This window comes from Porticoccus sp. GXU_MW_L64, assembly GCF_052983295.1.
Genome location: NZ_JBRKJK010000013.1, coordinates 1 through 56,920, shown reverse-complemented (window position 1 = coordinate 56,920; position 56,920 = coordinate 1). Strand labels below are relative to the sequence as shown.

The following is a 56,920-nucleotide window of genomic DNA, read 5'->3' as shown; positions in this document are numbered from 1 at the left end:
ATCGCTGTGGATGTGGACCTCAACAGTGTGACCACAGATACCATTATTGTGAACAGCATTGAGGTGCTGGCACCGGCGGTGTTCTTTGAACAAACCGCAGCGGGCACCAACCTGCAAACCCTGCAACGCAATATCGAAAAGGCCGTGGGGCCCAGCAGTGATTCGTCCGACGATTCCGGCAGTACCAAAAAGTTGATTATTCGCGACTTCAAAGTAACCGATGGGTTGATCTCGGTGACCAGCCAATTGTTGGGTGACGAGTCGCTGGATGTGCAGCTGCCCAATATCCACCTCACCGGTATCGGTGAAAAAAGCAACGGCGCTACCGCCGCTGAAGTGACCGAAATACTGCTTGGTGAACTCACCAGCCGGGCCAAAACAGCGGTGCTGGAGTCCGGCAAGCTGGGCGAGCTGAAGTCACAGGCGAAAGAAAAACTGGACGGTAAAAAGCAGGAACTGAAAGACAAGGTGGACGATAAGCTCAAAGACAAATTGAAGGGTTTTATTAAATAATCCTCCACATTAGTGGATATTCAATTTAATTTTGTCGAGTTCACTGCACCCGGAAAAATTAACCTGCAGCACTACCAGTGATGCCCCTCGGTAGCAGTTCGCTTTTGCCGTTATTGAATATTTTTGTCCGAATTGACCAAAAGTTAGACCTTTTTGACCTGTGGCTGTCTATTTTTTCCCCAGATTTGCGGTTTACTCCGGGGTGGCTGGGGGAGAATAATTAACTCCCTCGATTTTTTGTCACCACAGGTAGGCCGCTTTTATGGGTAATCGCAGTAAAAACCGACTTCACATTCCAGACGCGCCTTTCCGTCCGGGTGACAAACCGGACTTTTCCCACCTGGATATCGGCGTTGCTGGTTCCGTAGAACGCCCCCCCTGCGACAGCAAACCCATGGATATTCGCGACCTGGCCTACAATCTGGTGCGAGTGCTGGATGATGATGGTGTCGCCCACGGCCAGTGGAACCCCAATTTAAGCCCGGATGTTTTGCGCGATGGCTTGCGCGCCATGTTACTGACCCGCAAATACGACGAGCGCATGTTTCGCATGCAGCGCCAGGCGAAGATGTCGTTTTACCTGAAGTGCACCGGCGAAGAAGCGGTGGCGGTGGCGTCTACCATGGCGCTGCAACCGGCGGATATGCTGTTTCCCACCTACCGTCAGCAGGGCGCGTTTATTGCCCGTGGTGCCGATCTGTTCCGGGATATGATGTGCCAGGTGATGAACAATGAGCTGGACCCGATGCAGGGCAAGCAGTTGCCCATTAAATACTCCTCTGCTGAAAAAGGCTTTTTCTCCATCTCCGGGCCACTGACTACGCACTTCCCGCAGGCGGTGGGCTGGGCCATGGCCTCTGCCTATAAAGGCGAAGACCACATTGCCCTGGCCTGGACCGGCGATGGTTCTACGGCAGAAGGGGATTTTCACTACGCCCTGCAATTTGCCGCCACCTACCGCGCCCCTTGCATTCTGACGGTGGTCAACAACCAGTGGGCCATATCCTCGCCGCAGACCATTGCCGGTGGCGAAAACACCACCTTTGCCGCTCGCGGTATCGGCTACGGCCTGCCGGCTCTGCGGGTGGACGGCAACGATTTTCTGGCGGTGTACGCCGCTACCCGGTGGGCCGCCGAACGCGCCCGCGCCGGTTTGGGGGCCACCCTGATTGAGCTTTATACCTACCGTGTGGAAGGCCATTCCACCAGCGACGATCCCACAGGCTACCGGCCCCGCAACGAACCGGAACACTGGCCCCTGGGTGACCCTTTGGAACGGCTCAAAGATCACCTGATTCAACTGGGGGAATGGAGCCAGCAACAGCACGATGAGCTGGCGCAAGAGCTGCAAGACTACGTGACCGAATGCTGGCAGAAGGTGGACGCCATGGGCAATATCAACGACCCGGAATACGCCCATATTCACAGCGCCGCCCTGTTCGAGCAGGTGTATAAAGACATGCCACCGCACCTGCGCAAACAACGCCAGCAACTGGGTCGATAGGGGGACACACTTGTTATGAGTAAGCTGTTATGAGTAAGAAAGTAGCTCAAATGAATATGATTCAGGCGCTCAACTCCGCCCAAGACAATCTGCTGGCAAAAGACCCCAACGTGATTATTTTTGGCGAAGACGTGGGCTATTTCGGCGGTGTGTTCCGGGTAACTGCCGGCTTGCAGGAAAAGTACGGCAAGCAGCGGGTATTCGACGCGCCCATTTCTGAAGGGGGCATTATTGCCACCGCCCTGGGTATGGGGGTGAACGGCCTGCGCCCGGTGGTGGAAATCCAGTTTTCCGATTACATCTACCCCGCCTTTGACCAGATTGCCTCGGAACTGGCCAAGCTGCGCTACCGCAGCAATGGCATGTTCAGTGCACCCGTCACCATCCGTACCCCCTGCGGCGGTGGTATTCGCGGCGGCCAGACGCATTCACAAAGCCCGGAAGCCATTTTCACCCATGTTGCGGGCCTGAAGGTGGTAATGCCCTCCAACCCCTACGATGCCAAAGGGCTGTTGATCGCCGCCATTGAAGACGACGACCCGGTGATCTTCTTCGAGCCCAAGCGCCTCTACAACGGCCCCTTTGATGGCGACCCGCACCGGGCTGCCATCGGCTGGAACACCCACCCCAAGGGCGAGGTGCCAGAAGACTATTACAGCCTGGAAATTGGCAAAGCCGAAGTGGTGCGCCCGGGAAATGCGCTGACCATTGTGACATACGGCACCATGGTGCATGTGGCGGAAGCGGCGATAAACGCTGCGGGCATTGATGCGGAAGTGATTGATCTGCGCACTCTGTTGCCGCTGGATATCGACACCATTGCCGAGTCGGTGAACAAAACCGGCCGCTGTGTGGTGGTGCACGAAGCCACCCGCACCAGCGGCTTTGGCGCCGAGCTTTCGGCGCAAATTCAGGAAGCCTGCTTCTGGCGCCTGGAAGCGCCCATCGAGCGGGTCACTGGCTGGGATACACCCTATCCTCACGCAATGGAGTGGGATTACTTCCCTGGCCAGCAGCGCATTCTCGATGCCGTCAATAAAACACTCGATAACAGCCAAGGGGGATAAAAGGTGGGCCAATTCGTATTCAAACTGCCGGACTTGGGAGAAGGCACCGTAGAGTCGGAAATCGTCGAGTGGCACGTTCAGCCCGGTGAAGTGGTGGTGCAGGACCAGCACATTGCCGATGTGATGACCGACAAAGCCACAGTGGAGCTCACCGCGCCGGTGGCCGGAGCTGTAGTTTCCCTGGCCGGTGCCGCTGGTGATGTTATCGCTGTTGGCTCCGAATTGATTCGCTTTGACGTGGAAGGCGAGGGCAATGCCGAGGCCGTGCAAGCGGCGCCGCTTGCATCACAACCGAAAGCCGATCCAGAGCCGAAAGCCGAGCCGCAACCAAAGGCCGAACCGGAACCGGAGCCGCTGCAGGAGCCAGCGCCGCAGCCGGTAATGGCTGAACTGCCATCGGTCACTGTCGCCAGTGGCGTATTGGCATCCCCCGCTGTGCGCCGCCGCGCTTTGGATGCGGATGTTGACCTGTCGGATGTTTCCGGCAGCGGGCCTGCTGGCCGCATTGAGCACAGCGATCTGGATGCTTTTATCGCCAACGGCGGCAATTCGGGTTCAGCTGTGGTGCGGCAAAAGAAAAACGCCACCACAGAAATTCCGGTGCGCGGCCTGCGCCGCATGATCGCCCAGAAAATGCAGCAGTCCAAGCGCCAGATTCCCCACTTTACTTACGTGGAGGAGGTGGACGTCACCGAGCTGGAAGCCCTGCGTCAACACATGAATGCCACCTGCAAAGACGGCCAGCCCAAGCTGACCCTGCTGGCGTACATCATGCAGGCGGTAACCAAAGCGATGGCGGAATTTCCGCAATTCAACGCCACCTTTGATGACACCAACAATATTATTACCCGTTACCAGGGCGTGCACCTGGGCGTTGCTGCGCAGACCGACGATGGCCTCAAGGTGCCGGTGGTCAAGCACGCCGAGGCGCTGGATGTCTGGGGCCTGGCCAACGAGATGACCCGTGTGGCACTGGCGGCAAAAAACAACACCGCCAGCAAAGACGAGCTCACCGGAGGCACCATCACCATTACCAGCCTCGGCCCGCTGGGTGGCCTGGTACACACCCCGGTTATCAACTACCCGGAAGTGGCCATTATCGGCACCAATAATATGGTGGAGCGGCCGGTGGTCAGGGATGGTGTCATTGTGGTGCGCAAGATGATGAACCTGTCCTCCTCTTTCGACCACCGAGTGATCGATGGCTACGACGCGGCGCAGATGATTCAACGGGTGAGGGCGTTGTTGGAGCATCCTGCCACGCTATTTATTTAATACATTGTCATCGCGAGCGTAGCGTGGCGATCTCGTGAAGCACGCCGTGAACTATGGAGATTGCCGCGTCGCCTGCGGCTCCTCGCAATGACGAGGTTCAATTGAAAGTCGGAAATTTTTTATGACAGATAAACCTCAAAAAAAACATTGCAAAGTCCTGGTGATCGGCGCCGGTCCCGGTGGTTACGTGGCCGCCATTCGCGCCGGTCAGCTGGGTCTGGACACCATTATTGTAGAGGCGGGCAATCCCGGCGGCACCTGTCTGAATGTGGGCTGTATTCCTTCCAAGGCAATGATTCATGCCGCCACCCGCTTTGAAGAACTCAGCAAACACGCCGACGGCGCTCATATGGGTATTTCAGTGGCCAGCGCGCCGCAACTGGATATGGCCGGTGTGGTTGAGTGGAAAGACGGCATTGTTAAGAAACTCACCAACGGCATCGGCCAGTTGCTGAAAAAAGCCAAGGTGGAGCGGGTACAGGGCTGGGCCACATTTCGCGATGGCAAAACCTGTGATGTACAGACAGAGGATGGCTCTGTCACTATTTCTGCCGAGCACGTGATTCTTGCCAACGGCTCCATTTCCACGGAACTGCCGTTTATGCCTTATGGTGGCAATGTCATTTCATCCACAGAGGCTTTGCAGCTCACCGAGGTGCCGCAAAACCTGGTGGTGGTTGGCGCCGGTTATATCGGCCTGGAAATGGGCATGGCCATGCGCAAACTGGGTTCCAGGGTGACTTTTGTGGAGGCGCTGGATCGCATTTTGCCCATCTACGACAAAGAAATGACCCGCCCCATCGAAATGTGGCTGAAAAAGCACAAGGTGGCAGTAAATCTGGGGGCCAAAGCCAAAGGCGTGATGGAAAAAGACGGCAACAGTTATTTGCAGTACGCCGATAAAGATGGCAATGATCAGGAAATTCTCGCGGATAAAATTCTCGTTACCGTGGGCCGCAAACCCAACACCCAGGGTTGGGGGCTGGAAAATATGTGCGTCGATATGGACGGCCCTTTTGTGAAGGTGGACAAGCAGTGTCGTACCTCAATGGCCCATGTGTGGGCCATTGGCGATTTGGTGGGTGAGCCCTTGCTCGCTCACAAGGCCTCGGCCCAGGGAGAGATGGTTGCCGAATTGATTGCCGGTCAGCGCCGTGTGTTTGACCCGGTGGCAATTCCCGCCGTGTGCTTTACCGAGCCGGAAATTTGCGGTGTGGGCCTGACCCCGGACGAAGCCAAAGCCGAGGGTGTCGAGGTGGTGACCGGCAAATTTCCTTTCGCCGCCAGCGGCCGCGCTCTGGCTATGGACGCCGGTTCTGACGGTGGCTTTGTGCGGGTAACAGCCCGCAAAGACAACCATGTGATTGTGGGAATTCACGCCGTGGGAGCCCACGTATCAGAACTGTCTGGCGAATTTGCCCTGGCCCTGGAAATGGGTGCGCGCCTGGAAGATGTCGCCGGTACCATCCACGTTCACCCAACGCTCACCGAAGGCACCTTTGAAGCGGCGCTGGCGGGACTGGGGCACGCGATTCATATTTGAGTTGCGGGTTTCGCGTTGGGTGTTGCGAGCAGTTTGTGCCAGGCGCTCCTGTCATTCTGAGCGCAGCGAAGAATCCCACACTGCGATGGAATAAAGAGGTCCTTCGCTGCGCTCCATTACTATCCGGTAAGCCCTGGACACTGTCATTGCGAGGAGCGAAGCGACGCGGCAATCCAGTGACTTCACGGTGAAGCCACTGGATTGCCGCGCTTCGCTCGCAATGACATTTTTCAAGTCCTCTGCCAACTGATGTGGCTCTATGACTTGCCCTGAATCACTTCACAAAGGCATTGTATTTTTTCTCCGGACAGCAATGCCGCTGCGCTCAGGATGGCGGGCCCGCTCGTTAGCGGCTTTTCTTCGCCGCTTTAATCAACTCCTCCGCCGATAGCCGCGTGCTGTAATCCGCATTGGCATAGCTGTATGTCACTTTGCCGTCTTTCAGAATAAACACCGCCGGTACCGGCAGTTCATGGTGAGTTTCGCCAGAGGCATTTTCCAGCATGGTGGCGATGCGCGGGCCGCGGCTGGCGTATTCTTTGGCTGCATCAAAGGCAATGCCAAAAGCGCGGGCACCCTCACCTTTGCTGTCGGACAGCAGTTGGTATTTGAGCGCTTCGCCCTCGGTGGTTTTTTTCAAACCCTCCGCCTTGTCCGGGCTGATGCCGACAATCTGGTAGCCCATGTCCAGCAGTTGTTGCTGGATACCTTGCAGCTCTCTCAAATGGCGATTGCAGTAGGGGCACCAGCCGCCGCGGTAGAAAACCGCAATGGTGGGTTTTTTCGCTATGGCGGTGATGGCAACCGCCTCGCCATCCAGGTTGCCCAAGGTGACAGCGGGGATATCTGCGCCCGCTTGCAGTGGCTGGATCTGCGCTGATGACTCTGCCGCAGGGCCGGCAAAGGCCTGGCTGACAAAGGTGAACAGCAGCGCGGTAAGTAAAGTGTTGAACAGTTTCATATGGTTCCCTCTCTGGCTTTTTAACAGACATGAAGCGGGAACAAGTGTAGGGCATACCCCGGATGGTTGTTTGTCATCCGGGGTAAAGAAATGTAAAACATTGGCGGTTGGCAGGGCTACAGGTGGTTGAGGGGCAGCTCTGTGGTGTGTTTGATGGTTTCCATCACAAAGCTGGAGCTGACATCGAACAGGTCGGCCTTGATCAGCTCCTGGTAGAGTTGGTCAAAGCCCGCCATATCGGTGACCACCGCGCGCACCAGATAATCCAGTTCGCCGCTCATGCGGTACACCTCAAGGATTTCGGCGATGCCGCTGACCACGTCCTTGAACTCCGCAAACCACGCCTGGTTATGGTGATTGGTGCGGATGGAGATAAACACCGACAGGCTCAAATTTAGCTTGTCCTGGTCGAGCAGGGCGACCCGGGATTTCACCACCCCTTCGCTTTCCAGCTTCTGAATACGCCGCCAGCAGGCGGTTTTTGACAGGGAAATGCGGTCGGCAATTTCCGCCACAGACAGGGTGGCGTCCCGTTGCAGGGTTTCCAGAATAGCTTTGTCAAATTTGTCCATATCAGGTGGCCTGTCTTCCCAAGAAGGTGAATTTGTTTTTAACAATTGCTGTTTTATTGAAACAGGGTTGCATATTTTGCCTGAAAAGCCTTTGTAAATCACTTGCTATTTTTTATGGATTTTTTGTACTACTCATGCAAGTTTTATCGGTTATATATTTCGTAAATTTAAATTATTTTAAATTAAATACACTTAAAGTATTTTATCTTGGAATTTTGTTTTCATGTATTGCAGTGGTGACTGGATTTAGAAACGAAATTCCGTGCTCTTTCCACTAAAATCGTTCCACTCAGTTTTAACATCTTTTTTATATTTGGGGTCACGGCACATGCAACAACTGATTGAATCCATTAACCGCGCGGTAATCGGTGAGCGTCAACAGATAGAAACCTCTTTCGGTATCAAGCCGCTGGTGTATGCGGATTACACCGCCTCTGGCCGTTCGCTGGATTTTATCGAAGACTTTATCCAGCAGCGGGTTCTGCCCTATTACGCCAATACCCACACGGAAACCTCCTACACCGGTATGCAGACCACGCTGTTGCGTGAGCAGGCACGCACTATTATCAAGCAGTCTTTGAACTGCAACGACGATGACCTGGTGATTTTCTCCGGCCCCGGGGCTACTGCTGCGGTGAACAAACTGATTGATATTCTCAACATGCGTTTGCCCGCCGACCTGAATGACAAACACCAGCTGCTGGCGCACATTCCCCAGGAGCAGCGCCCGGTTGTCTTTATTGGCCCCTACGAGCACCACTCCAACGAGTTGCCCTGGCGTGAAACCATCGCCGATGTGGTGGCCGTTCCGCTGAAAAGCAGTGGCGCCATGGATATGGATGCCCTGGAAAACGCCCTGCAAGAATACCGCGATCGCCCCCTGAAAATCGGCAGCTTTTCCGCCGCCTCCAACGTTACCGGCCTGAAAACCGATGTCGATGGCGTGGCGCGCCTGCTGCACAAGCACGGTGCTCTGTCTTTCTGGGACTACGCAGCGGCCTCTCCCTACGTGGGCATCGACATGAACGTGGCAGACGGCGCTCATAAAGACGCGGCATTTATTTCCCCTCACAAGTTTATCGGCGGTCCCGGCACGCCGGGTATTCTGGTGGTGAAGAAGTCGATTCTCTTCAACCGTGTGCCCGCTATTGTCGGCGGTGGTACCGTGAAGTATGTAACCCCGGAAGACCACCTCTACACCGATGACCTGGAGCGGCGTGAGGAAGGCGGCACCCCGGCGGTGGTGGAATCCATTCGCGCCGGTCTGGTGTTCCAGCTGCAGGCGGCGGTGGGTACCAAGAAGATCGAATGCCTCGAACACGGCTTTGTGACCCGCGCCATCGCTCGCTGGCGCAACCACCCCAATATTGACATTCTCGGTTGTGAGGATGCGGACCGGTTGTCCATTATCTCCCTGCAGTTGACCCACAACGGCAAGTACCTGCACTACGGTTTTGTGGTGGCTCTGCTCAACGACCTGTTTGGTATTCAGTCCCGCGGCGGTTGTTCCTGTGCTGGTCCCTACGGTCACGAACTGCTGGGTATGGATATGGCCTACAGCAAGGCGCTGGAAGCGGAGATGACCAAGGGGCTGATGGTGATTCGCCCCGGCTGGGTACGCATGAACTTCAACTACTTCATTGATGAAGATACTTTTGAATACCTGGTGCGCGCTGTGGAGCTGGTGGCAGAGCACGGCCATAAATTGATGCCGTATTACCGCTTTGATGACAGCCACGGCGTGTGGTTGTACCAGAACCGCCGCATGCCCATTTCCGTTAGCCTGGAAGACATCAGTTACCAGAGCGGCGAATTTTCCATACCTGATAACCGCTTGGGCAAAGAGGAACAGCCGCTGGCGCATTTCCTCGCCATGGCGGAGCAAGAGCTGCAAAAGACCGAGCGAGACGGCGAAACCTACACACTGGAATTGCCAGAGAGCGCTGAAAAACTGCGCTGGTTTGCCTTGCCCCAGGATGCTCTGGAAGCGGCTACCGCCTGAGCGACGCGGAGCAATCAGGTGGAAGTGTACAGTTGGAAGCATTAGTCGGCGCTGCGGTTGGCCTGGTGCTGGGGCTGACAGGAGCGGGCGGAGCCATTTTTGCCGTGCCGCTGTTTATGCTGTTGTTGAATTACAGCCCCAGCTACGCCACCGGTATTTCCCTGGGGGTGGTGGGCTTCAGTGCGCTGATTGGCGTGTTGGGGCGTTTGCGCCACAAGGTGATTTGTTGGCGCAGTGCCGGTGTGATGGTGGTTGGCGGTGCACTGTTTGCCCCCCTTGGACGCTGGCTGGCTGCCCAGCTGAATGAACGCCTGATTACCGTGAGCTTTTCACTGCTGGCGCTGTATGTGGCCATCAATATGGTGCAAAAGTCGCGCAGGGAAAAGCTGCAAAAGGCCAGGGGGCAAGACCTGGATCAGCCATCTGAGAGCGGTACTGCAAGGTCTTCCAGAGTTTGGTTGTTGCCGTTATGCGGTGCAGCCACGGGGCTGCTTTCCGGGATTTTTGGTGTCGGTGGCGGCTTTTTGATTGTGCCGGTTTTGACCCTGGTGGTGGGTCTGGATATCAAGCGCGCCATCGCCACATCGCTGCTGGTGATCAGTGTCATCAGCGCCGCGGGTTTTGTGTCCCACCTGTGGCTGCAACCGGCCCAGGATTGGCACGGCCTGTTGCCACTGGCTATTGGTGCGGTTGTCGGCATGGCGGTAGGGACCTTTCTGGTGCGCCGCATTTCCAGCAGCAACCTGCAAGAAATATTTGCCGCCTGCGTGGTCGGCCTGGTTTCAGTGACGCTGGTAAGAGAATTTATTTAATGCAAAAAAACACAGGGTAAACAATCGTTATGATACTTCGTCAACTTTTCGATTATTCCTCTTATACCTACACCTACCTGATCGGCGATGGTGGCAAGGCGGTGCTGATTGACCCGGTGCTGGAAAATATCGACCAATACCTGCGTCTGCTGGAGCAACTGGGCCTCGCTTTGGAAAGCACACTGGAAACCCATGTCCATGCGGATCATGTTACCGCTGCGGGCAGGCTGCGGGAAATCACCGGTTGTACTGTTATTCAGGGTGAAAAATCTGCGGCCAGGGGTATAGACCGCGTTGTAATTGACGGTGATGTAATTGCCGTTGGTGGTTTGGAATTAAAAGTGCTTTACACGCCAGGTCACACCGACGACTCCTACTGCTTCCTGCTGGAGCAGGGCGGCCAGAACTACCTGTTTACCGGCGACACCTTGTTTATTCGTGGAACCGGGCGCACGGATTTTCAGCACGGCGATTCACAGGCTCACTACGCCAGCATTTTTAACAAGCTGCTGACTCTGCCGGAAGACACCCTGGTGTACCCGGGCCACGACTACAACGGCATGACCGTCAGCACCATCGGTGAAGAAAAGCACTTTAACCCCCGCTTGCAGGTGGCCGATGCCCAGGCTTATGCGGAGATTATGGACAACCTCAACTTGCCCAACCCCAAGCTGATTGATATTGCGGTGCCCGCCAATATCGCATTGGGTTTGAACAGTTAAAAATATCAGCAATCCGCCCTAAAAGCCCAGGCACACCCCGGGGCACTTCTAAAAATGCACTATTCCCGCGATAGCGGCGTTGGCGTCGTACTCGAGTCCTCATGTATGCCTTATACACTGCGGGTCTGCGTGCGCCGCCGCCTTGCTCTCACGAAAATATCACTATTTTTAGAAGTGCCCCCCGGGCTTTTTTTGTGCCTGAATACCGGCTAAATTGCCGCTCAAACCCATTGCTTTAAAAAGGAGCGTTAGCATGCCGCAACATTGCCACGAAGTAGATTATGAAATTAAGGGCCACGATATTCAGCTGGTGGAGGTGGAGCTGGACCCTGGTGAAACAGTAATCGCCGAAGCCGGTGCCATGACCTACATGGAAGAAAGTATCGACTTCAAAACCAAAATGGGTGATGGCTCTGACCCGGACCAGGGCATCATGGGCAAGTTGTTCAGCGCCGGCAAGCGCATGCTCACCGGTGAGTCCATTTTTACCACCCACTTTACCAACCAGGGCTCCGGCAAAAAGCGGGTGGCGTTTTCCGCCCCTTACCCCGGCACTATTGTTGCCCTGGATATGGAGAAAGAAGGCGGCAAAATTATCTGCCAGAAAGACGCTTTTCTGGCGGCGGCACTGGGCACCAAAATCAGTATCACCTTTAACAAAAAGCTGGGGGCCGGATTCTTTGGTGGCGAGGGTTTTATCCTGCAAAAAATCGAAGGCGACGGTATGGCCTTTGTGCACGCCGGTGGTACTTTGATTCGCAAAGATTTGAACAACGAAACCCTACGGGTGGACACCGGCTGTCTGGTGGCGTTTTCCCAAGGTATTGATTACAGCATTGAACGGGCTGGTAATCTGAAATCCATGATCTTTGGCGGTGAAGGTTTGTTTTTAGCTACCCTGAAAGGCACTGGCAGCGTGTGGGTACAAAGCCTGCCGTTCTCCCGCTTGGCAGACCGTATTATCGAAAGCGCACCCAGGCATGGCGGTTCCGATAAGGGTGAAGGTTCGGTGTTGGGGGGTGTGGGACGGATGATTGATGGGTCGTAGTTAAAGTTGCTCGTAGCTGTTTTTAGCGTGAACTCAACCGATGCTGCTTATTCACCGCAGGCAGTAGATCGATAAACGCCTCAAACACTTTTTCCGCCAGTTGTTTTGAGCGCGGCAGGGCACTGAGATTTTGCTGGCGGATGTTCTCTGCCGCCCCCGGTGCCAGCTTCGCCAGGTCGCATTGGTGTTGGGATACGGTGAGCCAGCGTTCGATGACGGATTCGCAGGCTTCCAGGTGAAACTGCAGTCCGTAGGTGCAGTGGCCCACCCGAAAAGCCTGGTTGGGGCACAGCTCGCCACGGATGAGCGGGGTGGCGTCAGTGGGCAGATCGAAGGTGTGGCCGTGCCACTGGAAAATCTGTTCGGTTCCCCAAAAGTGTTTTGCCAACGAATCGTCTGCCGCCTGCCCGGTAGCCTGTACCGGGTGCCAGCCAATTTCTAGCGCTTTTGCCGGGTAGACATTTGCTCCCAGGGCGCTGGCAATCAATTGCGCTCCCAGGCAGATCCCCAGAATGGGAATCTGCCGTTCCATGGCCTGTAAAATGGCACGCTTTTCCAGTTCCAGATGGGGGTATGCTGCCTCCTGGCCAATGTTCATGGAGCCGCCCAGTACGATCAGTGCGGCGTAGTTGTCCAGGGCCGGTATGGTGGCATCGTCGCGAGCAAAATTGACGTAGCGAATGCGGTGTTTGTGGCGGCGCAGCATGGGGTCGAGCAACCCCAGGGGTTCGTAAGGTACGTGCTGAAAGACCAGAATTTTTGCCATAGACGGATAGTACCATTAACCCCGGGTTGGCTGCGCCAGCGCGCCCGTTGACTGTTTTTGCGTTTTGAGTAAACCTTGTCAGTGCTCGTACAGTAAGTCAGCACAGCAAGTCAGCACAACAATAAAGGTGTCAGGCATGAACGGCGATACTCAGCAAAAACTCAGCACAACCTCCATCTCACTGCACTGGATTGTGGCCATATTGATGATCGGCCTGTTGGCCACCGGCATTTATATGGAGCAAACCAGTACCTACGCCCTGTACCCCTGGCACAAATCCTTCGGTGTGATCATCGCGGTATTTGTGGTGGTGCGCATTCTGTGGCGCATCAAACAGGGCTGGCCACAACAGGTGGGTAGCTACACCGCCATAGAAGTTTTTTTGGCAAGCCTGGTGCACTGGCTGTTGATCGTCGGCACTTTGCTGATGCCTGTTTCCGGTTTTTTAATGTCCGCTATGGGCGGCCATGGGGTAGAGGTATTTGGCTGGACGCTGTTCCATCACAACCCGGACCCCAACAACCCAGACCAAACAGCGCCCATTAACGCGGCTGTCGCTGGCGCGGCGCACTCTATGCACTGGATAGCCGGTTACTGCATTATTGGCGCTCTGGTGTTGCATGTGGCGGGAGCGATAAAACACCACGCGGTCGATAAGGATGGAACCCTGCGGCGTATGCTGGGCAAATCTGTATATTAAGGGCACTTCTAAAAATGCACTATTTCCGCGATAGCGGCGTTGGCGTCGTACTCGAGTCCTCATGTATCCCATATACACTGCGGGTCTGCGTGCGCCGCCGCCTTGCTCTCACGGAAATATCGCTATTTTTAGAAGCGCCCTTAAACCGGCAACTTGATAGGTTGCGTTTAATAATGCGGCACAGGGATGTGCTGCCGCTGGCATAGCCAGCGCGAGTTAATAGCGTTAATCAGCCTGATAGCATTTAGCCGGTTTGCACACCGGCTTTCCCTGTTCCGTAAAAAACGGGCTCGGTGTCTGCCGCCCCAATAACTTGCCCCAAAGCATCTGGCGCATAATTCGGCGAATTAATTTGCCGGGGAATTTGGGGTGTACCACCGGGTGTGGTGGCGTGCCAATGGCGTGCTGGCCCTGCACATAAAAGCGCACGCCTCCCAGACTGGTTCGATCTGCTTCTGTGGCAATAAAACTGGTGATCATGCCCACCAGAGGCATGCCGGCGGCAAAGGTGTTGGCCACCGGTGAATTGCAGCAGGCGGTGTGCCAGCGCAGCGGGCCGTTGGGAGTGAGCTTCAGGCAGCGCAGTTGGTCGTGACCCTGGTGGATCACCAGATTGCAAGGGGGCAGTTGAAATATAGAGGAGCCGCCATTGTTATCCAGCAGCGCTTGCTGCCCTAATTCCTTCATAAAGCGCTGGCAATCGCTGCAGTAGCACACCAGATGATTGCCGGTTTTGGCTGACACATTGCGGGCGGTGCCTTTTACTTCACCGCACTGGCAGGAGAGGGATAATTCGCTCATGGTGTGCTCCTTGTTGATCTCTCAGGCAGCTTAAACCATATCCTCTAATTCCGCCCAGCGTTCAACAGCGGCTTCCAGTTCTGTTTGTGTTTTGGTCAGTTTATCCAACACCGGTTGTGTTATGTCGTGGGGCTGGCTGTAGAAGTCGGCGTTGGATGTTTGCTCGGTCAGTTGTTCAACCTGTGCTTCCAGCGCTTCGATTTTTTCTGGCAGCTGGTTCAGTTCCAGTTGGAACTTGTAAGGCAGCTTTTTCTTTTTTGGCGCTTGTTTGGCGTTTGGTGTGGTTGTGGGTGCTGGCGCAGCAGGCGATTCAACGGCGGCTTTTTTATTGAGAGAGGGCAGTGGCTTGCCGCGCTTGCTCCAGTGTTGATAGCCGCCCACGTATTCATTGATGATGCCGTTGCCTTCAAATACCAGGCAACTGGTGACCACGTTATCGAGAAATTCCCGGTCGTGGCTCACCAGTAAAATAGTGCCGTCGAATTGCAACAGAATTTCTTCCAGTAATTCCAGGGTTTCCATATCCAGGTCGTTGGTGGGTTCGTCCAACACCAATACATTGGCGGGTTTGCTGAACAGGCGGGCGAGGATCAGCCGGTTTTGTTCGCCGCCGGAGAGGGATTTTACCGGCTGGCGGCAGCGATCCGGTGTGAATAAAAAGTCTTGCAAATAACTGATTACGTGGCGGTCTTTGCCGTTGATAGTGATAAATTCCCGGCCTTCCGCCAAATTGTCGATCACGGTTTTTTCGCCGTCCAGTTGATTGCGCAACTGGTCGAAATAGGCGACTTCCAGTTTGGTGCCCAATTTTACCGAACCGCTGTCCGGCGCTTCCTCGCCCAGCAACATTCTCAGCAGAGTGGTTTTGCCCATGCCGTTGGCGCCGATAAAGCCGATGCGATCGCCGCGCAGAATTTTCAGGGAAAAGTTGTTGGCAATGGCCTGACCATCGTAGCTTTTACTCAGGCCCTTGGCTTCGGCAACCACTTTGCCGGATTGCCCGGCGCTTTCCATACCAAAGCTGGCGTTGCCCTGGCGGTCGCGCCGCTCGGCTCGTTCGCTGCGCATTTTTTCCAGGTCGCGCACCCGGCCTTCGTTGCGGGTGCGGCGGGCTTTGATGCCCTGGCGAATCCACACTTCCTCTTGTGCCAGTTTTTTGTCAAACAATTCGTTGGCCCGTTGTTCGGCGGCCAATTGCTGTTCCTGGAATGTTAAAAAACCCTGGTAATCGCCATCCCAGCAGCGCAGCTTGCCCCGGTCAATTTCGATAATGGAGGTGGCCATGCGTTGCAAAAAAGCTCGGTCGTGGGTAATCACCAGCAGCGCGCCGCGAAAACTTTCCAGCTGCTTTTCCAGCCACTGAATGGTGGGAATGTCCAAGTGGTTAGTGGGTTCGTCCAGCAATAAGATATCCGGTTCGCTCACCAGCGCTCGCGCCAGTGCCACCCGGCGACGCCAACCGCCGGAGAGCGTTTTCATGGGGGTGTCGGCGGGCAATTCCAGGTTGTCCAGTACGGTGTCGATTCTCTGGCCAAACAGCCAGCCGTCCCGGGCTTCAATCTGCTCCTGTACCCGCGCCAGTTTTTTCAGGCTGGCGTCGTCCTGGGCTTGCGATGAGAAATAGTGAAACTGCTTCAGTAACTCCCCCAGCTCCGCCAAACCGGATGCCACCACATCGTAAACGGTGGCGTTATCGGCGGCGGGCAGTTCCTGGTTGAGATAGCTGACCGCCGTGCCGGGGCGCAACCAGAATTCGCCGCTGTCGGCGCTAATCTGGCCGTCCAGCAATTTCATAAAAGTGGATTTGCCCGCGCCATTGCGACCCAGTATGCCGATGCGCTGGCCTTTGTGGATGGTCAGATTTTCGTTGTCCAGCAGAATGTGGTTGCCAAAGGCGAGGGAAATGTCGGTCAGTTGCAGCAGGGGCATAATGGTATTGGCGTATGCGGGTGAATTGGCAGGCGCGCATTATTCCACAAAATGCCCCTCTATACCCTCGCCAGCTATTCGCCCGGTGGCGGAGTACGCGCCAGGCACCACAGGTCCACTCTGGCCGCTCCATGGTTGTTCAAAAGAGCCGTGATCGCCCGCGCCGTACTGCCTGTGGTCATAACATCATCTATCAATGCAACGTGCATGCCGCCTACGTCCCGCCGGAGTTCAAACTGGCTGCGCAGGTTTTGCTGCCGTTGCTTGCGCGGTAGGTTGTGCTGCGCTGGAGTGTGATGGCGTTTGCGCAGATGCCGGTAGCTGCTGGCAATGCCCAGTTGCAAAGACAGTTGACGGCACAGGTCGTAGCTTTGGTTAAAGCCCCTGATTATTTGCGCGCGCCAGTGCATAGGCACCGGCAACAGCAATTGTGGCAGAGGGGGTTCCCCATTCAGATTAATCGCTTTGGCCAGCAATTCTGCCAATACCCGGCCCGCCGCTAAATTGGCGTTGTGTTTATAGCGGGTGACAAGTTGTTTTATCGGCGGGCGATATTCAAAGGCGGCGATGCACTGCTGCCAGGGCGGTGGCGACTGCAGGCATTCGCCACAGACACCGTTGCTGGCCAACGGTAGTGCGCAATGAGTGCAATGCGTGCCTAACCAGGGCAAGTCCACCTGGCAGTCGGTGCACAGTGGCAGGGAGGACGTTAGCGGGCAATGGCACAGCAGGCATTGGTTAGGCAGCAGCTTGCGGAAATGGTGCAGCAGGTGGGCTTGAAGATGTCTTTGCATGGCAATCGTTCCGTGATTTTTATTGCATCTATATACCGTTTTTTGTTTGTGTAAATCAATGTATGTACTCGCTACATCTCCACCGTTAACCTTGTATCGCTCGCTGGGTTAACAGATAATTCCGGGCCTACGTATCAATCCGCGAGAGTGCCCCATGAGTGCCAGCCCCATTGCCAGTTTTGACCACGACAAGGTTCGCCATGACTGGACCCGCCAGCAAGTTCTGGATTTATTTAACCTGCCGTTTAACGACCTGATGTTCCAGGCTCAGGTAGTGCACCGTGCGCACTTTAACCCCAACGAAGTGCAGCTGAGTACGCTGCTGTCCATCAAAACCGGCGCTTGCCCGGAAGATTGCAAATACTGCCCCCAGAGCGTGCGTTACGACACCGGCCTGGAACGGGAAAAGTTGATGGAGGTGGATAAGGTGGTGGAGCAGGCGAAGCTGGCCAAGGCGTCTGGTGCCTCCCGTTTTTGCATGGGTGCCGCCTGGCGCTCCCCAAAGGCCAAAGATTTGCGCGTGGTAACGGAGATGGTCAAAGGGGTCAAGGCACTGGGTATGGAAACCTGCATGACCCTGGGGATGCTCAGCGATGAGCAGGCCAAAGAACTGGCGGACGCTGGCCTCGATTACTACAACCACAATCTGGATACCTCGCCGGAATACTACGGCGACATTATTACCACCCGCACTTATCAGGATCGGCTGGACACTCTGGCCAATGTGCGCGATGCCGGTATGAAGGTGTGTGCCGGTGGCATTGTCGGCATGGGCGAGGGCCAGAAAGACCGTGCCGGGCTGCTGATGCAGCTGGCTAATTTGCCTCATCACCCGGAATCCGTGCCCATCAATATGCTGGTGAAGGTGGCTGGCACGCCCATGGAAAACGAAGCTGACCTGGACGACTTCGAATTTCTGCGCACCATCGCTGTAGCCCGCATCATGATGCCCAAATCCCATGTGCGCCTTTCCGCTGGCCGGGAAGCCATGAACGAGCAAATGCAGTCTATGGCGTTTATGGCCGGAGCCAACTCCATCTTCTACTGCGACAAACTGCTTACCACCCCCAATCCCAAAGCCAACAAGGATATGGAGCTGTTCGAAAAATTGGGCATCAAGCCGGAAGAATACCGGGTAGAGCGGGACAGCGAGGAAGAGGCTGCGCAGCTGCATCAGGCTATTACCGATGCGGAAAACGACAAGTATTTCTACGATGCGGCGAAATAATTTGGCGTCGCACGTCGCACGTCGCACGTCGCACGCTAAAACCAAGCACTTTGTAGGCCGGGCTTTAGCCCGTCAAACCTGTGTACTACGTAGTGGTAATGTTGACGGTCTGAAGATCGACCTACAACGTCGTGTCCAAAGCGTGCGATGTGCGACGTGCGACGTGCAGCCTCTGGCAGATAACTCTCGCACTAATCGGGCTCACCAATGCCCCTAGACAGCGCCTTAACCCCCGCCCTGCAACAACGCAAAGCGGCCCATCTTTACCGTCAGCGTTATCAACTGCAATCCGCCGCCGGGCCGGAGGTGATTGTGGACGGACAGCCCTGCCTGGGATTTTGCAGCAACGATTATCTGGGCCTGGCCAATCACCCTGAGGTGGTGGCGGCGCTGCAAAAAAGCGCTGCTGAATACGGCGTTGGCAGTGGGGCTTCCCATCTGATTTACGGCCATTCCAGCGAACATCATGCTCTTGAAGAAGAATTGTCCGCCTTTACCGGGCGGCCCCGCGCGCTGCTGTTTTCCACCGGTTATATGGCCAATATGGGCACCATAGCGGCGCTCACTGATCGCGGTGATACTGTGCTGGAAGACCGCCTCAATCACGCTTCCTTGCTGGATGGTGGGCTGTTGAGTCGCGCAGACTTTCAGCGCTATCGGGACAACCATGATCTGGAAAAGCGCCTGAGCAAACGGCACAGCGGTGGCAAGTTGGTGGTTACCGATGGTGTGTTCAGTATGGATGGCAATATCGCCAAGATGCCGGAGTTGGCGGCGATTTGTGGCAAACATAATGCCTGGCTGATGGTGGATGATGCCCACGGCTTTGGCGTGCTGGGTCAAAACGGCGGCGGCTGCGCCGAGCATTTTGGTTTAAACCCTGAGCAATTGCCCATTCTGGTGGGCACGCTGGGTAAAGGCTTCGGCACTTTTGGCGCTTTTGTGGCAGGTAGTGAGGCATTGATCGAAACCCTGATTCAGTTCGCCCGCCCCTATATTTTTACCACCGCCATGCCACCGGCGGTGGCGGCGGCTACCCGAGCCAGTTTGCGGTTGCTGCAAACGGAAAACTGGCGGCGTGAAAAACTGCAAAAACTGATCGTCCGCTTTCGCAACGGCGCCCGGCAAATTGGTTTGCAGTTGATGGATTCTCAAACACCGATTCAACCGCTGTTGTTGAACGACGATGCGCTCACCGCCCAAGTTGGTCAGCAGTTGCGCGACCGGGGCATTCTGGTGGGGGCTATTCGTCCACCCACGGTGCCCAAAGGCACTGGCCGGTTGCGCATTACCCTGAGCGCCGAACACAACGAACAGCAAGTGGATCGGCTGCTGCAACAGCTGGATGAAATTTTAAACCTGAATCCGTAACTTCAGAGTGAGTGCAGAGTGCAAGATATTGATTTCACAGTGGAATTAAAAAATCTTAGCTTCACCCATCGGTTAAGTGGGTATTTTTTAAGCCGCTGTGGGATCAAGAGCTTGTGCTGTGCGCCACTCTGTAGTCACGGATTCAGGTTAAATACATCGTCACCGCGAGCGCAGCGTGGCGACCCAGTGGTTTGATATGACAGAAGCGGTTTTACAACTCACCACCCCACCCTTGCACCTCACCCACCTGCCGGGCCCGGAGACAGAAGTGCCATTGGTGTTACTCCACGGTTGGGGGGCCGGCAGCGGTATTTTTGCCGAATTTGCTCAAAGCCTTGCTCAACAGCGCCCGGTTGTTCTGGTGGACTTGCCGGGGTTTGGTAACAGCCAGCAATGGTTGCAAATGGGGTTGGACGACTTGCTGGAAACACTGGCGAACCAATTGCCGCCCCAGTGCCATCTGTTGGGCTGGTCTTTGGGGGGTATGCTGGCGACCGCCTTTTGTGCCCGCTTCCCGGAGCGTGTGGGTAAATTAATCACCCTGGCCAGCAACGCCCGTTTTGTGGCCAGCGACCACTGGCGGAAGGGGATGGAGGCGGATACTTTCCAGCAATTCTGCCAATTCTTTGAGCAATCCCCGCAGGCCTGCCTGAAACAGTTTTTCGGCTTGCAATCTCAGGGCGACAGCCAACAGCGACAGCTACTAAAGGCCCTGCGGCCCTTCACTCAGGTGGCTACAAACGATAATTGGCGACAAGCGCTGGGGTTGTTGGGGCAGCTGGATAACCGCGATGCAGTGGCTGCGTTATCCTCGCCGGGTCTGCATTTATTTGGCGAACATGACGCTCTGGTGCCTGTGGCTGCCGCTGCCGACATCAGCGCGCTCAATTCCGGGCAACAAATCATGGTGATTGAGGGAGCGGGCCATGCCATGCATGCGTCAGTGCCACAGCGAGTGCTTGCAACGATAGAGTTGTTTTTGTCCGCTGGCCGCCTCAATAAACAGCAGGTGGCGGATTCTTTCAGTCGCGCCGCCAACAGCTATGACGCCGCTGCCGAGTTGCAGCGCAAGGTGGCTGACAGGGTGGTGGCACTGATTCCTGAAAGCATGGCCCCGCAGCATACCCTGGATGTGGGTTGTGGCACCGGTTACCTGTATTCGGCAGTGCGTCAGCAGTTTCCGCAAACGCAGTTGACCGCGCTCGACCTGGCCCCCGGCATGCTGGAATACGCCCAGAACTACCGCCCCCAGGCGGACCGCTGGTTGTGCGGCGATGCAGAGGCGCTGCCATTGCCGGACAACAGTGTTGACTTGGTAGTGTCTAGCCTGTCCTACCAGTGGTGCGAACAACCCCGGCACTGGGGTGCTGAATTACAGCGGGTACTTAAACCCGGCGGCGTGGCGGTGTTTAGCACCTTTGCTCCCGGCACTCTCGGCGAATTGCAACAAGCCTGGCAAGCGGTGGATGACTGTGTTCACGTTAATCACTTTGTGCCCCTGTGTGAACTGCAACAACAGTTACAGGCCGCCGGATTGCAGTGCCAGCTGACCACGGAAACCCTGTGCCCCCGTTATGAAAATTTGCAAACCCTGATGCGTGAGCTAAAAGATATCGGCGCTCACAACATCAATCAGGGACGCCCCAGTGGGCTTACCGGCCGTCAGCGCATGCGTGCTCTGGTGGATGCCTACGAACAGTTTCGCGACAACCAGGGCCGTCTGCCTGCCACCTATCAAGTGGTGTATGGGGTGGTGCGTAAATGATTTGTCATCCTGAGCGCAGCGAAGGGTGGCCGTGAGGAATGATGAAAAAAACCGTCTTTATCACCGGCACTGACACCGATGTGGGCAAAACCCTGGTGGCTGCCGGATTGTTGCACGCTGCCAATGCAAAAGGCTTGACGACAGCGGCCATCAAACCGGTGGCGGCGGGTTGTGAGCAGGCTGAGAATGGCTTGCGCAACAGCGATGCCCTGATACTGCAACAAGCGACCACAGTGGAGTTGCCCTATCAGCAAATCAACCCGGTGGCGTTGCAACCGGCCATTGCCCCCCATATCGCCGCTGAAGAAGCGGGGCAGCGCTTGCAGGCAAGCCGCATTGCCGGCTTTTGTCGCGGGGTATTGATGCAGGGGGCTGAGTTTACTGTTATTGAAGGTGCCGGTGGCTGGCGGGTGCCGCTGAATCAGCGGGAAACCTTTGCCGATATTGCCAAACAGCTGCAAACTCCGGTCGTGCTGGTCGTGGCCATGAAACTGGGTTGTATTAATCACGCCCTGCTAACGGCGGAAGCCATTCACCGCGATGGACTGCCCCTTGCGGGGTGGGTGGCCAATCGGGTGGAGCCGCACATGAGCCGCTTTGAAGAAAATCTGGCTACCCTGCAATCGTTACTACCCGCGCCTTTGCTGGGAGTGGTGCCATACCTGGAAAACCCTGATCCGCAACAGGCGGCAATTCATTTGGATATTGAGCCGTTGTTGTCGGCCAGCTAGACTGCCACGGATTATTACAGGAATACATTGATGCGCAGCGAAGACGAACTTTACCCGGAGGACCTGGAGCGGGTACGCAAAGTGACCACCAGTGGCGTGCACTCTGTAAAACGCCAACCGTTCCGCTTCTGGCGGCTACTGTTGGCGGTGTGGCTGGTGATTTTATTTATGAGCGGCATGGCCTGGTTGGTGGCCACGCAGGTTGGGATATTGGTGTAACAGCCTGTTAATTTTGAATGACGATCTGGGAGTTTGTCCTGTACAGCAATGTATCGGCATATAAGTGCATTTTTGGGAAATTATTTAATCAAAGTTATCAAGAACCGGTGCCAGCCAAGTATGTCTATAGTTCAGCCTCTGAAAAAATAGTCAGCTATGAACTTTTTGGAAACACATGAAGCACTGATACGGGTAAGCATTTTCGCTGGCGTATTTATTCTAATGGCTTCTCTGGAAGCCTTGTTTCCCAGAAAACAACGGGTGTTGCCCAGGGCTGGCCGCTGGTTTACCAACTGGGGGCTGGTGATAGTTGATGCTTGGGTGCTGCGGGTTGTTTTTCCACTTTTGGCAGTGGGGGTGGCGATTTTTGCTTCGCAACAGGGTTGGGGATTATTCAATATTCTGACTTTGCCCCTGTGGTTGGAAATAACCCTCTCGGTGGTAATTCTGGATGTGTTGATCTACGCCCAGCATGTGTTGTCTCACAAAGTGCCTTTGCTGTGGCGGTTGCATAAGGTACATCATGTGGACAGGGATATTGATGTCACCACTGGTGCCCGTTTTCATCCGCTGGAAATCGTATTTTCCATGGCTTACAAAATGCTCTGTGTGTTGCTGGTGGGTCCGGCGGCAGTGGCGGTGATTTTGTTTGAGGTTATTTTAAACGGCGCCGCCATGTTCAATCACGCCAATGTACGTTTGCCGAAAAAGCTGGACGGGTTGTTGCGCAAGGTGGTTGTTACCCCGGATATGCACCGGGTTCACCACTCGGTCATTGTCAGCGAGACGGACAGTAATTACGGTTTTTTTCTGTCGGTTTGGGATCGCTGGTTTGGTACTTATGTCGATCAGCCTCGCGATGGTCACAACGGTATGTCCATCGGCCTGTCCGCTTATCAGGATACTCGCCCGGCTTCTCTGTGGTGGAGTTTGTTGTTGCCGTTCAAGTCGGTGCGGCGCAATGACTAAACGCCGCTGGCCCCAGGTGTTATCGATTTCCGTTGTGTTTGCGGGGTTGATTGTTGTTGTATTGCTAACAAATAAACCTCGGCTGCAGGAAATTCACCAGACTGTTTTGGCTGACTACGAAAACGTCAATCACATCTCCGTCGGGCAATTGAACGACTCGAAACGCGATAATTTGATGATTTTTGATGTGCGCGAAGACAGTGAATTTTTGGTGAGTCATATGGACGGTGCAATCCTGGTGGAGCCGGGGATTTCTGCTGAAGAATTTATGAATCAGTACGGCGATCAGATAGTGGGGAAAACCGTTGTATTCTATTGCTCAGTAGGGCGGCGTTCATCGGCGCTGGCGTCACGGTTGGCAGCGGAATTGCCGGAATCCAGCAAGGCTTTTAACCTTATCGGTGGTTTGTTCCAATGGCACAACGAGGGAGGGAAATTGATGGATATGGAAGGCGAAACTACCAATGCCATTCACCCCTATAACCGTTATTGGGGGCAGTTGATCAACGATAAAAGCGCGATTCAATATTCGGATAAATAAAAATTTAGGGAATTGTAAATATGTATGCAAAGTTAAGAGTTTTGGTGGTTACTTTTATTATCTCTTGCTCTGCTTGTGCAGAAAATAGTGAGAAATCTGATTTAACCGGCTATGAAAAAATAACGCTGCAGCTATTGCTCTCGAATAGCTTGGATAACTTTCGGCTTGGATTGAGAAATGTCATACATAATCATGCTGACAGAAGGCCTTTGCAGGATGTTGTTGCATATATTTTTACAGAATATAAATCCGGCGAACGAACGTTTCACAAAGATACCTATGCATTGATTGTTCGCACTCTTGGTGAAAGTGAGTCAAAGAGGTATGAACAGCTGATAGCACCGGCTGCTGAACACAGCGAAGACAAGGTCAAAAAGTACGCTCGCAATGCGTTGCGTAAACTCAAGCGTAATGAGCCGGTTTTTGTGGCCGATAGCAGTTGGCGGGATTTGGCCCAGGAGCTTGTTTCGTCGTCAGCCAGTGAAGCATCAATTCGGTTGAGTGATATTCAGCGGAAAACTCATGTGAACGATGTGGCGAGTAAAATAGGTCTTCCAGACAGGGTTGGGATTACATTACTCAGTAAGCACAGACCCTTTGTTGGCTCAATTCGTCAACCATTCTTAACGTTGATTTATGAAAATCAGGGGCGTGTTGTATTTAACTGGCTTGGAGGAGAATGGCTGGTTCATCGTGTGGAGCCAGCGCGCCATTACGAAAAAACCACCGGGGAAACTGCTGAGGATATTCGGTCTGGCAGCGGGCATTATTTGCGCATCCTGGCTCGCCAGATGTACGAAACGAGAGAGAATGATCCGGCAAAAATCGCATTAATAATTGAGCGTATGCGTCGTGATATAAGCACAAAAGACCGCAACCTGGTGGATGCTTTTGCCTGGTTTTGCAAGACTATCGGCAGAACAGGGGAGGAGCAGTATCGAGATTTTCTGCTTGAAGTGGCGAAAAAGGCGCACTCGGGAAAATTGCGTCGACACGCCAAATCGTCAGAAAAGTTGCTTGAGAGCGCTCCTTAAGCTAACGAATAACCTTTATCCACTCCCCGGGCTTGGGCTCTCCCCTCGACGGGTAGCCATTGATGATTCGCAATTCCTGTTCGCCAAATTGCCCCAGCTTTAAAAACTGCGACAGTTTTCTGAAAGTGACCCCGTCCTTGGCTTTTACGTAGCTGATGGTTTTGGTTTTTCCCGCTGCCAAGGCACGGGTTGAGATGGCCCGAAAGCTGCTGATGACCCTGTTAAAGTGGTCTTCGCCTTGTTCGGCGTCTCCACCTTCCAGTACGTCGCCGCGGAACACAACTGCGTAGCGACTGTGGTAGATCACGGCAATGCGCTGTTCTTTGCCGTCGGCGGTGGTGACATAACCACGGCTGCCGTTGAGTCTTGCCTGGGTGAAATCTTCGGCTTTTTTCAGGGTTTCACCCAGTTTGTTTTTGATGTACAGGCGCGGTGTGTCGCGGGTGCGCGCCTGCACGTCGATGGTCATGCGGTAGTGTTGGTCGGCGTCGTTACCGGTGTAGCGGTTGTTTGTGGCAACAAATTGCCAGCCATCCGGGTGGTCAAACTGGAACTTGAGTTTTTCGTCTCTGACGCGGTTTTTACGCGGTGGCGGGGCGCGAAAGTTGGTGCCCCAAGGCAAGCCGTTGGTGGCGATTCGGAACGGGGTGATATTGGCATCCGCATCCAGCCCCTGCGACAGCTTGCCCGCCTCGGCCACCACTTCCAGCAGGCGCTTGTCGTTGCGCGGGTGGGTGGCAAACAGGCCGTGATATACCTGCACTTGCTGGCCGGTTTCGCGGGCTTTGCGCTTTTCCAGGTTCTCGTTGTCTTTGAGCAGCGAGATCACTTCGATCATGGCGGTGGGCGGGTAGCCGGCGTTGTAGAGAAATTTGGCCCCCAGCTGATCCGCTTCCAGTTCCATATCGCGACCGTAGCCGCGCACTACAGTTTGGCCCCACAGGGAGCTGGCCTCTGCCACATCGCCACTGCCGGTGAGCACACCGAGAATGCCGGAAACAATATTGCTGGTGTTATTGATTCTGTTCTGGCGGGCGGCGTGCCTGGCGGTAATGTGACCCACTTCGTGAGCCAGCACCGCCGCCAATTGCGCTTCGCTGGTCATGTAGGTGATCAGGCCACGGTTGATGTACACGTAGCCGCCGGGAGTGGCAAAGGCATTGATGTTGGGGCTGTCGATAATGGTAAATACGTATTCTTCGTCGGGGCGGTCACTGGCGGCGACAATGCGCTTGCCCACTTTGTTGACGTAATCCACCAGTTTGGGCTCTTCGTAAACTGCGGATTCGGTGGTGGTCTGGTCGTAGATTTCCTTGCCGATGCGAGCGTCTTTCTTCGACCAGGCGTGAGCTGAAACGGAAACAGCCAGCGCACCAATAGCGAGCAGTGCAGTTAGCGTGCGACGTGCAACGTGCGACGTGCGACTATTCAGATTCGAAGTGATTTTCTTTCTGCTCACGACATTACCTGCTATTCACCGTCAAAGAAGGTCGCCAGCTGATTGCCCATGCCCTCGCAGGCTTCTGACTGTACCTGGGCAATAAATGGCACCGGGGCCACCACTGCAATCATGTAGGAGGTGCCTTCGGTGTCCACCCGTACCCGGCCCTTTTCTTCCATTTCCTGAATGTCCCAGATAATGGCCTCGTAGGAGGACAGGCGATCCCAGCTGGCAAAGCCAAAACAGCCGCCACCTGCCGGGCTGATGGTGCAACTCAGGGAGCCGCTGCTGTCGGTGGTTTCGGTGTTGCCATCTACCCACACCATGTAACGCACGCCCATGGCGGCGATCTGGTTGGCGATGGCCTGGTCATCCATCAGCCGTTCCATGCGGCGCAACTTCAGGGGCGCTGTGCGGGGTTCAAACCAGGGATAAAGCTGGTTGAGGAAGTTTTGTTCGTTTACCACATCCACCGTCAGCTTGCGGTTCAGGCGCTTGCCAATGCAACTGATCAAGCCCGGTTCGGTTTCGTGATCGCCCAGGTGTCGCCGCCCCAGAATCACCATGGACTCGTTGTCGTTGAGGCTGATATCGCGTACCCCGGCATCGCGGTATTCATCGATGGTAGTGGTGGTGGAGCAGGCGCCGAGGGCAAGGGTCGCTGCGGCGAAGGCCAGTGTGTAAAGTCTGGATGTATAGCTCATGGCTGTTCCTCCACGGTGGTTTGGGTGTGCGGCTCGGTCGCCGGGGTGTCGCTGGCGGCGGGCGGTTGCCGTTTGCGGGCGGCCTGGCGTATCAGCCAGCCCTGTACTTCCGGCACTCGCACAAAGCCTGTGGTCATGCGGGCCCCGGCGTCGCGCAGGGCGACCACGCTGGCCAGGTTGAGCGACCGGGCGCGGGATTTGAGAGTGGCTGTGGGGGTTTTGCCGTAACAGGTCATCAGCCAGTCGGCGATGGAGCTGCCATCGCCGTCGTACACCTGCATGTTGTATTTGATCCACACTTCGTAGACTTTCAGGCGGTTGTCTTTGGGAGTGGCGATTTGAATTTCTTCCACATTGGGCACGATCACCAGGTCTATATCTTCGCTAGCGGCCTCGCGGGATTCCAGCAGTGTGCTGTTGGCGAACATGCCGTCAAACAGGTTGTCGTACATGCGTATCTGGGCGTCCCCCAGTTTGATTTCGATGTTGTCTCGGGTGAAGACGTAATTGCTGAACGTGTCATCAAACACCACGCCAACGTTGTAGGGTATGGGTTTGGCCAGCGGGGTGGGGTAGTCGCCGCTAACGGTGACGTTGGTGGAGCAGGCGGTCAGCAGCAAGGCGCTGGCTGCAAAAAGTGGCATGAGCCAATTTTTATGTATGTTTGTTGCCATTACTGTTATTCCCGTAGGGTTACACCGACCTGTTTTGGTGGATTACGCTTACGCTAATCCACCCTACATATATGGGCAAGGACTTTAATTAAGGCCATTCAGCCCCACAAAGGTTCCGCCGTTGCGATAGCTCATCTCCCGCATCAGGTTGGCGAAGCGTACCGCTGATCCCGGTACGCCGTTGCCCAGCATGTGTACCGGAAAGCCCACGCAGTGAATACGCACCAGGCGTTTGCCGCTGCGCTCGGCGTTGAGGCGGTCTACCACGTCCAGCACCCGGCGCACCGACTGGCCCTGGTAGTCGTCACCGAATACGTAGATGCTGATTTTTTTATCGCGGTCGTAAAACGAGCGGATGGCTCTTTGAATGCCTTCCACCGGGCTGGAATTACTGAATGGAGTCCAAGTATTCAGCCGTTGCACAATGGCGCGGCGGCGGGTGGGGGTGTCTTCAATCCAGCGGTTTTTGAAGCTGGAAAACATGTAGCCTCCCTGGTCGTTCATTACCTGGATGCCCTTCACCTGCGGGTAAATGTCGAGAATGTTGATCATCTCCCGGCGCACTCGCGCCCAGGCAGTTTGCATACTGCCGGAGGTGTCCACCACAAAAATCACGTATTCGCTGTCCACCGGAATGCCGCCCACGGTGTCGTCGGTGCGCTTGTGGTCGGCCCCCAGCAGGCGCTCCATTTCTTCGGTAAGAATCTGCAGTGCCAGAGTCAGTTCTTCTTCCTCGGTAGTGTCCACTTGAGCGACGGCCTTGCGCTGTTTTTCCACACTGGCCAGCTGTTCTTGCAGGCGGGCGATTTTCAACTGCAGGTTGGACAGCTGTTCCTCCCGGGAGCGTAACTGGCGGTTGAGAACGGTGGTCTCGCCACGGATTTCAAACAGTTCTTTTTGCAAATCCTTGAACGAGCCATCCAGATCAATGGATTCTTCAAACGCAGTGCTCTCCACGGTTTTGGCGATCAGCAACAACAGTACAATCGCGCCAAAGCCACAGCTGATCACATCCAGAAAGGAGATGTTCATTTCGGCGACGGAATTGCGTTTCTTTTTCACTTTTCGTCTCCTATGGCCAGTCTCGGGATGGGCTTAAAAATGATCCATTGGTGGCCAGCGCCAGGCGCCAGAATGCGGCGGCGGCGGTGGGGTCGCCCTCAAAGGGAAACAGCACCACATTCACCGGCAGGTTGTTGGGCAGTACTTCCAGCGCGCGGCTGAACAGGCGTTCCCGGTCGCGCCCGGTAATGGTGGCGCGGCGCGGCGGTTGATCTCCTTGGGTGGGCAGACCATCGGTAATCAAAAACAGGTTGTCCACGCGAGGCTGCAACTGGTTAATGGCGCTGAAGGCGTTGATCAGACTGGTGCCTTCGCCGGGTACCACTTCGGCGAGGTTACCGAACAACTGATCCAGTTCTTCCGGGTCGGCAACGCTGGCGTAATCGCTGTGGTCCAGTTCCAACACTTTGTTGGTGTCGGTGTTGAATGTCATTACCTGTACCTGCGTGGAAGGGGGCATTTGCGACACCAGCCATTCCACGGTTTTCAGGGCCCGCTGCCATTTGTCGGCGCGCTTTTTCTCGGCATCGCTGCGGTTGCGGGTAATTACGGTGTTGACGATGTCTTCTGCCAGCATGCTGGCGGAGGCGTCCAGCAGAATCAGCACGTTGCGCCCCCCCAGTTTGATGCCGGTGAGGTACTGGCGATCGCCCTGGCCCACAAAGCGGCGGGTGTCGTTGGCGCGGGACTGGTCTTCCAGGGTGGAAATTTCTTCCTCCAGCTCCTCCACCTGTTTGCGCAGGGTGGCGACGGTTTCTTCCGGGTCGCTCTGGGCGCTCAGCTCCCGTTCCAGCTGTTTAATGCGCTCTACAATGCGGTCGGACAGTCCCTGGGCGGCGTCTTTGTTCTGTTCCACATCCGCCAGGGAGTTGCGCAAAATCACCAGTTCCTTGCGGCCCTCGCGAATGTCTTCCTGTAACAGTTTTACCTCGGCAGCGATATTGGGGTCGGCGGTGGTGATGGTGGTGGGGTCGTGCTTGAGAATCAGGAACAACAGAGTAACCGCGCCAAAGCCACAGGCCATGATGTCGAGAAACGATAAACTGAAGGGACTGAAGCCGCGTTTTTTTGCCATGACTGCGCGCGCCCCTTAATCCACAACAATCAATTGCAGGCGGTGTTGCTGCACTTGGATGATCGAGCCGGGTTGCAGTGTTGGCGGGGCGCTCACTTCCACCTCGGCGGGGGTTTGCAGCAGCAGGCCGGAACCTTTGTTGATAAGCAGTAAATCCCCTTGCTCCGGATCGCAGGGTTCGACGACGCTGCCAGTGACACGCAGCGCCAGTTGCTCGCCAATAGTCAGCGCCCGGTGGCCCACCAACAGGTGGCTGGGCCGGGATGACGACTCGCTGTCGGCGGCTGGCACTGGTGTGGCCACTCGCAAGGCGTTTATCAGATGCAGGGATTGCGAGTCACCACACAGCTGTTGTTTATGGCCCAGGCAGCCTTGCAGAACAGCATCACTTGCCAGCACTTGATGCTCGCCCAGGCGCCGCCGCAGGCCGGGAATTTGCGCCGCCCGGTGGCTGAGGTACAGGGTCTCGCCGTTTTGCCGCAGTTCTTCCACGGCCTGTTGCAGTTGCTTGAGGCGCGATTCACCACTGGCCAGCAGCGGTTCGCGCATCAGGTTGATGTCAAAATCCCCCTTGCTGCTGTGCAGCGATGCGGCCACCTGAGGCTCCCGCTGCAAGGTGGCGAGCCAGTGGGGTAACTGGTCGTAGAGCTGTTGTTCGCCGTCGGCGGTGTGCAGGGGGTCGTAGCGATACTGGCTGATAAACTGTTCCGCCACCTGGTGAGCCCAGTGATCCAGCAGTTGTTTCATTCCCAGGTTGCTCACCGCGTCAGAGTCCAGGCTGCGCAGTTCATTGCGGTGGTCGAGGCGGGTGATCAGCGACTGGTGTTGCTGAATATCCAGATGCAGCGCCGGGCCGGTTGGTGGTTGTGTGCTTACCGCCGCCAGTGCGCTGTTCACCAAACCCACCGCTTTAAAGGGCAAGGCGTTGGCCAGCCCCAGCAGCAGCCCCAGTTGTTCGCGATTAAAGCTGCCGGGAACCGCCAGGATAACCTGTTCGGGTTCGCCGCTGTCTTTGTGCAGTTGCTGCAATTGTGCGTAGGCCAGGTCCGCGTGGTGGCGGGCACTGTTGGTGTGCACCGCCAGTGGGGTGAGGTTGAGCTGCTGCCAGAACTGCTGAAAACTCTGCTGCGGGTCGAGCCAGGCACGACTGCGGGCGATCTCGCCGGTGACAATACGGCCATCCTCCACACGGGCAAGGCCGGGGCTGTGCTGCCAGTTGTCGGCACTGCTGCCGTGGCCGATGGCGCTGTCATTGAGGTCGAATACTGCCAGTGTCATTTAAAAAACCTTGGTCGCACGTCTGACGTCGCACGTCGCACGCTTTGGTTTGGAGCTCTGCAGGTTGGTCTTCAGCTCGTCAATATTGGTGGTAATTGTCGAGTTGTTTGACAGACTAAAGTCTGACCTACAGAGTGCTTGGTTTTAGCGTGCGACGTCAGGCGTGCGACGTGCGACCGCTCATTCAAAAGCTCAAAGCTATTCAGCTTTGCGCCGGTCTAACTAATCAATCGGTCTTCAAATGCCGCAACAATTTGCTGTCCACATAACTGTGGCTGTCCAGCACCAGGCGTTCCTGCAGCAGTTGCAGCTGGTGTACCAGGAACATCACCACAATGCTGATCACCAGGGCGATAAGTGTGGAGTTAAATGCCACGCCCAGTGCGGCGGTTACACCGGCGATGTCGCCCTGTACGGCTTTGTCCGCCTGTCCCAGTGCCTCACCGATACCGCGCACGGTGCCGATAAAGCCGATGGAGGGAATGGCCCAGGCGATGTAGCGCACCATGGACAGTTCCGAGTCGAGGCGGTCGGATTCTTTTTCGCAGGTATCGTTGCTTACTTCGGAGACGTCCTGAATGCTGCGGGTGGTGGTAAAGCGTTGCAGGGCGGCGCTGAGAATGCGCGGCAGCAGGTATTGCTGTTGATCTGTGGGCAGGGCCTGTATGGGGCGCACCAACTGACGGGCGTCTTCCGGCAGGATGCGCGAGCCCTCGTCAATCTGAATCAGCTTCAGTTGCAACAGGCTGCGCTCTTTGATGGAGCGGCGCGCTTTGTAACCCATTATGGCCATGGCCCAGAACATCAGAATAAAACAGGCTTCCTGCTCGAAGTCCTTGAGCACCACATACAGGGAGCGCTCTGCCACCACCACTTCACCGGCGGCTTCCCGCTCCAGCTGGGCCTGCATAATGGCGTTGGCGTTGGGGCGAATCAGGGCCACGTATATGGCGTGCACCATGATCAGCGACAGGATCAGGGCAAATATCTGGAAAAAAAACTCTCGCGAGGCGGCTTGCTGTCTCATGGTGACTGTCTCAAGGGTTTATGTCTCAAGGGGTTTGGTTGCCTGTTAAATGTCGGTGGGGAAGGGCACGGAAAAATCTTCCGACAGTTCTTCAGTGGGCTTGAAAATGACAGGCTTTTTGGCCTTCTTTTTATCCCCGTCTTTGGGTTGTTCCTGGCCGTCTTTCTTCTCGGGCTCTTTGGGCTGCTCTGCCGCTACTGCGGCCAGTGCCAGGGTTGCGATAGCGGCGAGTAACAATAACTTTTTCATAACCAATTCCTGCTATTCAACATATCGGGCGATGCGAAAACCCACGTCGTCACGGGGTGCATTGCCGTAGTCGCGGAACGACAAACGCAACTCGGTGATGCTGCTGTGGCGCCAGCTGGAGCCGCGAATCACGTGAAATTCACCGTCTTCCGGGCCAGTGGGGTCTACCACTTTTTTGCCGCCGAGACTGATTTCAATGCCGTAAAAATCGTTGACCCATTCGGCGGCGTTGCCGCTGAGGTCGTAGATGCCATAGTGATTGGCGGCAAATTTACCCACCGGGGCGGTCACCGGGTGACTGTCGTTGTAGCCTTTGACCACACTGGGGGTGATTTTCGCCGCAGAATTATCCGCGAAGTTGCCAGAGCCACTGGTGGGTGGGTACGTGTTGCCCCAGCTGTACTTGAGTGGGTAGTTGCCGGTGTGACGGGCGGCCCAGGCCCACTCTGCTTCGGTGGGCAGGCGGTAGCCGGTGGCGTTTGCGTTGGTGCCGGTCACTTTGTTGTCTTTGGTCTGGTAGAACAGCGGCAGACCCTCGCGGGCACTGAGCCAGTTGCAGTACAGCGCGGCCTGTTGCCAGCTGACATTGACCACCGGCTGTTTGGCGCTGGACAGGGTGACGCCCCCGGTCTGGCGCGAGAAGTGGCTGCTGTCAAAGGCCATAAAGTCTTTGTTGGTGACTTCGTGGGTGGCCAGGTAAAAGGGCCGTTTGAGAATCACCTGGCGCTGCACTTCGTTGGCGCGTCGGCCCGGCTCCCGGCGCGATGCACCCATGGCGAACAGCCCTTCCGGGCGGAACAGTTTTAACCCCTGGCCCAGTTCGGTTTTGATCTGTTTGGGGGTGGCAGCCCAGCGCGCTTCGGTTTCGGTGAGCAGTTTGAACTGCATCAACTGTTCGATACCGGGGCGCGGGGTAAAGCTGCGGCTCTGGCTGGCGTAACCCTTGCGGCGTACTTCAATGCGATGGGGTTTGGCAGGCAGGGGAAAGCTGTCGCCACCGCTGCCGCGCAACGTGCCGTTGATAAATACCTGGGCATCGGCGGGACTGGTGGTTACCTGCAGGCTGCCGGTTTCCGGCGCCAGATTAACCGCCAGTTGTTGTTCGTTGCCAGAGGGAACGGTCACTGAGCGGCGGCTGGTGAAATAGCCTTCCAGAAACAGCGACAGGTTGTGCCGGGTATCCGGTTGCAGTTCCAGCTCCAGTGGCGTCTGACCGCGGAAGGTGCCGTTGACGGTAACCGACGCTCCCGCCGGAGTACTGCTGAGGCGCAGCAGGCCGTCCACTTTGTCGAGCACGATGTTGTCAATGGCCAGGGATTCACCGGCCCCCACCTGCAATTTTTTGTGCCAGGATTTGTGCCCCGGTAATTGCACTTTAACGTCTTCTCCCCAGGTGAGCAGCTCGGTAGTGAGTGGGGTAACCCCGCGCTTTTCACCGGACACAAACACCTCGGCACCGGCGGGGCTGGAGGTCAGTTGTAACTGCCCCCAGGCCGGGTCCAGGCTGACATCCAATTCCTGAGTCTGGTCCAGACCGGTAATGTCTACCGTCAGACTGCGGGTAAAGTGGCGTGGTGCTGCCAGTTGCAACTGGTGTTCGCCGGGGCTGAGGTCGCCCAGGCGCAGCGGGCTCTGGCCCACTACTTGCCCGTCCAGGGTCACTTCTGCCCCCGGTGGCTGGCTGCTCAATTGCAGGTGGCCGGGCTTTTTCTCCAGGCTCAGGGCAAAGCGCTGGTTGTCATCGTTGCTGACGTCGATTTGCTGGTTCAGGGTGTGATAGCCCTCGGCGCTGGCGCGAACGGAGTAACTGCCCGGGCGCACCAGGTAACTGTCCGACAGTTGAAACACCAGACCGCCCTCTACCTCCACACTGGCTGCGGCGGGATCCGGGTCAAAAAAGATCGCCCTTGCGGTGAGCAGGAACCACAGCACCACTGCGGCCAGAAGCAACGCCACGGCAATCACAATGGCTACCGGGTGCACCCGCTTGCGGCGCACGATGGGGCCGTCGAGGGGGGCGAATTCCGCAGGTGTAATGGTTTGCGGAGATTGCTGTGAATGGTCTGCCACGTCAGATGATGTCCTTGCACTTGATGATGATGGGGCCACTGGGGGCTGTGCCGGTAATGGTAAATTCCACCCGGATATCCCGGTACCCTTTACGGCTGCCAGTGGCTACATAGCGCCCCGGCTTGAGTTTGATTTGCTTGCTGTTGAACTTGCCCAGCTCGCCCACACGGAACAGGGTGACCAGGGTGGCGTTGTCGGACTGAATTTCCACCGGCCAGGGGGTAGCGGCTTTGATCAATGCGGTTTGCAGGGCGGCAATCTGTTTGTTGAGCCGGGGGCCGCGCTGGTCGATGGCGCGGGCTTCCTGCAGGTATTGGGTGGCGTCCTGATAGACATTGGAGCTGGTGAGACGCATGGAGTTGTCGATCAGGTTTTGCAGTTTCTCATCCAACTGGGCGCGCACGCTGCTGCGAATTTGCCCGCTGCGGGCCTCTACCACGGAGCTGTCTTTGTTGAGTACCTGATTGTAGAGGGTTTCCGCCGCCTGCCAGTTTTCCTCCTGTTCCCGCTGGCCGGCAACGGCCAATTGTTGTTGCAGGGTTTGCCGGGTCTGGCGGTTTTGCGCCTGGGTGAGTCCCCGTTGTGCTTCGCTGCTGCCGGGGCGCAGGGCCAGGGCATTTTTAAAGGCTTTGCTGGCGCTCATCAGTTGGCCTTTTTCCAGGTGGCTGTAACCGCGACTGATGGCCTGGATGTAGTCCCGCTCGGCAATCTGTTGCTGGATATCCGCCAGGGTTTGTTGCGCTCCCCGGTGTTTGTTGTCCAGAGACAGAGCGCTGTTGGCCTGTTCAAGTGCCTGTTCAAGATCGCCATTTTCCTGAGACAGCTCTGCCTGAACCAGTGCTTCAAGCACCGCATCCAGAGTGGCCGCCCGTTGTAAGCCTGTGGTGGCGCTGCTGTTTTTGGGGTCGATGGCCTGGGCCAGCTGAAAGTGTGTTTGAGCACTGCTGGCGTCGCCGCTGTCGATGGCTTGCATGCCTTGTTGCAGGGCGTTGGCCAGGGTGCTTTCCACTTGTTGTTCCAGCCCGGTGAGGGTTTGCAGGGCATTTTGGTAGCCATCGAGAGCGTCGTTAAAACGGCGTTCCCGGAAGGCGATGTCCGCTTCTGCGGCAGTGTCTGCCGCTTGCTGGTAGTCTTCGGCTCCCCACTGCATAACGGCTTTGCCCTGCAAAAATTCCTGGGCTTCCAGCAGTTTGGCGAGAATGTCCTGGGCGTTGCGGCGGGCTTGCGCCAGCTGAGCTTCTTGCCAGGGGGATTCCAGCGGTTTGGCTGCGGTACCTGTACTGTTGGGCTGGGTTTCCTCGACGGCGACCGGGGCGATTTCCGGTGGCGTAACCAGATTGGGCAGCACAAAGATCACCGCCAGTGCCAGCAGGCCCACCACTCCCAGCCCGGCAAACACCCAGGGGTTGGTCCGGGGTTTGGGGGTCTGTTCGATAACGGTTTGAGGCTGGGTTTCCGGGGTGTCAGTGGATTGTTTCGTATCAGTAGGTGATTGTTGGCTCATTCCAGTCCGCGTTCTTGTTCGTAGATTTGTTGCAGGAGTTGTTTCCATTCCTGGTATTGGGCTTCCACATTGCCGGTGAGGGTAATGGTGCGATCTTCCAGATCGATGACCTGAGGCTCGATGTCCGCTTCCAGAGAAGAACCCAGTTCCACCAGGGCGTCCACGTGGGTTTGCGCTTCCTGGCGTTTGCCGAGGGCGTCTTTCAGCAAAACGCCACCGGCACCGGCGGCCACCAGGCCACCCAGTTGGCTGGAACCGTTGTCGCTGCCTGCGGCGAGTATGCCACCGATAATGGCCAGGCCACCAATAATGCCGCGGTTGACGGAGCTTTTACGCAGTTTTTCGATGGCAATAATGTCGTCGTAACTGGTGGCGCGCCAGTCCTGATAGGGTTTGTTCATGCGCTTGGCAAAGGTTTGGTAGTGCTCCTGCATGGTGTCGATGTACAGGTAGTCGCGTTCGCGAATGGGGCGCACCCGTTGCAGGATGGAGTCGTTTTCCGCCGGCAGAGAAGCGACCTTCAGCTCGCCCTTTTTGTCGGTTTCAATGTGGCGGTCAAAGGCCTGCGGGGAGAAGTCCTGGGCGAAGCGCAGTTCCGATATGGTGCGCAATTCAGCGCTGCGTTCAGCGGGCAGCTTGTCGTGGTAGCGCATCAGATCGTTGGCGATGCGGTTGAACACACCCTGGAAGGGGTCGCGGCCCCGCTGACGGCGCTCGTAGGCGTATTTGCCCACGGTTTCTGTGTAGGTTTCCGTGTACCAGTGGCGGCCACTGGAATCGCTGACGCGAATTTCCAGTTCCAGGGTTTTGCCGTTGGAATTGAGAATGGTGCCTTCCACGTAAACATCGGTGACAGTGGCGGTACCGGGAATCACCCGCACAGCACCCCAGGCGGCACTGTTTTGCACGGTCAGACTGATTTGGTGGGCCAGAAATTGGGCTTCCGCGTTGCGCAATTCCGGCAGCAGGGTTTCGTTTTCTTCGGCTTTGTCGAGGCCGGGGTCGAGGGGGATAATGCCCACGTCCAGCAGTTCGCGGCTGGACTCCTCATTGATGTTCTGCTGTTCCAGCGGTGTGTAAGCGGTGGTGGTCACCAAATTGGTGTTGCAGCCAGCCAAAAACGCCAGGGCCGCCAAAACAGGAATGCTTTTCAGTAATCGCACGTTATGCCTCATGGTATTTTTGTCGCTCTGCTGTTGTGGGTGTGGGTGAGTGCGGGCTTGGTTTTAATGTCAGTATCGATTTTTAATTTCTGACACCGCTATTTACCGTTCTACTTCCCATTTTTGTAGCGACGGTACTCGTCCCACAGTTTTTCCCGCAGTTCCGGGTCGGTTTCGCTTTGCGCCGCTTCGCGAATCTGGCGGGCGACAATGTCGTCGTCGCGGCCATCGGGGATGTCGTCGGGTATGGCTGCGTGCTCACCGGCATTGCCAATGCCGCCGCCACCGCCCTGTGATGCCTGGGCTGCATTTTCTTCGGTGCCCGGGAATTCAGGGGATTCCGCCTGCTGTTGTTCGCCGCCTGCAGCGCCCGCTTCTGCCGGGTCGCCTTCTTCAAACAAACCTTCGGCGCCGCCGGTGTATTCTTCGCCGCCTTCAAATTCGCCGGGTTTGCCCTGGGCATTGACGCGCTCGGAGAGAATCATGCCGTCGAACACGCCGATGGAGGCTTCCAGAGCGGCGTCCAGATCACCCAGGGTTTCGCCGCCAGTGCGCGAACCGCTACCGCCGCCGGGCAAGCCGGGCAGTGACGGGAAGCCGATACCGGGGGTGGCTCCGGGTATGCCGATAACGTCGATCAGGTCTTGCAGAATAGCCACCTGCTCAACTGTAATGGTGACTGGAATGTCACCATTGCCGTTGTTGGCCTGGGCCCGTTCGTTGGCTTCGATGCTGCCTTCCAGGTCGGCGAGAATGTCCAGCAGTGCCTGTTCTCCAGCGGGGTCAAGCTGGCCATTTTCCACACTGACGCGAATGTCACCCAGCACATCCTGATACTGTTCTACACGGGCTTGTTCTGCGGGGGTGGCGTTGGGGTCGCTGGCGGCTTTTTCCAGGGCCGCGTCTATATCGGCGAGCACTTCCAACAGCTGTTCATGGGTGGCCGCTTCGCTGCCGCCAGGTTGAGCATCCAGATCGGGAATGTCTTCTGACTGGCGGTTTTCCCCACCGGGGCGAGAGCCGAAAATGTCTTCAGCGGTCTCTGGTGAGCCCTGTTCACCCTGCTGCCTGGAGTCTGAACTCTGTTGTGATGATTCCGGGCCAGAGCGACTGGAAGTGCTGGGTATGGGTGGGGCGCCGCCGGGCAGGGGTGACCCGGACGGCGGTTGCGCCGAGGGACTGGAGGGGCTCGACGACGGTGATGGCTGTGACGGGCGCGACGAGCTGGAAGGGCTGGACGGCGACGGAATCGACGGGCTCGGCGACCCGGAAGACGGGCTGCTGGGGGGCTGCGGCAGTTGCGAGCTGCTCTGTGGGCTCTGGGTTTGGCAGCTGGCCAAAGTAGCCCCCAGCACGATGGCCAGGGCAATGGTGTTTACTTGTTTCATGGTTTTTTACCCGAGAATTTTTCGCTGAGACGCAGCAGGTAAGTGTAGTTGTCGTAGCCCACCGGTTGGCCGTTTTCGTAGCGGGGCCGGAAGCGGGTCTTTTTGATGGTGCGAATGGCCCGTTGTGCCGCTTTGCGATCGTCTTCCGGAAAGGTGCGCACCACCTCCACCTTTCTTGCCCGCCCACGTTTGTCGATGGTCATGGTGGCTTCTACCAGGGTTCCCTGGTTGGGTGGGCCACTGTCAAAGTTGGGCAGGCTGTCCGGCTCGCCAAGCAGTTCTTCAAGGCCTTCCTGGTCATCGTTGTCGTTGAGCAGGTGCCAGGCTTTCTGGTAGCTGTCCCGGGCCGAGTTGGGGCGGTTATAAATGGTGAACCAGTTGCCCAGTTCCACCATTACCCTGGCTTTTTCCCTGGGCGCGGCATTGTTGTCGTTGAGGATGTCGATAATACGCTGGTAGGAGTCGCGGCCTATGGTGTAGGAGCTGGTCAGGATCAGCTCCTGGTTGCTGTATCTGCCCGTGGATGCCGCTCTGTTCAAATGCTGCACTTCCCGGTTGGCGTCAAAGCCTTTGCTGTTTTCTCCCTCAAGGTGTTTGTACTTGGCAAGGTGGTTGTTCACATGCCAGGAGCTTTGGGCATTGCTGCGCAGCAGGTTGACCATATTGCTGGCGAACTTCATGGGGTTCTGTTCGGCAATGGCCAGCGCGCTATTGGTGATGGAAATGGAAAAAGTGAGGTAGCCGATGGAATCCCGCTGGATGTTGTCGATATACGCCTGCCGGTGCCATTCGGCCATTTCCTCCAGCAATGGCAGCAGTTCCGGAGCTGAACGTCCGTAATGGATGGAATACAGCTTGCTCAGGTGAGTGTAAGAGCGGCTGACGGATGTCAGGTCTTGCTGGGCTTCGTAACTGTTGATCAGGGCACGCAGGGCCGGTTCTTGCTGGATGCTGTAAATGCCGTGGTTGACCTTGGAAACATGCAGCGAGTGGTTGAGTGTGCCAATGGCTTCATCGTGCTCGCCCACCTGTTGCAGTGCCCGGCCCAGCCCCAAAAGAGACTCTGCCATGGCCTCGCCGTAGGCACCCTGGTCCGCTTCCTGGTCTTCAATCACGGCGCGCAATTTGTCCACTTCCCAGTGAGCGGGTTGGCCGCTGGCCGGGGTTTCGGGGGCGGTTGTGTCGGGGGTGTCCGGAGTAGCAGTAACCTCGGCCTCTGCACCATGGGCCTGCAAGGTGCTGGCGGTTATCAACGTAAATGCAAAGACTGTTTTAAGAAGCATAAATGGTATTGCCCGGGTAGGTTGTCACCACTTAGAACCATCAGCCGTGGTATGGTTCCGAATCAGACCCATTGAGGTTCCATATTTGCCAACAGGCTACACTTGTTCTACCCCATTTCGGCACAGATGGAAAGCCTCATTGACTGAGGGACGCCGGGAGTAATGGATAACGTCGTCAGCGGCGTCAGGTTGACCGGTGCAGACGGTCAGCCTGCCGTGTCAGGGCAGCAGTGGGCGCAAATACAAAATAATAACCGTCGAGGTGTGCATGAGCTCTGTTCCTGAACCTTCCCCCCAGTCCTCTCCTGAAAGAGCGCCCAGTCTGCTGGATGTGTTATTGCCGGTGCTGGTGTTGATCGGTTGTTTGCTGTTGTTGCTCGACAGCTTTGCCGACAACGCCGGCGGCTATACCCAGTTGGCGTTACTAGCGGCGGCGATTACCGCTTGCCTGGTGGGGTTGAAAAACCGGGTGAGCTGGGGGGCGCTGGAAGACGGCATGATAAATTCCGTGACGGCTGGCTTGAAAGCCATCTTGGTACTGTTGGTTGTGGGCGGTTTGGTGGGCAGCTGGATACTGGCGGGCACTGTGCCGGCCATGATTTACTGGGGTACCCAGCTGTTGTCGCCGCAGTGGTTTTATCCCGCAGCGGCACTGATTTGTGCGATTACCGGGCTGAGTATCGGCAGCTCCTGGACTGTGGCCGGTGCTTTGGGTGTGGGGCTGATGGGGGTGGCGTCTGTGATGGGGCTGTCGCCCGCCATAACCGCCGGTGCCATTCTGTCCGGGGCGTATATGGGGGATAAACTGTCGCCGCTGTCGGACACCACCAATCTGGCAGCCGGTGTTACCGGCAATGACCTGTTCCGCCATATTCGCCATATGGGGTGGACCACCATTCCCGCCTTTGTGATTTCCCTGTTGGTGTTTGTGGTTGTCGGCAGTGGCGGCAATTCATCGAATGGCGATCTGGGTGGGGAAATTGCCGCGGTAAATCGCTTGCTGGGCCAACAGTTCTATCTCGGCCTGCCGGTGTTTGTGCCGCTGCTGGTGGTGTTGGCGCTGGCGTTACTGCGCAAGCCGGTATTGCCGGCGTTGATGGCGGGTATGGTGACCGGTGTATTGGTGGCGTTGGTGTTTCAGAAAGCCCAGGTTGTTTCTCTTGGTGGGGGCGAGGCTGTTGGCGAAGGTACCGGGGTTTTGGTAAAAGGTGTCGCCATTGCCCTGTTGGATGGCTTTGCCATGAACAGCGGCAACACCATGGTGGACGATTTGCTCTCCAAGGGCGGTATGGGGAATATGCTGTCCACGGTTTTTTTGATCGTTTGCGCACTGACCTTTGGTGGAGCTTTTGAACGGGCCGGGCTGCTCAAACGGGCGGTTGACGGTATTTTGCGGCGGGTGAAGACTGTTGGTGGTTTGATCAGTTCTACCCTGGCCACCAGTCTCGGTGTCAATATCACCTGTGCAGACCAGTATATTTCCGTGGTGATGCCTGCACGCATGTATAAAGACGCCTATCGCCAGCGCGGTCTTCACCCGTTGAATCTGTCCCGTGCGGTGGAGGATGCGGGCACCATTACTTCGGTGTTGATTCCCTGGAATACCTGCGGCATTTACATGGCCGGGGTGTTGGGGGTAACCGCCTGGGGGTGGGGCTCCGGCCTGGGTGCATTTGCCTACGCTCCCTGGGCCATATTCTGTTGGTTGTGCCCGATTATCAGTGCTGTTTACGGGTACACCGCCTTTAAGGTGTTGCCATTGGAGGCAGATTCAAGGGCAGATTGAATTCAATGCTGCCCGGTACCACTTTGCCATCCACTATGGCCAACCGATAGGGCAGGCGTTGTGCTGCCTGTTGTGCGGCGCTGATCACCTGGGTGTCGTCGGCGGGGTAAGTTTCCAGCACTTCGATGCGCTCCACTTTGCCTTCGGTATCCACATGAGCCTTGATGCGCGCCAGTGATGAGGCGTCGCCGATTTGTTTGTGGTTATTGGCAAACAGTGGCATTGGCCGCCCCAGCCAATCCATAAGCTGCTCGGTACGTTGAGCGTTGAACAGGGTGTTCCAGGCTTGCCGATAGGCCTTTTGCGAGGCCTTAGGCAGTTTTAACCGTTGCAGATAATCCCCCAAATCGATTTGCGCTTGCGCCAGTGTCTCTGGCAACGCCTGATTATGGCGCAGGATGCGCACTATTCGCCGACGAGCTTCAAGCCCCTGTTGGAATACCTGCTCGGTAAACTGTTGATGAAACGAGCCTTGGCCGTTAAAAAAACGCAACTGGTTCAGGTAATGCTCAGTGAGGTGGTGGCTGCTGCGGGCAATTTGCTCCAGGGGCTCGATCAGCGCAAGGTGGCGATCGTCGTTGTAGTGGTGGCTGATAATACTTTCACTGTGTTTTGCCAGGCGCACGGACATTTGCAAGTTGCCCAGGCGATTGCTGGTCGGCAAACGGCTGTAGCGTTGGAAATGCCACTGGCTGTCGCTCATCAGGGTGTCTACATCGCCGATGGTTAACGGGGTATTGAGTTGGTGGTTATTGATGTCTGCCAGGCGCTGATTCAGCAGTGGCGTTTCTTCCAGTTCGCCACTGGCCTCGGCCACATCAATCAGAGCCCGCAATGCCGCTGCCTGCTGGGGTGCCCTGGGGCCAAAATTGACACGGCTTACCTGCAGTGCCAGTTGCAGAGCTCTGGCGGCCTGCAAAAAATCTCCCTGGCGGGAAAATTCCACCCCCTGTTGCTGGTAGAGCTCTATCAGCGAGGCATCAAAAGGCCCCAGCAGGGCAGACTGTTGTTCTATTTGTTGGCTGTAGGTGGTGTTATTTGCTGGTGCCGATTGCTCCTGGGCATTGGCAGCGAAGGTAACGGACAGGGCAAGCAGTATTTTCCACATAGGAATGATGGGGTTTGAGGTTAATGGTGCTTGCGAATCACGGCCGCCACTCTCAGCTGTGCTGTACCTCAGTAACACCGTGATCGCAAGCAGGGTAATAGACTGCAATGGCAAACAATAATTGCCGGAATAAGTGTAAAGAAGCGTTAATCGATGAGCAGGCTCAATTCGTAACCGGTGCTGGCTGAGGGGTCGCCATTGTCCAGGGGATTGCGAAAACGGGCGTTACGCAGTTGACTGCGGACTTTGCCAGCCACGGATTTTTCGGCGGGCTGGGTTTCCAGAATGGTGATGTTATGCGCTTTACCGTTCAGGCCGATGTCTATTTTCACCCTGGCGATGGTGGAGAAGTTGGCCGGATTTGGTGTATCGAAAACGGGCAACATATGGGGGCTGTCAAACAGTTTGCTGCGCTCCTCCAGCTGCTTGTGCTCTGTGAGTAGCTGCCAGCTTTGGCGATAGAGGTTGTGTGCCTGCTGTGGGTTATTGCCAAACAACATCAACCAATCCCCTTGCAGAGCCAGATTGTTGGCCAGCTGCAACGGCTGCTCGTTTTTCTGGTGGAGGCGTTCAAGCCTGCTGTAAGCCGCCAGGACTTTGCCAATGGAGTTATCAATTTGCTCGCTCTGATAACGTTTTGCCAGCCGGTAAGTTTCCCGGCGCTGGTGTTCGTCGTAGGCGATCTGGTATTCAAAGCGGCTTTCGCGACGGTAACGGGGGCGAAAACGCCGGCTGTTGAAGCGCACATAGTCACCGGGTGGCTGCGGGGTAAAGCGCTGCAAGTAATCGATCAGGTAGTAGTGGTTTTCAATGTCACTGTTTAACCGTTCAATGGTTAGTGGATTTTTCTGTCCATTGCCGATAATGGCGGCGCGGGTCACAAGGCGGATTGCTTCATTGAGATGGGTAAAGGACTCTTTGCTGCGCGTCTGCACGTACTGGCCGCGATGCCAGTGAGCCGCTTCCAGTTGCAAGGGCAGCAATTTTGGCGAGTTGTTGCCGTAGTGGTTGTGGTAAAGGTCCAGCTGGCGCTGATAATTGCTGGCGACGGCGGCGTTGTTTTCCGTGGCCTGATAACTGGCATTGAGCAGCCGCAACATGGGTTGCTGGGAAATATGGTTCATGCCGTCGTTGACCCGGCGAACGTGCAGCCCGTGCTTGAAAATATCGATGGCATCTTCGTGTTCACCGCTGGCCTGTAGCGCTTCACCCAGGCCGCGCAGCGGTTCTGCCAGGGCGATATCGTAGGCGCCGTATTGGGCTTCCAGTTCGTCGATGGCCTGTTGATATTGCCCTATCTCGCTGTCTGTCGTTGCCCCGTGGCCAGCCGCTGTTGGGAAAAGAAGTGCCAGTGGTAGCAGTACTCTCAATATGCTCAAAGACTTCCTCCGTAATAAAAAGCCACAGAGTGTAACGGTATTGGAAATTATTGGATGACGTTGGAATGCTACAGGGTTTTCGCTTTGATGGGTAAGAATGTCATCCTGTGACGGAATAGTGAGTGGCCGTCATCGCGAGCGCAGCGCGGCGATCTCGACCAAAGTGGCAGAGGAGTTTGGGAATTTGGTTGTAATTAGGAGCCTGTCGGGTTTAGGTGATCGTCACGAGGGAAAGGCCGGTTTGAGTCAGATTTTTCGATTATTTGAGGCGAATAGCCCGCTATTTAACGAGAATAATCGGAAAATATGGCCAAATCCGGCCTTTCCACAGTAGATTAATCCTAAATCCGACAGGCTCCTAGATGAAGATTGCTTCGCTTTGCTCGCAATGACCGGGGTGAGGGGTATATGCCGGCAACCATCGCGGTTGCCGGCTGTTGTGGCGGTGCTATCAGCAAAATGCCTGAATGTCGGTTTGCGCACGCCCCAGAATCAGCGCGTGTACGTCGTGGGTGCCTTCGTAGGTGTTTACCACTTCCAGATTGAGCATATGGCGCATAATGGGGTATTCGTCGGAGCAGCCGTTGCCGCCGTGCATGTCCCGGGCCTGGCGAGCGATATCCAGTGCTTTGCCGGCGTTGTTGCGCTTCAGCAGTGAAATCAATTCCGGTGCCAGCTTGCCCTGGTCTTTCAGGCGGCCCGCTTGCAGGCAGCCCTGCAAGCCCAGCCCAATTTCCGTTTGCATGTCCGCGAGTTTTTTCTGGATGATCTGGTTTGCCGCCAGCGGGCGATTGAACTGTTTGCGGTCCAGTACGTATTCCCGCGCCGCGTGCCAGCAGGCTTCGGCGGCACCCAGTGCTCCCCAGGATATGCCGTAGCGGGCGCTGTTCAGGCAGCCAAACGGCCCGCGCAAACCCTGTACGCCGGGCATCAGGTTGTCGTCTGGTACGAATACGTCTTCCATGACAATTTCGCCGGTTACGGAAGCCCGCAGCGCCAGCTTGCCTTCTATCTTTGGTGCCGACAGACCTTGCATGCCTTTGTCGAGAATAAAGCCGCGAATCACATCGTCTTCGGTTTTGGCCCACACCACGAACACATCGGCAAAGGGCGAATTGGTGATCCACATTTTGGCGCCGTTGAGAATGTAGCCGCCATCCACTTTTTTGGCGCGGCTTTTCATGCCGCCGGGGTCGGAGCCGTGGTCCGGCTCTGTCAGGCCGAAGCAGCCCACCCATTCTCCGCTGGCCAGTTTGGGCAGGTATTTTTGTTTTTGTTGCTCGCTGCCATAGGTGTAGATGGGGTACATCACCAGGCTGGATTGCACGCTCAACATGGAGCGGTAGCCGGAGTCCACCCGCTCCACTTCCCTGGCCACCAGGCCATAACACACGTAGTTGACGCCGGGGCAGTCGTAGCCCTGGATGGTGGAGCCCAGCAAGCCCATTTCGCCCATTTCGTTGAAGATGTTTCGGTCGGTGTGTTCGTTGCGAAAGGCCTCGCGTACCCGGGGAGCCAGTTTTTCCTGGGCGTATTGGCGGGCGGCATCCCGTACCATGCGTTCTTCATCGGTGAGTTGTTGTTCCAGCAGGAACGGATCCTGCCAGTCAAATTTGGCCCAGCTGTGTGGCATGGTGTGCTCCAGAAAACGATTGTGAATATCTAGTAGATCTTTAATGTAATTTTGTCGAGTTTACTGGCGCAGTGTCCACAGGCCTTTTCAGACACGCTGTGAATACATCCTTGTACGCTCGGTGGCCGCTATCCCTGCGGCCAACGGTCTGAAAAGGCCTGTGGACACTGCACCCGGCAAAGTTAACCTGCAGCACTACTAGCGAAAGTCTCCAAAGTTTAACGCGCACAAGTCACTAAGGGCAGAGTAAAATTAAGAGTACAATGGCACTTTTGGTTAAAATTGATCCGCAATATGGCCAGATTTATTCAGGCAGATATCAGTCGCTCTGCGTTGCAACATAACTTTCAGTTGGTGAAGTCATTGGCCGGGGTTGCCCGCGTGGTGGCGGTAATCAAGGCCAATGGCTACGGCCATGGCGCGGCAGAGGTGGCGCGTTCGCTGCCGCAAGCGGATATTTTTGGCGTCGCCAGCATTGAAGAAGCCCTGGAACTGGTGGAGTCCGGCATTCGCCAGCCGGTGCTGTTGCTTGAAGGTTTTTTTGAAGCCAGCGAACTGCAGGAGATTGCCCGCTTTGATTTTGAAGTGGTCATTCACAGCCGCGACCAGTTGGACAAACTGCTGGCCGCCCGTTTGCAAAAGCCGGTCACGGTGTGGCTCAAACACGACAGTGGCATGCACCGCCTGGGCTTTACCAGTGAGCGCTTTCGCCTCGCTTATCACGACCTTGAAAACAGTGCCAATGTGGGTGCCATTCGACTGATGTCTCACCTGGCCTGTGCCGATGAGCTGGGCAACCGGTTTACTGATCAACAGCTGGATAATTTTGAACAGGCCTCTGAGGGTTTGCGTGGCGAGGTCAGCCTGGCCAATTCTTCCGGTTTGCTGGCCTGGCCCCGCAGTCGCGGCCATTGGGTGCGGCCGGGTTTGGTGCTTTATGGGTGCTCGCCGTTTGCGGAACCCCACCCCATTGCGGAAAAGCTGCAACCGGTGATGACGTTGCACTCGCGCATTATGGCCATCCATCAGCTTGAAGCCGGTGACGGCGTGGGCTACGGCCAGGCGTGGCGTGCAGAAAAAACCACTCGCGTAGGCACGGTGGCGGTGGGCTACGGCGACGGCTACCCCCGCCAGGCTCCCAGTGGTACGCCGGTACTGGTGAACGGCCAGCGTTCCCGGTTGTTGGGGCGGGTGTCTATGGATATGTTGTCGGTGGATTTGAGCCATCTGCCAGATGCCAAAGTCGGCGACCGGGTGGTGTTGTGGGGCAAAGGGGAGAATGGCACACAGCTCAGCGCCAGCGAAGTCGCCCATGCAGCGGGCACTATTCCCTGGGTGTTGCTGACCGGAATCACCAGTCGGGTGCCGTTGAACTATTAACCCGCGCTGGCTGCGCCAGCGGCGGCACATCCCTGCGCCGCAAACCTGTAAGGTTGCCGGTTTAACATCACCGCTAAAGACTTTCCAACTTGATGTGTATCGCCATCAATGTCTGATCGCCAATTACCTGTGCGGTATGGCCGTGTAACTGTTTGTCAAAGGCCGTATGGTCCGCCAGCCGATCTTTGGCGATAAACATATCCCCCGCGGAAAAATCCCGATAGCTGCCATCGCGCAGGCCAATACGCAGTGTGCCCTGGCGAATCACAATCAGGGTTGGGTCCCCCGCTACGTGCCAGTCGCTAAAATAACCGGGCTCGCTGACCCGGTGGCGAAAATTCAGGGCGTCGATTCTGGGGGAAATAATCAGGCCGTTGTAGTCTTCAAGAGAAAGCCTTTGCTCGCTAAACAGTGAAGGGCCGGAATCGGGATTTTCCAAAATGGGGACGGTGATATTGGTCATTGGCTTTTGTTGTGAATTGGCAGGTCAATAACTACGGTACTGTTTTTTATGCGGCAGGGGATTCTGTCCAGAGAATCGCCACTGCATGGCCCAGCCACACACAACCCGGTTTCCGGCTGAAAAATCGCGGCGTGAATGGCGCACTGGATAAATTTTTTCTCCACATCAAAAAACTGATCCGGTTGCCAGTTCAGTGGCATGCCCGTATGGGGGCAGCTGTTGCGGTAAACAAAAACTTCTCTGCCTTGCCGTACCGCAAACAGGGCTTCGCCGCCGGGGTAAAACTCTTTGCTGCCGCCATCGGGAATGTCGTTTAAATGGCAGAGCTCTATCTGGCTCACTGATTCGTGGCTCACTGAATGCCCGCCGGTGAACGAAGTGCTGCAATGCGCTGTTCCAGGGGCGGGTGGCTGAGTAACAGTTTACTCATTACCTGCTTGAAGCCGCCGGAAATGCCAAAGGCGGTCATGGTGTCGGGCATTTGGCTGGGGACCTGGGCGTTCATTTCTTCCTGCAGGCGTTGCAGTGCACTGATCATGGCGGCGCGCCCAGCCAGTTGTGCGCCGGCGGCATCGGCGCGAAATTCCCGCCAGCGGGAAAATTTCATCACCACCATGGAGGCGAGAATCCCCAGCACAATTTCCGCAAAGATGGTGGTAATCCAGTAGCCAATACCACGGCCGCTTTCGCTCTTGAATACAATGCGATCCACGGCGGTGCCGATAATGCGGGCGAAGAACATCACAAAGGTGTTCACCACCCCCTGAATCAGCGACAGGGTAATCATATCGCCATTGGCCACATGGCCAATTTCGTGGGCCAGTACCGCGCGCACTTCTTCTTTGTTCATGCGTTGCAACAGGCCGGCACTTACCGCAACCAACGCGTTATTTTTGTTCCAGCCGGTGGCAAATGCGTTGGATTGCCGGGCGGGGAAAATGCCCACTTCCGGCATGCCGATATTGGCTTTGTTGGCCAGCTCTGCCACAGTGTCTAGCAGCCAGCGTTCTTCCGCGGTGCGCGGTTGTTCAATAATCCGGGTGCCGGAGGCGCGCTTCGCCATCCATTTGGAAATAAACAGGGATACCAGTGAGCCGCCCATGCCGAACAGGGCGCAGAACACCAGCAGGCCACCGGTCTGGCCGACGATAATGCCCTGGCTTTGCAGAATATTCAGGGTCACACTGGCGACAATCAGCACCGCCAGGTTGGTGAGCAAAAACAGCCCGATTCGTAACATTCTTTCCTCCAGGGGAGCCAATCGTAAAAACGGCTCTATAAAGCTATAAAAGTGATCAACTGAACTTTAAAATGCGTCCATTACAGGAAAAATCAAGTGAAAGAGGTGTGAAATGGCGGCAGCTACTTTGCTAAGAAAGGTATTGTCTCAAGCCGTGGTGCTGCTGGCAGTAATGCTGCTGACGGGTTGTGCGTCTTTAACGCCGGGGTTTCAGAACCCGGAAGTCAATCTGGTTGCTGTTGCGCCGGTATCGAGCAGCAGTTTGTTGGAGCAGCGTTTTAAGGTGGGGTTGCGGGTGCTCAACCCCAACTCAGTGCCGTTGCCGGTTAAAGGGCTGTCTTACAGCCTCAAACTCAACGGTTACAAAGTGGTGAGCGGTGCTACCGGTGATATTCCCGAGTTGCCCGCCTACGGTGATGTGCGCCTGGATTTGGAGGCGGGTGTCAATTTGCTGGGCGGAGCCCGGTTCCTCAGTGGTATTCTGAATAATCCCCATCAACAGCTGGATTACCAGCTGGAAACTCGTTTGGATGTGGGGTTGTTGTTGCCGGCCATCACATTAGTGGAGGAGGGGCAGATATCTCTACAGCAGTAGCTGTGGCGCCAAAAGCAGCGTTGTGGCCGTGAGAACCTTGGTACTTGAACCTTGTGAGATCCTTACGCAGCTGCGCTGCTCAGGATGACAGCATTTTACATTTCTACGGTGCCAACATGGGGGTGTACCAGGCGAGAATATCGTGCCCCCACAGCAGGGCAATCCATCCCGCCGCCGCCAGGTAGGGGCCAAAGGCGATGGGGATTTGTTTGTCGCGGCCCAGTATCAGAATGCCGGCAATGCCCACCAGTGCACCGACCACCGCAGACAGCAAAATAATCATCGGCAAAAACTGCCAACCCATCCAGGCACCCAGTGCCGCCAGCAGCTTGAAATCCCCGTGGCCCATGCCTTCTTTGCCGGTGAGTTTTTTGTAGATGATATATACCGACCACAATGACAGGTAGCCAGCTGCACCGCCAATGACCGAGCTGGTTAAATCTGTAAAACCTTCTATTCCAGGGAACGCCTGAGTATTCGCCAGCAGGCCAACCCACATCAGCGGCAGGGTGATATTGTCCGGCAGCAGTTTGTGGCCGAAGTCGATGCCGGTCAGGGCAATCAGGCACCAGGTAAATAACAGTGCCAGTAAGCCTTGTTCTGTAAGGCCACCACCGTTGGATAAAAAATGAAAAATAACAAAGCCGGACAGAATGCCCGTAAGTAGTTCAACCGCCGGGTATTGAATGGGAATTCTGGTGTGGCAGTTTTGGCACTGGCCCTTTAGCAGCAGATAGCTGACTACCGGAATATTGTGCCAGGGCTTGATGGGGGCGTTGCAGGCCGGGCAGTGGGAAGCGGGGAATGCCAGAGAAATGCGTGGTTCTACTTCGGCTTTTAATTCCAGAATCTCCCGCGCCATTTCCCGCCAACTGATGTGCAGTTGCATGGGCAGGCGGTAGATAACAACGTTAAGAAAGCTGCCCACCAGCAGGCCCAATATAACGGCAACGCCCACCAAAAGGGTGGGCGGGAGGTTGAGTTCTGGCATAGGGTGTTTCTCTTTTTATTGTTTTTAGATAGCTTGGCCAATTTGGAATATGGGCAGGTACATGGCTATCAGCATGCCGCCAACCATCACACCGATTACTGCCATGATTAACGGTTCTAATAAAGTGGTGAGGTTGTCTACTGCATTATCCACCGCTTCCTCGTAGTGAATGGCAGCTTTTTCCAGCATATCATCCAGTGCACCGGATTCTTCACCAATGGCTGCCATTTGTACAAGTAGTACGGGAAATATTCCAGTGCTTCTTAATGAACTATTGAGCTGCACGCCAGTGGTAACATCATCCCGTACTTTATATATTGCATCTCGGTATACCGCGTTACCAGATGCGCGAGCTACAGAGTCCAGTGCTTCTACCAAGGGTACGCCAGCTGCAAAAGTTGTAGATAGAGTACGGGCAAACCGGGCTACAGCACCTTCATTCAGGATCACTCCTATAATCGGTATTTTTAGGGTAAACCGGTCTATTGCATCAGAGAACTTGGGTGATTTGCTCCTTGCTTCTTTAAAAACAAAAAAGGCAGCGATTAGGATAATGGCGAAAATCCACCAGTTTTCTTGTGCTGCTTCTGAAATACCTAACACAAACAAGGTAAAAGCGGGTAGGTCGGAACCGAAGCTGCTAAAGGTTTCAGCAAATTGAGGAATAACTTTAACTAATAAGATGCCCATCACAATCACTGCTATCGCTAATACTGCAGCCGGATAGGTCATGGCTTTTTTGATCTTGGCTTTTAGGGTTTCCAATTTCTCTTTATAGAGTGCAATCCGATCCAGCATGGTTTCCAGGGCACCGGAGGTCTCACCGGATTCCACCAGGCTGCAAAACAGATCATCAAAATACTTGGGGTGTTTGCGCAGGGACGAGCCAAAACTGGCGCCAGCCGCCACATCGTCGCGAATGGATTCAATCAGGGATTTCAAGTTGGTGTTTTCGCAGCCTTCGGCAACGATATCAAAGCTCTGTACCAGGGGCACACCGGCTTTCATCATGGTGGCCATTTGGCGGGTAAAGGCGGCGATATCGGCGGGTTTGATGGGTTTGCCGCCACCGCCGAACAGGGGCTTGGGCTTTTTCTTGACGTTGTTGGCGGTAATGCCCTGCTTGCGCAACTGGGCGCGGGCAAAGTTGGCATTGGCACTGCGAATTTCGCCCTGAACAGCGGTGCCTTTGCGGTCTTTACCTTTATAGACAAATACTTGCGCTTCTGCGGTTGCCATAACCCAATCCTTCGATATTTAGTCTAGTTATTCTTAAAATCTACTGTCATTGCGAGGAGTGAAACGATGAAGCAATCTCGTCAAGATAACCGATAAAGGTATTTTTATCACGAGATTGCCGCGGTCGCTACGCTCCCTCGCAATGACGGAGTTATAGTGTTGTTTGGTGCCGTAGGGTGGATTAGCGCAGCGTAATCCACCACAAAGAATCAGTCTTTCGTCACCCGATTGGCTTCTTCCAAACTGATTATACCCTTGGCGGCCTTTAAAAGTGCCGACTGGCGCAAAGTTCTGAAGCCTTCTTCTTTGGCCTTTTCTGCGATCTGCAGGGAGTTGCCCCCCTCCATAATAATGCGCGAAATGGCCGGGGTAACCTTTAATACCTCGTACACACCGCTGCGGCCTTTATAGCCATTGGTGCACTTTGGGCAGCCTACCGGGTGGTACAGTTCAAATTCCTCCCGGGGCAGGTCGATGGTATCAAAGCCTTCTTCGCTAAGAATCTTGTCCGGTATATCGTCCGCCGGGCGGCGGCAGTGCTGGCACAACCGGCGCGCCAGCCGCTGGGCAATAATCAGGCTGACGGATGTGGCCACGTTAAAGGCGGGAACTCCCATGTTCAGCAAGCGGGTCAGGGTTTCCGGCGAGCTGTTGGTGTGCAGGGTGGATAATACCAGGTGACCGGTTTGTGCCGCTTTAATGGATATTTCGGCGGTTTCCAAGTCGCGAATCTCACCCACCATGATCACATCCGGGTCCTGGCGCAAAAAGGCCCGCAGCGCTTCCGCAAAGGTCAGGTTGACCTTGGTGTTGATCTGCACCTGGTTAATCCCGTCCATATTGATCTCGATGGGGTCTTCCGCGGTGGAGATATTGCGCTCCGGGGTATTGAGAATGCCCAGCCCGGTATAGAGCGATACGGTTTTACCACTACCGGTGGGGCCGGTAACCAGAATCATGCCCTGGGGTTGGGCCAAGGTGTTCATATAGGCTTCTTTCTGGTCTTCTTCGTAGCCTAGGGCGTCGATGCCCATTTTGGCGCTGTTGGAGTCCAGAATCCGCAGTACAATTTTTTCCCCGTACAGGGTGGGCAGGGTATTTACCCGGAAGTCGATGGCCTTGGATTTGGACAGTTTCAGTTTGATGCGGCCATCCTGGGGGATGCGGCGCTCGGAAATATCCAGTTGCGACATTACCTTCAAGCGCGCTGCCAGCCGGGGGGCAAGATTGGCGGGGGGTTTGGTCATTTCCTGCAATACACCGTCGATACGGAAGCGCACCCGGTAGCTGCGTTCGTAGGGCTCGAAGTGAATATCCGATGCCCCCAGCTTGATGGCGTCCAGCAACAGCTTGTTGATAAAGCGCACAATGGGGGCGTCGTCGGTATCGCCGCCGTGGTCTTCTTCGGCAGGGTCTTCAGCAGCACTGACGTCAAGGTCATCCAGGTGCACATCATCCAGGGTGCCCAGTGCCTCTCCTAAATCTTCCTCCTGTTGATTGAGGAAGTTTTCAATGGCCGCTTCCAGCTTGTCGTATTCCACCAGTACCGGCTCAATGGTCATGCCGGTCTGGAACTGAATTTCGTTAATGGTGTGGTGGTTGGTGGGGTCGCACACGCCCAGGGACAGGCGATTGCCCCGGTTGTACAAGGGCAGGGCCTTGTGGCGGCGAATCAGCTTGCCATCCACCAGCTCCTTGGGGGCGGTATCCACATTAAAGGAATCCAGGTCCAGTAACGGCGAGCCAAATTCGTTGGCGGCCACTGTTGCCACCAGTTGGGCCGGTAGCACATTGTTGGTGACAATGTGTTCCACAAAGGGCGTTCGCTGCTGCTGGCAGTGAATAACCGCTTGTTCAGCGACCTCCTGCTCAATCAGGCCGTCTTGTACCAGGCGTTTCGGCAGGCCGCGCAGGGCGTTATTGGCTGGGGTCATGGTGTGTGTCCGTTATTATCGTTGCTATCGCCTGTTATTCTGAACAGCGCAGTGACGGGGGGATCTTTAACTGCGCGGTGCTGGGTATCCCTGATTATGGCAATAGGTATATCTAAGAGCAATGGCCGGGTGCTTTTAATCAAGAGGTCGTGGCATTTGGCGAGCAGGTAGCTCTGGTTCAAGTCTTTGTATATCGCATTATCTTTATATATGGACGAACAAATATTTACACATGGACGAATATTGATTTACATATGGCCGAAAAGTAGCTCAGGATGCCATAGAAAGAAAACGTCACAAAATCGAGACTTTTGAACATCAATTCGTAGCGGGCGGTTGTTTTTATGGTAAACAAGGTGGTGTAAAATTACACCGCTTGATTGTCATTAAAAAGCCAGAGGTGAAATCATGTCAACCAGACAAACTATTACACTTTCGGGGCCTAACAATAGTTGGTTAGCTGCTCAGACAGAGAGTGGTGAATACAGCAGTAAAAGTGAGGCCATAAACGATCTGATACGTAGAGCCAGGCGCAATGAAGGTGAGTTGGCAGCAATTCGTGCCGGATTACTGCAAGCTGAAGAAAGTATAGCCAGGTACGGCTATAGCAAGAAGTCAGTAAGCCAGATTTGGGAAGAAGCCAAAGAACAGCATAAGGCTGATGATGGCAACATATGAACTCTCTCCGCAGGCAGAGATAGACCTTTTTCAAATTGCCATATATACGCTGGACAACTTCGGCCTGGCACAATCTGAGCATTACCGCGAAAAGCTGGAAAAGCGTTTTCAAGAAGTAGCAGATAATCCGAAGCAATGGCCCACTTTTGATGAAATTCGTAAAGGCTACCGGCGCAGTGTGTGTGGTTCACACTCAATTTATTACCGCGAAAAAGCCACTTTCGTGGAAATTATGCGCGTTTATGGTCGATAAGCTCCCAAAGACGTATAGCATTTTCTGACTTCTGACTTCTGACTTCTGACTTCTGACTTCTGACTTCTGACTTCTGACTTCTGACTTCTGACTTCTGTCCTGACAAAATTTGTCACTTAACGTTCCAACCCAGTGACCAATCCTGTCCCCCTGCCCTCACCTCCACCCGTCATTGCGAGGAACGCAGCAACGCGGCAATCTCCTGCCTTAAAAGTAAATTCACACAAGTAATTGAATTAAAAGAATTTAATTATTTTCTCAGAATAAAAAAGCACCGCCCCCAAAACCTGGCACACCCCTTGCTAAAGCCACTACGACTGTTCATAACAACCATAAACTTTCGAGGAGAATATTATGAAACAGCGTCAAGGGGGCTTTACCCTGATTGAATTAATGATCGTGATTGCGATTATCGGTATTTTGGCAGCAGTAGCTTTGCCTGCATATCAAGACTATACAGTTCGTGCCAAGGTGTCAGAGGGTGCGGTTCTTGCGAGTAGCTTGAAAGTAGGTGTGGCAGACTTATTTGCTGATAGAGGTTTAGCTGGAATTGGTGTGTATGCTGCTGAAATTGCTGCTGACCAAGCTAACCTTTCGACTGACTTGGTTACTGCTGTCGCGATTACAGGTGCAGGTCGAATAGATATTACCTTAGGTGGTATTCCTCAGCTTGGAGCAACTAATGTTATTAGTTTTCTTCCTGAAATTGGTGATAATGCATTAGCTGACGATAACGCTACAGGTACGATTGAGTGGGAGTGTGATGCTACTAATAACCCGGCTACTACTATTCCTGTACAATTTTTGCCTGCTAACTGCAGATAATAAATCAATACTAAATCAATAGGGTCATTCTCGATTAATCTGACCCAACCCCTTCAAAGCCCGGCTTCCCGCCGGGCTTTGTCGTTTCTAGAGTTAAAGGGGTCGAGTTAAAGGGGTCGATTAAAGGGGTCGAAGCCCTTTTTTAAAGCTATTGTCTCAAGGCTGTCTTAATTATAGGCCCAGTTATCTTTTTCAGAGTGTTCGATGGTTAAATGGTTTGAATGTACAACTTTAGCTTGATTTATGAATATTTCAAGTTAAACTTGAAATATTCATATATTAGGTGGCGTAATGATTAAACGAGACCTTGAAAGGGAGTTGATTCAATCAGCAAGAGAATATCCCGTTGTAACTATTATTGGCCCACGGCAGTCTGGCAAGACGACTCTTGCCAAAGTGGCCTTTCCTGATTATAGCTATTGTTCATTGGAGGACCCGGATGTACGCCGGTTTGCCACTGATGATCCGCGCAGCTTTTTAAAGGCTTACTCTAAAAATGTGATTTTTGATGAGATTCAACGGGTTCCAGAGCTCCTTTCTTATATTCAAGGAATGGTTGATGAGAGTAAGTCTAAAGGTCAATTTATTTTAACCGGGTCGCACCAATTGGCATTGCGTGCTGAGATTTCTCAGTCTCTAGCCGGCAGAACTGCGTTATTAACTTTATTGCCCTTAAGCATTTCTGAGGCGGCAGAAGTAGCTCATTTTGATAGCAGAGACGATCTTTTGTATAGGGGCTTATTTCCCAGGGTATATAGCGATGGGCTCAACCCGTCTAAAGCGTATGCCAGTTATTACAAAACCTATGTTGAGCGGGATATACGCCAACTGATCAATCTTAAGAATGTTGCTTTATTCGAGAAGTTTTTAAAGCTGCTGGCAGGTAGGGTTGGTCAAGTCGTTAACTTTAACTCACTGTCAAATGATGTGGGGGTTTCGGGGACAACGCTTAAAGAGTGGCTCAGTGTGTTAGAGGCTTCGTTCATTATTTTTAAGCTCGAGCCCTATTTTGAAAACTTTGGCAAAAGGGTCATCAAGTCCCCCAAGATTTATTTCACCGATACCGGGTTGCTTGCGTATCTGTTGGATATTGATTCGGCAGGGGTAATGGCAAGGGATCCCCTGATTGGCAATGTATTCGAAAACTTGGTGATATTGGAGTTGGTGAAGGCGCGCTTGAATAAAGGTCTTGGCCCGAATCTTTATTTCTATCGGGATTCTAATGGTTTGGAAGTGGATGTGCTGTTTAAGCAGGGTGCTGCTTTAACACCCATAGAGGTTAAGTCGTCAGGGACGTTTCACCAGGATTTTTGTAAGGGGGTTAAACGATTTCAAGCCTTAACCGATCAGGCAATAAAAGGTTTTATCATTTATTCTGGTGATTTTACGCCTGATACAGAAAGCTATCAGGTGTTGAACTTTCTTGATGCCTCGAAAGTGATCGATTAGGTCGAAATTTGGTTGCGAATTAACCATTGTCAAAAAAGATTCATATTGCGTGTTGACAGGAGTTTTTTGGGCGCTATTATGCGCGTCCCTCGCCGGGGAGGTCATGTAGTTTTGCAGGCTGCTTTTGGTTGAGGTTTGTTGTTGGTTAAGTTTTTGATTTTGTTTGTGTTTGGCGTGTTTTG

General features: G+C 55.1%; 53 protein-coding genes (1 of these 53 cut by a window edge). 25 read left to right on the top strand and 28 right to left on the bottom strand.

Translation table 11 applies throughout. From position 1 onward, the window contains the following. The 5 genes from ACVBEJ_RS11665 to lpdA form a co-directional block, all read left to right on the top strand. Positions 1-513, top strand: partial view of a DUF748 domain-containing protein gene (locus ACVBEJ_RS11665; protein ID WP_447129806.1) — the 3' portion only. Its footprint begins 249 nt before the window's first position; the window shows 513 of its 762 coding nt (coding positions 250-762); its start codon lies beyond the left edge, outside the window; it ends in the stop codon at positions 511-513. Between the two features lie 262 nt (positions 514-775). After that, a complete protein-coding gene (locus tag ACVBEJ_RS11660; protein ID WP_447129805.1) occupies positions 776-2,017 on the top strand; it encodes a thiamine pyrophosphate-dependent enzyme in 1,242 nt (413 codons plus the stop codon). Positions 2,018-2,046: 29 nt separating this feature from the next. Beyond that, complete coding sequence (locus tag ACVBEJ_RS11655; protein WP_447129804.1) at positions 2,047-3,084, top strand: alpha-ketoacid dehydrogenase subunit beta; 1,038 nt, start codon at positions 2,047-2,049, stop codon at positions 3,082-3,084. 3 nt (positions 3,085-3,087) lie between these two features. After that, entirely contained in the window at positions 3,088-4,359 is a 1,272-nt protein-coding gene (locus ACVBEJ_RS11650; protein WP_447129803.1) for a dihydrolipoamide acetyltransferase family protein, read from the top strand. Positions 4,360-4,480: 121 nt separating this feature from the next. After that, positions 4,481-5,902: a dihydrolipoyl dehydrogenase gene (lpdA, locus tag ACVBEJ_RS11645; protein WP_447129802.1), complete on the top strand. Its 1,422-nt coding sequence runs from the start codon at positions 4,481-4,483 to the stop codon at positions 5,900-5,902. 346 nt (positions 5,903-6,248) lie between these two features. Here lpdA and ACVBEJ_RS11640 read toward each other — a convergent pair whose 3' ends face one another. Both ACVBEJ_RS11640 and ACVBEJ_RS11635 read right to left on the bottom strand, forming a co-directional pair. Then, positions 6,249-6,863 (bottom strand): peroxiredoxin-like family protein, encoded by a 615-nt coding sequence (locus tag ACVBEJ_RS11640; protein ID WP_447129801.1) that lies wholly within the window; start codon positions 6,861-6,863, stop codon positions 6,249-6,251. A gap of 116 nt (positions 6,864-6,979) precedes the next feature. After that, the gene (locus ACVBEJ_RS11635; protein WP_447129800.1) at positions 6,980-7,435 is read right to left on the bottom strand and encodes an Lrp/AsnC family transcriptional regulator; all 456 of its coding nucleotides are present in this window, start codon (positions 7,433-7,435) and stop codon (positions 6,980-6,982) included. Positions 7,436-7,763: 328 nt separating this feature from the next. Between ACVBEJ_RS11635 and ACVBEJ_RS11630 the strand changes: the two genes are divergently transcribed. The 4 genes from ACVBEJ_RS11630 (at position 7,764) to ACVBEJ_RS11615 (ending at position 12,019) form a co-directional block, all read left to right on the top strand. Further along, positions 7,764-9,437, top strand: a complete 1,674-nt coding sequence (locus tag ACVBEJ_RS11630; RefSeq protein ID WP_447129799.1) for an aminotransferase class V-fold PLP-dependent enzyme — start codon at positions 7,764-7,766, stop codon at positions 9,435-9,437. 32 nt (positions 9,438-9,469) lie between these two features. Next, entirely contained in the window at positions 9,470-10,249 is a 780-nt protein-coding gene (locus ACVBEJ_RS11625) for a sulfite exporter TauE/SafE family protein (RefSeq protein WP_447129798.1), read from the top strand. A 29-nt stretch (positions 10,250-10,278) separates the two neighbouring features. Then, positions 10,279-10,971, top strand: a complete 693-nt coding sequence (locus ACVBEJ_RS11620; protein WP_447129797.1) for an MBL fold metallo-hydrolase — start codon at positions 10,279-10,281, stop codon at positions 10,969-10,971. 253 nt (positions 10,972-11,224) lie between these two features. Continuing rightward, positions 11,225-12,019: a TIGR00266 family protein gene (locus ACVBEJ_RS11615; RefSeq protein ID WP_447129796.1), complete on the top strand. Its 795-nt coding sequence runs from the start codon at positions 11,225-11,227 to the stop codon at positions 12,017-12,019. Between the two features lie 22 nt (positions 12,020-12,041). On the opposite strand, the gene ACVBEJ_RS11610 is transcribed toward ACVBEJ_RS11615, so the two are convergent. Next, positions 12,042-12,785: a type 1 glutamine amidotransferase gene (locus tag ACVBEJ_RS11610; RefSeq protein WP_447129795.1), complete on the bottom strand. Its 744-nt coding sequence runs from the start codon at positions 12,783-12,785 to the stop codon at positions 12,042-12,044. Positions 12,786-12,921: 136 nt separating this feature from the next. Here ACVBEJ_RS11610 and ACVBEJ_RS11605 point away from each other — a divergent pair, with 136 nt between their 5' ends. Beyond that, on the top strand, positions 12,922-13,485 hold the full coding sequence (locus ACVBEJ_RS11605; protein ID WP_447129794.1) for a cytochrome b: 564 nt from the start codon (positions 12,922-12,924) through the stop codon (positions 13,483-13,485). 225 nt (positions 13,486-13,710) lie between these two features. On the opposite strand, the gene ACVBEJ_RS11600 is transcribed toward ACVBEJ_RS11605, so the two are convergent. The 3 genes from ACVBEJ_RS11600 to ACVBEJ_RS11590 all read right to left on the bottom strand — a co-directional run bounded on the left by ACVBEJ_RS11600 (position 13,711) and on the right by ACVBEJ_RS11590 (position 17,009). Further along, entirely contained in the window at positions 13,711-14,286 is a 576-nt protein-coding gene (locus ACVBEJ_RS11600) for a DUF6151 family protein (protein ID WP_447129793.1), read from the bottom strand. Between the two features lie 30 nt (positions 14,287-14,316). Then, positions 14,317-16,215, bottom strand: a complete 1,899-nt coding sequence (locus ACVBEJ_RS11595) for an ATP-binding cassette domain-containing protein (RefSeq protein WP_447129792.1) — start codon at positions 16,213-16,215, stop codon at positions 14,317-14,319. Between the two features lie 74 nt (positions 16,216-16,289). Beyond that, complete coding sequence (locus ACVBEJ_RS11590) at positions 16,290-17,009, bottom strand: ComF family protein (protein WP_447129791.1); 720 nt, start codon at positions 17,007-17,009, stop codon at positions 16,290-16,292. Between the two features lie 154 nt (positions 17,010-17,163). Here ACVBEJ_RS11590 and bioB point away from each other — a divergent pair, with 154 nt between their 5' ends. From bioB to ACVBEJ_RS11550, 8 genes are all read left to right on the top strand, one after another. Further along, positions 17,164-18,237, top strand: a complete 1,074-nt coding sequence (gene bioB, locus ACVBEJ_RS11585; RefSeq protein ID WP_447129790.1) for a biotin synthase BioB — start codon at positions 17,164-17,166, stop codon at positions 18,235-18,237. A 207-nt stretch (positions 18,238-18,444) separates the two neighbouring features. Beyond that, entirely contained in the window at positions 18,445-19,608 is a 1,164-nt protein-coding gene (bioF, locus tag ACVBEJ_RS11580; protein WP_447129789.1) for an 8-amino-7-oxononanoate synthase, read from the top strand. A 196-nt stretch (positions 19,609-19,804) separates the two neighbouring features. Further along, the gene (gene bioC, locus ACVBEJ_RS11575; RefSeq protein WP_447129788.1) at positions 19,805-21,373 is read left to right on the top strand and encodes a malonyl-ACP O-methyltransferase BioC; all 1,569 of its coding nucleotides are present in this window, start codon (positions 19,805-19,807) and stop codon (positions 21,371-21,373) included. Between the two features lie 38 nt (positions 21,374-21,411). Beyond that, positions 21,412-22,104 (top strand): dethiobiotin synthase, encoded by a 693-nt coding sequence (bioD, locus tag ACVBEJ_RS11570; protein WP_447129787.1) that lies wholly within the window; start codon positions 21,412-21,414, stop codon positions 22,102-22,104. Positions 22,105-22,134: 30 nt separating this feature from the next. Then, complete coding sequence (locus ACVBEJ_RS11565) at positions 22,135-22,323, top strand: DUF3094 family protein (protein WP_447129786.1); 189 nt, start codon at positions 22,135-22,137, stop codon at positions 22,321-22,323. A 156-nt stretch (positions 22,324-22,479) separates the two neighbouring features. Continuing rightward, a complete protein-coding gene (locus tag ACVBEJ_RS11560; RefSeq protein WP_447129785.1) occupies positions 22,480-23,292 on the top strand; it encodes a sterol desaturase family protein in 813 nt (270 codons plus the stop codon). Next, positions 23,285-23,833, top strand: coding sequence for a rhodanese-like domain-containing protein (locus ACVBEJ_RS11555; protein ID WP_447129784.1), 549 nt, complete (start codon positions 23,285-23,287; stop codon positions 23,831-23,833). Before ACVBEJ_RS11560 ends, ACVBEJ_RS11555 begins: the two co-directional genes overlap by 8 nt. A gap of 20 nt (positions 23,834-23,853) precedes the next feature. Next, positions 23,854-24,867 carry a hypothetical protein gene (locus ACVBEJ_RS11550; RefSeq protein ID WP_447129783.1) on the top strand — a complete coding sequence of 338 codons (1,014 nt, stop codon included), beginning with the start codon at positions 23,854-23,856 and terminating at the stop codon, positions 24,865-24,867. A gap of 1 nt (position 24,868) precedes the next feature. Here ACVBEJ_RS11550 and ACVBEJ_RS11545 read toward each other — a convergent pair whose 3' ends face one another. The 13 genes from ACVBEJ_RS11545 to ACVBEJ_RS11485 form a co-directional block, all read right to left on the bottom strand. Beyond that, entirely contained in the window at positions 24,869-26,326 is a 1,458-nt protein-coding gene (locus ACVBEJ_RS11545; RefSeq protein ID WP_447129782.1) for a M48 family metalloprotease, read from the bottom strand. Between the two features lie 11 nt (positions 26,327-26,337). Beyond that, positions 26,338-27,012 (bottom strand): hypothetical protein, encoded by a 675-nt coding sequence (locus tag ACVBEJ_RS11540; RefSeq protein ID WP_447129781.1) that lies wholly within the window; start codon positions 27,010-27,012, stop codon positions 26,338-26,340. Then, positions 27,009-27,656: a hypothetical protein gene (locus ACVBEJ_RS11535; RefSeq protein WP_447129780.1), complete on the bottom strand. Its 648-nt coding sequence runs from the start codon at positions 27,654-27,656 to the stop codon at positions 27,009-27,011. The genes ACVBEJ_RS11540 and ACVBEJ_RS11535 overlap by 4 nt, the downstream gene beginning before the upstream one ends. 114 nt (positions 27,657-27,770) lie before the next feature. Next, entirely contained in the window at positions 27,771-28,748 is a 978-nt protein-coding gene (locus ACVBEJ_RS11530) for a VWA domain-containing protein (protein ID WP_447129779.1), read from the bottom strand. 10 nt (positions 28,749-28,758) lie between these two features. Further along, positions 28,759-29,823, bottom strand: a complete 1,065-nt coding sequence (locus ACVBEJ_RS11525; RefSeq protein ID WP_447129778.1) for a VWA domain-containing protein — start codon at positions 29,821-29,823, stop codon at positions 28,759-28,761. 15 nt (positions 29,824-29,838) lie between these two features. Then, positions 29,839-31,101 (bottom strand): hypothetical protein, encoded by a 1,263-nt coding sequence (locus tag ACVBEJ_RS11520; protein WP_447129777.1) that lies wholly within the window; start codon positions 31,099-31,101, stop codon positions 29,839-29,841. Positions 31,102-31,327: 226 nt separating this feature from the next. Next, the gene (locus ACVBEJ_RS11515) at positions 31,328-32,128 is read right to left on the bottom strand and encodes a MotA/TolQ/ExbB proton channel family protein (RefSeq protein WP_447129776.1); all 801 of its coding nucleotides are present in this window, start codon (positions 32,126-32,128) and stop codon (positions 31,328-31,330) included. Between the two features lie 45 nt (positions 32,129-32,173). Further along, complete coding sequence (locus ACVBEJ_RS11510) at positions 32,174-32,377, bottom strand: hypothetical protein (protein WP_447129775.1); 204 nt, start codon at positions 32,375-32,377, stop codon at positions 32,174-32,176. Positions 32,378-32,389: 12 nt separating this feature from the next. Beyond that, the gene (locus ACVBEJ_RS11505; protein ID WP_447129774.1) at positions 32,390-34,447 is read right to left on the bottom strand and encodes a PEGA domain-containing protein; all 2,058 of its coding nucleotides are present in this window, start codon (positions 34,445-34,447) and stop codon (positions 32,390-32,392) included. Between the two features lies 1 nt (position 34,448). Next, positions 34,449-35,951 carry a hypothetical protein gene (locus ACVBEJ_RS11500; RefSeq protein ID WP_447129773.1) on the bottom strand — a complete coding sequence of 501 codons (1,503 nt, stop codon included), beginning with the start codon at positions 35,949-35,951 and terminating at the stop codon, positions 34,449-34,451. Further along, a complete protein-coding gene (locus ACVBEJ_RS11495) occupies positions 35,948-37,114 on the bottom strand; it encodes a hypothetical protein (RefSeq protein ID WP_447129772.1) in 1,167 nt (388 codons plus the stop codon). Before ACVBEJ_RS11495 ends, ACVBEJ_RS11500 begins: the two co-directional genes overlap by 4 nt. A gap of 110 nt (positions 37,115-37,224) precedes the next feature. Beyond that, entirely contained in the window at positions 37,225-38,502 is a 1,278-nt protein-coding gene (locus tag ACVBEJ_RS11490) for a hypothetical protein (RefSeq protein ID WP_447129771.1), read from the bottom strand. Then, a complete protein-coding gene (locus ACVBEJ_RS11485) occupies positions 38,499-39,785 on the bottom strand; it encodes an energy transducer TonB (protein WP_447129770.1) in 1,287 nt (428 codons plus the stop codon). Before ACVBEJ_RS11485 ends, ACVBEJ_RS11490 begins: the two co-directional genes overlap by 4 nt. Before the next feature lie 268 nt (positions 39,786-40,053). Between ACVBEJ_RS11485 and nhaC the strand changes: the two genes are divergently transcribed. Then, positions 40,054-41,571, top strand: a complete 1,518-nt coding sequence (gene nhaC / locus ACVBEJ_RS11480) for a Na+/H+ antiporter NhaC (RefSeq protein ID WP_447129769.1) — start codon at positions 40,054-40,056, stop codon at positions 41,569-41,571. Here the strand turns inward: nhaC and ACVBEJ_RS11475 are convergent. From ACVBEJ_RS11475 to ACVBEJ_RS11465, 3 genes are all read right to left on the bottom strand, one after another. After that, positions 41,531-42,679 carry an energy transducer TonB family protein gene (locus ACVBEJ_RS11475; protein ID WP_447129768.1) on the bottom strand — a complete coding sequence of 383 codons (1,149 nt, stop codon included), beginning with the start codon at positions 42,677-42,679 and terminating at the stop codon, positions 41,531-41,533. The genes nhaC and ACVBEJ_RS11475 overlap by 41 nt on opposite strands. 146 nt (positions 42,680-42,825) lie before the next feature. Further along, positions 42,826-44,058 carry a tetratricopeptide repeat protein gene (locus ACVBEJ_RS11470; protein ID WP_447129767.1) on the bottom strand — a complete coding sequence of 411 codons (1,233 nt, stop codon included), beginning with the start codon at positions 44,056-44,058 and terminating at the stop codon, positions 42,826-42,828. Between the two features lie 451 nt (positions 44,059-44,509). Next, positions 44,510-45,691, bottom strand: a complete 1,182-nt coding sequence (locus ACVBEJ_RS11465) for an acyl-CoA dehydrogenase (protein ID WP_447129766.1) — start codon at positions 45,689-45,691, stop codon at positions 44,510-44,512. A 294-nt stretch (positions 45,692-45,985) separates the two neighbouring features. Here ACVBEJ_RS11465 and alr point away from each other — a divergent pair, with 294 nt between their 5' ends. Beyond that, a complete protein-coding gene (gene alr, locus ACVBEJ_RS11460; RefSeq protein ID WP_447129765.1) occupies positions 45,986-47,071 on the top strand; it encodes an alanine racemase in 1,086 nt (361 codons plus the stop codon). 73 nt (positions 47,072-47,144) lie between these two features. Here alr and ACVBEJ_RS11455 read toward each other — a convergent pair whose 3' ends face one another. The 3 genes from ACVBEJ_RS11455 to htpX are packed head-to-tail and all read right to left on the bottom strand — an operon-like array spanning position 47,145 to position 48,774. Then, positions 47,145-47,534 carry a hypothetical protein gene (locus ACVBEJ_RS11455; RefSeq protein ID WP_447129764.1) on the bottom strand — a complete coding sequence of 130 codons (390 nt, stop codon included), beginning with the start codon at positions 47,532-47,534 and terminating at the stop codon, positions 47,145-47,147. Further along, complete coding sequence (locus tag ACVBEJ_RS11450) at positions 47,531-47,890, bottom strand: Rieske (2Fe-2S) protein (protein ID WP_447129763.1); 360 nt, start codon at positions 47,888-47,890, stop codon at positions 47,531-47,533. Before ACVBEJ_RS11450 ends, ACVBEJ_RS11455 begins: the two co-directional genes overlap by 4 nt. Further along, entirely contained in the window at positions 47,887-48,774 is an 888-nt protein-coding gene (gene htpX / locus ACVBEJ_RS11445; protein WP_447129762.1) for a protease HtpX, read from the bottom strand. The genes ACVBEJ_RS11450 and htpX overlap by 4 nt, the downstream gene beginning before the upstream one ends. Before the next feature lie 112 nt (positions 48,775-48,886). Between htpX and ACVBEJ_RS11440 the strand changes: the two genes are divergently transcribed. After that, complete coding sequence (locus ACVBEJ_RS11440) at positions 48,887-49,369, top strand: LEA type 2 family protein (protein WP_447129761.1); 483 nt, start codon at positions 48,887-48,889, stop codon at positions 49,367-49,369. Between the two features lie 103 nt (positions 49,370-49,472). Here the strand turns inward: ACVBEJ_RS11440 and ACVBEJ_RS11435 are convergent, their stop codons facing one another. From ACVBEJ_RS11435 to pilB, 3 genes are all read right to left on the bottom strand, one after another. Further along, positions 49,473-50,360, bottom strand: a complete 888-nt coding sequence (locus ACVBEJ_RS11435; RefSeq protein ID WP_447129760.1) for a prepilin peptidase — start codon at positions 50,358-50,360, stop codon at positions 49,473-49,475. Positions 50,361-50,384: 24 nt separating this feature from the next. Continuing rightward, positions 50,385-51,599 carry a type II secretion system F family protein gene (locus ACVBEJ_RS11430; RefSeq protein WP_447129759.1) on the bottom strand — a complete coding sequence of 405 codons (1,215 nt, stop codon included), beginning with the start codon at positions 51,597-51,599 and terminating at the stop codon, positions 50,385-50,387. Between the two features lie 209 nt (positions 51,600-51,808). Continuing rightward, entirely contained in the window at positions 51,809-53,533 is a 1,725-nt protein-coding gene (gene pilB, locus ACVBEJ_RS11425; RefSeq protein ID WP_447129758.1) for a type IV-A pilus assembly ATPase PilB, read from the bottom strand. Between the two features lie 408 nt (positions 53,534-53,941). Between pilB and ACVBEJ_RS11420 the strand changes: the two genes are divergently transcribed. The 4 genes from ACVBEJ_RS11420 to ACVBEJ_RS11405 all read left to right on the top strand — a co-directional run bounded on the left by ACVBEJ_RS11420 (position 53,942) and on the right by ACVBEJ_RS11405 (position 56,738). Then, positions 53,942-54,211, top strand: coding sequence for a ribbon-helix-helix domain-containing protein (locus tag ACVBEJ_RS11420; protein ID WP_447129757.1), 270 nt, complete (start codon positions 53,942-53,944; stop codon positions 54,209-54,211). Beyond that, positions 54,195-54,464, top strand: coding sequence for a type II toxin-antitoxin system RelE/ParE family toxin (locus ACVBEJ_RS11415; RefSeq protein ID WP_447129756.1), 270 nt, complete (start codon positions 54,195-54,197; stop codon positions 54,462-54,464). Before ACVBEJ_RS11420 ends, ACVBEJ_RS11415 begins: the two co-directional genes overlap by 17 nt. A 354-nt stretch (positions 54,465-54,818) precedes the next feature. Then, entirely contained in the window at positions 54,819-55,289 is a 471-nt protein-coding gene (locus tag ACVBEJ_RS11410) for a pilin (protein WP_447129755.1), read from the top strand. Between the two features lie 291 nt (positions 55,290-55,580). Beyond that, on the top strand, positions 55,581-56,738 hold the full coding sequence (locus ACVBEJ_RS11405) for an ATP-binding protein (RefSeq protein WP_447129754.1): 1,158 nt from the start codon (positions 55,581-55,583) through the stop codon (positions 56,736-56,738). Positions 56,739-56,920 lie beyond the last annotated feature (182 nt).

Excerpts from the sequence above, each read along its gene's own strand:
- ACVBEJ_RS11660 (WP_447129805.1), top strand. The coding sequence starts at position 776 with ATGGGTAATCGCAGTAAAAACCGACTTCACATTCCAGACGCGCCTTTC.
- ACVBEJ_RS11655 (WP_447129804.1), top strand. The coding sequence starts at position 2,047 with ATGAGTAAGAAAGTAGCTCAAATGAATATGATTCAGGCGCTCAACTCC.
- lpdA (WP_447129802.1), top strand. The coding sequence starts at position 4,481 with ATGACAGATAAACCTCAAAAAAAACATTGCAAAGTCCTGGTGATCGGC.
- ACVBEJ_RS11640 (WP_447129801.1), bottom strand. The coding sequence starts at position 6,863 with ATGAAACTGTTCAACACTTTACTTACCGCGCTGCTGTTCACCTTTGTC.
- ACVBEJ_RS11635 (WP_447129800.1), bottom strand. The coding sequence starts at position 7,435 with ATGGACAAATTTGACAAAGCTATTCTGGAAACCCTGCAACGGGACGCC.
- ACVBEJ_RS11630 (WP_447129799.1), top strand. The coding sequence starts at position 7,764 with ATGCAACAACTGATTGAATCCATTAACCGCGCGGTAATCGGTGAGCGT.
- ACVBEJ_RS11620 (WP_447129797.1), top strand. The coding sequence starts at position 10,279 with ATGATACTTCGTCAACTTTTCGATTATTCCTCTTATACCTACACCTAC.
- ACVBEJ_RS11615 (WP_447129796.1), top strand. The coding sequence starts at position 11,225 with ATGCCGCAACATTGCCACGAAGTAGATTATGAAATTAAGGGCCACGAT.
- ACVBEJ_RS11610 (WP_447129795.1), bottom strand. The coding sequence starts at position 12,785 with ATGGCAAAAATTCTGGTCTTTCAGCACGTACCTTACGAACCCCTGGGG.
- ACVBEJ_RS11605 (WP_447129794.1), top strand. The coding sequence starts at position 12,922 with ATGAACGGCGATACTCAGCAAAAACTCAGCACAACCTCCATCTCACTG.
- ACVBEJ_RS11600 (WP_447129793.1), bottom strand. The coding sequence starts at position 14,286 with ATGAGCGAATTATCCCTCTCCTGCCAGTGCGGTGAAGTAAAAGGCACC.
- ACVBEJ_RS11595 (WP_447129792.1), bottom strand. The coding sequence starts at position 16,215 with ATGCCCCTGCTGCAACTGACCGACATTTCCCTCGCCTTTGGCAACCAC.
- ACVBEJ_RS11590 (WP_447129791.1), bottom strand. The coding sequence starts at position 17,009 with ATGCAAAGACATCTTCAAGCCCACCTGCTGCACCATTTCCGCAAGCTG.
- bioB (WP_447129790.1), top strand. The coding sequence starts at position 17,164 with ATGAGTGCCAGCCCCATTGCCAGTTTTGACCACGACAAGGTTCGCCAT.
- bioF (WP_447129789.1), top strand. The coding sequence starts at position 18,445 with ATGCCCCTAGACAGCGCCTTAACCCCCGCCCTGCAACAACGCAAAGCG.
- bioC (WP_447129788.1), top strand. The coding sequence starts at position 19,805 with ATGACAGAAGCGGTTTTACAACTCACCACCCCACCCTTGCACCTCACC.
- bioD (WP_447129787.1), top strand. The coding sequence starts at position 21,412 with ATGATGAAAAAAACCGTCTTTATCACCGGCACTGACACCGATGTGGGC.
- ACVBEJ_RS11565 (WP_447129786.1), top strand. The coding sequence starts at position 22,135 with ATGCGCAGCGAAGACGAACTTTACCCGGAGGACCTGGAGCGGGTACGC.
- ACVBEJ_RS11560 (WP_447129785.1), top strand. The coding sequence starts at position 22,480 with ATGAACTTTTTGGAAACACATGAAGCACTGATACGGGTAAGCATTTTC.
- ACVBEJ_RS11555 (WP_447129784.1), top strand. The coding sequence starts at position 23,285 with ATGACTAAACGCCGCTGGCCCCAGGTGTTATCGATTTCCGTTGTGTTT.
- ACVBEJ_RS11550 (WP_447129783.1), top strand. The coding sequence starts at position 23,854 with ATGTATGCAAAGTTAAGAGTTTTGGTGGTTACTTTTATTATCTCTTGC.
- ACVBEJ_RS11540 (WP_447129781.1), bottom strand. The coding sequence starts at position 27,012 with ATGAGCTATACATCCAGACTTTACACACTGGCCTTCGCCGCAGCGACC.
- ACVBEJ_RS11535 (WP_447129780.1), bottom strand. The coding sequence starts at position 27,656 with ATGCCACTTTTTGCAGCCAGCGCCTTGCTGCTGACCGCCTGCTCCACC.
- ACVBEJ_RS11525 (WP_447129778.1), bottom strand. The coding sequence starts at position 29,823 with ATGGCAAAAAAACGCGGCTTCAGTCCCTTCAGTTTATCGTTTCTCGAC.
- ACVBEJ_RS11520 (WP_447129777.1), bottom strand. The coding sequence starts at position 31,101 with ATGACACTGGCAGTATTCGACCTCAATGACAGCGCCATCGGCCACGGC.
- ACVBEJ_RS11515 (WP_447129776.1), bottom strand. The coding sequence starts at position 32,128 with ATGAGACAGCAAGCCGCCTCGCGAGAGTTTTTTTTCCAGATATTTGCC.
- ACVBEJ_RS11510 (WP_447129775.1), bottom strand. The coding sequence starts at position 32,377 with ATGAAAAAGTTATTGTTACTCGCCGCTATCGCAACCCTGGCACTGGCC.
- ACVBEJ_RS11500 (WP_447129773.1), bottom strand. The coding sequence starts at position 35,951 with ATGAGCCAACAATCACCTACTGATACGAAACAATCCACTGACACCCCG.
- ACVBEJ_RS11490 (WP_447129771.1), bottom strand. The coding sequence starts at position 38,502 with ATGAAACAAGTAAACACCATTGCCCTGGCCATCGTGCTGGGGGCTACT.
- ACVBEJ_RS11485 (WP_447129770.1), bottom strand. The coding sequence starts at position 39,785 with ATGCTTCTTAAAACAGTCTTTGCATTTACGTTGATAACCGCCAGCACC.
- nhaC (WP_447129769.1), top strand. The coding sequence starts at position 40,054 with ATGAGCTCTGTTCCTGAACCTTCCCCCCAGTCCTCTCCTGAAAGAGCG.
- ACVBEJ_RS11475 (WP_447129768.1), bottom strand. The coding sequence starts at position 42,679 with ATGTGGAAAATACTGCTTGCCCTGTCCGTTACCTTCGCTGCCAATGCC.
- ACVBEJ_RS11465 (WP_447129766.1), bottom strand. The coding sequence starts at position 45,691 with ATGCCACACAGCTGGGCCAAATTTGACTGGCAGGATCCGTTCCTGCTG.
- alr (WP_447129765.1), top strand. The coding sequence starts at position 45,986 with ATGGCCAGATTTATTCAGGCAGATATCAGTCGCTCTGCGTTGCAACAT.
- ACVBEJ_RS11455 (WP_447129764.1), bottom strand. The coding sequence starts at position 47,534 with ATGACCAATATCACCGTCCCCATTTTGGAAAATCCCGATTCCGGCCCT.
- htpX (WP_447129762.1), bottom strand. The coding sequence starts at position 48,774 with ATGTTACGAATCGGGCTGTTTTTGCTCACCAACCTGGCGGTGCTGATT.
- ACVBEJ_RS11440 (WP_447129761.1), top strand. The coding sequence starts at position 48,887 with ATGGCGGCAGCTACTTTGCTAAGAAAGGTATTGTCTCAAGCCGTGGTG.
- ACVBEJ_RS11435 (WP_447129760.1), bottom strand. The coding sequence starts at position 50,360 with ATGCCAGAACTCAACCTCCCGCCCACCCTTTTGGTGGGCGTTGCCGTT.
- ACVBEJ_RS11430 (WP_447129759.1), bottom strand. The coding sequence starts at position 51,599 with ATGGCAACCGCAGAAGCGCAAGTATTTGTCTATAAAGGTAAAGACCGC.
- pilB (WP_447129758.1), bottom strand. The coding sequence starts at position 53,533 with ATGACCCCAGCCAATAACGCCCTGCGCGGCCTGCCGAAACGCCTGGTA.
- ACVBEJ_RS11420 (WP_447129757.1), top strand. The coding sequence starts at position 53,942 with ATGTCAACCAGACAAACTATTACACTTTCGGGGCCTAACAATAGTTGG.
- ACVBEJ_RS11415 (WP_447129756.1), top strand. The coding sequence starts at position 54,195 with ATGATGGCAACATATGAACTCTCTCCGCAGGCAGAGATAGACCTTTTT.
- ACVBEJ_RS11410 (WP_447129755.1), top strand. The coding sequence starts at position 54,819 with ATGAAACAGCGTCAAGGGGGCTTTACCCTGATTGAATTAATGATCGTG.
- ACVBEJ_RS11405 (WP_447129754.1), top strand. The coding sequence starts at position 55,581 with ATGATTAAACGAGACCTTGAAAGGGAGTTGATTCAATCAGCAAGAGAA.